This window comes from Ruegeria sp. BG11 (assembly GCF_056538565.1).
The window spans coordinates 1-57671 of record NZ_JBQFTH010000009.1 but is presented as its reverse complement, the minus strand read 5'-3'; the positions used below and the strand labels follow the sequence as shown (position 1 = coordinate 57671).

The window sequence follows — 57671 nt, the reverse complement described above, 5'->3', positions numbered from 1 at the left end:
CTGATCTGGGCCCATGCGGCGAACGGGTTCAGCAACAGCCTGCGCGTCAACTCGACCGAGCGCTTCGCCGCACGTGGCCGCCGGGATGCGCTGCGCGCGATCGCCAATCAACTGCGCGAGGAACTGCGCAGTGGTCAAAGCGTGACCTTTACGCCGACGGGGTTGCAAGTCTCAGGGAACTAACCCCTTGCCCCTTTGGCGCGCCGGGCCTAATACGCAAGCCTAGACTTCTGCGGAAATTAGAGGCGCGCCATGCTCGACCTGACATACGAAATGCCGAAAATCAAAACCATTGCCGGGGCCAAGCACGATTGGGAGCTGGTGATCGGGATGGAGGTGCACGCTCAGGTCTCGTCCAATGCCAAGCTGTTTTCCGGCGCGTCGACCCAATTCGGAGCCGAGCCGAACTCGAACGTGGCTTTCGTTGACGCGGCGATGCCGGGCATGCTGCCGGTGATCAACGAATATTGCGTGGAACAGGCCGTGCGCACGGGTCTGGGCCTGAAGGCGGATATCAACCTGAAATCGGCTTTTGACCGCAAGAACTATTTCTACCCTGACCTGCCGCAGGGCTACCAGATTTCGCAGCTGTACCACCCCATCGTGGGCGAAGGTGAAGTGCTGGTTGAGATGGGCGACGGCACCGCGCGCATGGTTCGCATTGAACGCATCCACATGGAGCAGGACGCGGGCAAATCGATCCACGACATGGACCCGCATATGTCCTTCGTCGATCTGAACCGGACGGGCGTTTGCTTGATGGAGATCGTCTCGCGCCCCGACATCCGCGGCCCCGAAGAAGCCGCCGCCTATATCGCCAAGCTGCGTCAGATCATGCGCTATCTGGGCACCTGTGATGGCAACATGCAAAACGGCAACCTGCGCGCGGACGTGAACGTCTCGATCTGTTTGCCGGGTGCTTATGAGAAGTACCAGGAAACGCAGGACTTCTCGCATCTGGGCACCCGCTGCGAGATCAAGAACATGAACTCGATGCGCTTTATCCAGCAGGCGATTGAAGTCGAAGCCCGCCGTCAGATCGCCATCGTTGAAAGTGGTGGTGAGGTCGAGCAGGAAACCCGACTGTACGATCCGGACAAGGGCGAGACGCGGTCCATGCGGTCCAAGGAAGAAGCACATGATTACCGTTACTTCCCCGATCCCGATCTGCTGCCGCTGGAGATTGAACAGGCATGGGTCGATGACATTGCATCCAAACTGCCCGAACTGCCCGACGCTAAAAAGGCCCGGTTCATCGAAGCGTTCAGCCTGACCGACTATGACGCCTCGGTCCTGACCGCCGAGGTGGAATCGGCTGCGTATTTCGAAGAGGTCGCGCAAGGCCGCAACGGCAAACTGGCCGCGAACTGGGTAATCAACGAGCTGTTTGGCCGCCTCAAGAAAGAAGACCACGACATCACCGACTCGCCCGTATCTCCGGCGCAGTTGGGAGGGATCATCGACCTGATTTCCTCGGATGCCATCTCGGGCAAAATCGCCAAGGATCTGTTCGAGATCGTCTATACCGAAGGTGGTGACCCTGCGCAGATCGTCGAAGAGCGCGGCATGAAGCAGGTCACAGACACGGGCGCGATCGAGGCCGCTTTGGACGAGATCATTGCCACCAACCCGGCGCAAGTTGAAAAGGCCAAGGTAAACCCGAAGCTGGCAGGCTGGTTTGTCGGTCAGGTAATGAAAGCCACCGGCGGCAAAGCCAACCCCAAGGCCGTTAACGAGCTGGTTGCCCAAAAGCTGGGTTCGTAAGCCCGTTTTCACTGTTATGCGACGGAGTCAGGCCACCCGCTTGACTCCGTTTTCTTTTACGCCCTTTCTTCCGCGCAGGAGAGGTGCCATGACCAGAAAATTCGATCAGGAACTTGAAGACCGTCTGATGCGCTACGCGGCCATCGACAGCCAAAGCGATGAGACATCGCCTTCGACCCCGAGTACGCCCATTCAGTTCGACATGCTGAACCTGTTGCAGCAAGAGCTGACGGAAATAGGCGCGCAGGATGTCGAGGTGACCGGCGACAGCGTCGTTGTGGCAACCATTCCTGGCACCGCCGAAGGGCCGACCGTGGGGTTCCTGGCCCATGTCGACACCGCCCCGCAATTCAACGCAACCGGTGTCAAACCACGCGTCATCAAAGGCTATAACGGCGGTGAGATCACCTTTCCTGACGATCCCGATCTGGTTCTGTCGCCAGGCGAGCACCGTTATCTGGCCGAAAAGATTGGGCATGATCTGATCACCGCTTCTGGCACCACTCTGTTGGGCGCTGATGACAAGGCCGGCGTGTCCATCCTGATGACCATGGCGCGGCACCTGATCGAAAATCCAGACATTCCACACGGGCCCATCCGCATTGCTTTCACCCCGGACGAAGAAATCGGGCGCGGTGTGACCGAGCAACTACCCAAAGACCTCAAGGCCGATTTCGCTTATACACTAGACGGGCAAGAGGTGGGCGAGATCGAATTTGAAAGCTTCTCGGCCGACCGTGCGGTGATTAAGATCACCGGCGTGTCGATCCACCCGGGGCTGGCCAAGGAAAAGATGGTCAATGCCACCCATCTGGCCGCAAAGATCGTGCAAACCCTGCCGCAGGCGACGTTGACCCCCGAGGTGACCGACGGGCGCGAAGGGTTCATCCATGTTACCGACATGAATGGCGGCTCGTCCGAGATGGAAATCAAGCTGATCCTTCGGGATTTCGAGATGGAAGGTCTTGAGGCCCAGCGCGACCTGGTGCGCAAGGTCTGCGACGCCGTTCAGGCCTCCGAGCCTCGCGCGACCATCACCTGCGATATCAGCCATCAATACCGCAACATGCGCTATTGGCTCGAGAATGACATGACCCCCGTCGATCTGGCGCGCGAAGCCTGTCAGGAACTGGGGATCGAACCTCTTTCGGTTCCGATCCGCGGCGGCACCGATGGCTCCCGCCTCACCGAATTCGGCACACCCTGCCCCAACCTGTTCACTGGAATGCAGTGCATTCATGGACCGTTGGAGTGGATTTCGGTCCAGGACATGGCGCTGGCGACCGAACTCTGCCTCTCGGTTGTGGTCAAGGCGGCGCAGAAGACCGGCTGATTTGCGCCACTTGCGCAACGTCTCTTTCACCCGGCGACCTGCGTGATAAGTTGTCGGCCAAAGGTACAAGGGAACAGTCGATGCCGCGCTACGAATACAAAGTCATTCCGGCCCCGCAAAAGGGCGCGAAGGCCAAAGGCGTCAAAACGCCAGAGGGCCGCTTTGCCACCTCGGTCGAGCAGGTGCTGAACGAAATGGGCCAACAGGGATGGGAATACCAGCGTGCCGAGTTGCTACCCAGCGAGGAACGCTCGGGCCTGACCGGATCAACCACAAATTGGCGCAACGTGCTGGTTTTTCGGCGAGTGATTGAGGCCGAGTCCACCGAGGTAGTGGCCCCTGTGGCCACACCATCGCCAACCGAAACGCCCGAAGGTGTGCCCTTGGCTCAGCCCGTTCCCGGGCCAGATGCGGTTCAAGCCCCGGAACCAATTTCAGCCGAAGTAGATGAGCCGCCGTTGACGTTGAAACCGAGCGAAGAGGCCAAGTAAAACGCATCCAGACCGCACGGACTAGAGGGTGTGGTTTAGATAACACGGATTGAGCCAACGAGACTCAGGCGGTCATCCGTTCCTGAGTTTTGCTCGTATCGTTCCAAAACATCCTTCGTCACAGAACAGGACCACGGTCGCGATGAAACCTTGCACCGCTCTTCTTTGTTTCCTCTCCGCATTCGCCTGCCAGATCGCGCTGCCTGCCGCCGCACAACAACGTCTGGGTTGGGTCAGCCAGATCGACGGACTCGCCGCTTATCAAGGAAGCGCCGATCTGGATCAGGGTGGAGACTTCAGCGCGACGCGATCGTTCCTGCGGGCCACCGGGCTTTACCGATTTGATGGCGAAACGTCACTTGGCATTTCAGTCAGCTACGGGCAGCTGGACTACGACTTCAGCGCGGCGGACAACCAGCCCTGGAACGACATTCGTGACATCCGAATATCGGCTCCTCTGCGGTTTCAGGCTGGCCAGCGGGCCAGTGTGTTCGTGTCGCCTCAGGTCAGATGGGACTATCAGAAAGGCGCGGCATCTTCGGATGGTCGTACCCATGGTGTATTTGCGGGCGTCGCGTGGCAGATCAGCGAAAGCCTGACCATAGGACCGGCCTTTGGCGCCTTCACGCAATTGGAAGATAGTGGTGTCGATCTCTTTCCGGCGCTTTTGGTGGATTGGGACATCAATGATCGCTGGAACCTGAACACCGGTTCCGGAATCGGTGCGACTCGCGGGCCGGGTCTCACCCTCAGCTACGCGTTGAATGACGATTTCAGCCTCTCGCTGTCGGCCCGATCCGAAAAAATTCGCTTCCGGCTAGACGACGCGGGGTTGGCTCCGAGCGGGATCGGCGAAGACAAGAGCCTCCCCGTGGTTGCGTCGCTCAGCTATGCTCCGAATCCGGGCGTGTCTTTAACCGTCTTTGCTGGGGCCGAATTCGATGGCCGACTGACACTGGAGGACGAAAACGGCAACGAAATCAGCCGCCAGAGCTATGACACAGCGCCTTTGGTCGGCCTCGCTTTTCGACTCCGGTTTTAGACGAAATTAAACGCCAATATCCAACGCCAAAGCATGGATACGCGGTACAATGTCGCCCAGCGCTTTGTGAACGGCGCGATGCCGGGCCACGCGAGATTGGCCTTCGAATGCGGCGGCACGGATGCGAACGTTGAAATGGCTCTCGCCACCTTCCTGAAACCCTGCATGACCCCGGTGGCTTTCGCTGTCATCCACCACCTCAAGCTCACGCGGATCAAAGGCGGCCTGCAGTCGGGTTCGGATTTCGTCAGTCACAGTCATTTTTACGCTCAACGGCAAAAAACTTGCCGCCCCCCTCTTCTACTTTCGGCTGCTTAGACTAAACTGCTGCCTCCGAGTCGAGAAGATGCGTTCTTAAGGATCACAGCATGACGAAATCAGACCCTTTCGGATTCGATATGTCCGTCTCCAGCGCCAAGAAAAAGAACCCGCGCGGGCGTCGGGGCATGTCAGGTGCTTCTGAAACCTCGGTGCGAATCTGTGATCACCCGGGCTGTGAAGAGGCGGGCAAGTACCGCGCGCCCAAGGCCCCGGACGTTCTGGATGACTTCTACTGGTTCTGCCAGCAGCACGTGCGCGAGTACAATCAGAAGTGGAACTTCTTCGACGGCACGACCGAGGCTGAACTGAACGCACAACGCACGAAGGACAAAGTCTGGGAGCGTGAAACCAAGCCCATGGGCGACCCCGAGGCCCGTGCGTGGGCGCGTCTGGGTATCGAAGACCCACACCAGGTTCTGGGGGCAAACAGCACCCAGAACAAAGGCCGCACCTCGGGTGGCGGTGGCCGTCGCCTTCCGCCCACCGAACGGCGCGCTATCGAGATTCTGGAGGCCAATGACAGCTGGTCCAAAGCCGAAGTTCGCAAGGCCTACAAGAAGCTGATCAAGGTGCTGCACCCGGATATGAACGGCGGTGACCGGTCTCAGGAAGAGCAACTGCAAGAGGTCGTCTGGGCCTGGGATCAGATCAAGGACAGCCGGAACTTTAAGTAAAACGCTCTTGCCCTGGCAACAAATCCCGCAATACTTCTGCTTCGGGTCGCTTCAGACAACGCAAGTGTGTCCGCTGTCGTTGCGCCGAAGCCGGATTACTAAGCTCGGGAAACAAGGCACGCAATTCCTCGACGTCTTCGCGTTGGAATGATTTCAACGCAAGATCACCGAGAAACAAGCTTTCGCTTTGCAAACCATGTGACGATAGGACCACATGTCGACTACAGGCAAAGTGGAAATAAGTTACAGGTGCCACAGGCGGCATTTGACGGATCAAACCATCGTTCACCAAGTGTATTGCGGCACAAAAAACCCGTGGCTCGCCAAAAAGAAGCTCGGCCCGCCAACCTTCCAGCACAATTCGATGCTGGGGGGAAACAAATAAGTCTTGGCTGGGCAGGTCATCACCCAAAGCGCCGCGCTGAATCCGGACGGGCCTGAACTTTGGATTTTTGCGCAACGCGTTCGCGCTGAGAGTTCTTTTGCCTATCCAGATGATCGGCAGTGTTTGCCCGCCTGCCACACAGACCCGATCCCCAGCCATCAAAGAGTCTACAGGGCGTGGCCCTCCATCTGTGTCAATCAGCGTTCCAGCTACAAAACAAGGCGGGTTGACCGGGTCGAGGTCACTCACGGTGATCTCCCAATTCCCGGTGCTGAGAGACCCGGTCGGATCGACACTATTGAAAGCGTAAATCTGCCCGCCTACTTGGATAAAATCCGCGGTTTCACTGGTCCCGCGGTAATTTCCCTGACCAAGATAGGTGTAGGGCACGAAGGTCGTGCCGCCATCGAAAGAAACCGTTTGCCCTGAGATAATCGCAGGTGTCGTTGATCCCTGAACTATGAGGTTACCAGTGCCGCCGGTCTCAGTCACCGTGTAGAGGAGCGCGTCAAAAGGCATTCACTGCACCTTGCCGGTCGCCAACAGGTAACAGTTGAAGCCACCCCGACTTAACAAAGGATGTCGCGAACACCTTAACCCCCTACATATAGCCCATTACACATGCGGGCTTTGCTCATTTTACCCTTCAAATAGGCCCATTCAAAGAAATATTTAATTTCGTGAATTTAAATCCCGATTAGTCTCAGAGTGAGGCGTCCCCTGAACGGTAATTGAATGAACGGACTCTCAAACTTGTCGTTGAGCAGGAGCTCAAGCCCGAGCCCAGACCGCGACTTGCCGTAGTTGCCGCGCGAATAGAGACATAAGGTTTTCATAAGGTTGACGATTTATTGAAGAACCCAACCCAAGCCGCTTGCTCAAGGCTACTCTAACACGACCCCGCCCTTCCCGCAGATAAGGCCAGTTGATAAGAAACATCCTGTCAGCGTTTTTAGCGCGCGGCTTTCCCTTGCCCTTGGTCGGAATATGTTGCACCACACACGGGTTCAAACCCGGCAAGACGGGCCTAAGGATAAGGACAAGACGAATGGCTGACGGATCGATTGATATCAACGCAAAACCCACCGAAGAGATCTCGGTCCGTGACGTGTTCGGCATTGATACCGACATGGCGGTCAAAGGTTTTGCGGAACGTAGCGACCGGGTGCCTGCGATTGACCCGACCTACAAGTTTGACCCGGAGACAACTCTGGCGATCCTGGCAGGTTTTGCGCATAACCGTCGTGTGATGATCCAGGGCTATCACGGCACAGGTAAGTCGACCCATATCGAACAGGTTGCCGCCCGTCTGAACTGGCCCGCCGTGCGTGTGAACCTGGATAGTCACATCAGCCGGATCGACCTGATCGGTAAGGATGCGATCAAGCTGCGAGACGGCAAGCAGGTCACCGAATTCCACGAAGGCATTCTGCCTTGGGCCCTGCGCAACCCGGTTGCCATTGTGTTCGACGAATACGATGCAGGCCGTGCGGACGTGATGTTCGTGATCCAGCGCGTGCTGGAGCATGACGGCAAGCTGACCCTGCTGGACCAGAACGAGATCATCACGCCGAACCCGAATTTCCGCCTGTTCGCCACCGCAAACACCGTTGGTCTTGGCGACACCACCGGCCTCTATCACGGCACGCAGCAGATCAACCAAGCCCAGATGGACCGCTGGTCTCTGGTCTCGACGCTGAACTACCTCAGCCACGATGCCGAGACGATGATCGTGCTGTCCAAAGCGCCACTGTATAACACGGCTGAAGGCCGCAAGACCGTCAGCCAGATGGTCACCGTTGCCGACCTCACCCGGACCGCCTTCATGAATGGCGACCTGTCGACCGTGATGAGCCCCCGGACCGTGATCAACTGGGCACAAAACGCAGAGATTTTCCGCAATGTGGGCTATGCGTTCCGCCTGTCCTTCCTGAACAAATGTGATGAGCTTGAGCGCCAGACCGTGGCCGAGTTCTATCAGCGCTGCTTTGACGAAGAACTGCCGGAAAGCGCGGCGAGCGTGAGCTTGGGCTAACGCCGAATTGCGCCCGCCGCGGGCGCAATGCCTCCGGCGGAGGTATTTTTAGCCAGATGAAGGCGGATCCGGATTTCTGTTTAGTGGAAATCGGGACGGCAATGTGAAAGGCTTGGGGACATGGCACAAAAGAACGACAACCCTGCTGATCCGTTCAAGAAAGCTCTGGCCGAGGCCACCAAGGTCATGGCCGATGATCCGGAGCTTTCCGTAAGTTATACCGTCGATCCCTCGGGCCTTTCGGGTGAGGCAATGCGGTTGCCTCAGGTATCCCGCCGCATGACGCGCGAAGAGGTTTTGCTGGCGCGCGGAACTGCCGATGCCTTGGCCTTGCAGCGCCGCTATCACGATGACGCGACCCATATGCGCTATGCCCCGCCCGGAGATATGGCGCGGGACCTCTATGAAGCGATGGAAACCGCCCGGTGCGAGGCGATGGGTGCGCGGGATATGCCCGGTACGGCCTCAAACATTGATGTCAAGATCAGCCATGAAGCCCTACGGCGCGGCTACGACCAATGCAAGCAGCCGGCAGACGCGCCTTTGTCGGTTGCTGCGGGCTATTTGATCCGGCATCTGGCCACCGGGCGTGATCTGCCGCCGGCCGCCAACAATGTCATGAACCTCTGGCGTGGATACATCGAGGAACAGGCAGGCGGCACGCTTGAGAAGCTCGACGAAATCCTCTCGGACCAGGCAGAGTTCGCCAAGTTCACCCGTCAGGTGATCAAAGATCTGGGTTATGGCGACCAGCTGGGTGATGATCCTGATGAGCTGGACGAAGAACAGGAAGATCAGGCCGAGGAAAACGCAGAAGAGCAGCCCGACCCCGACAGCACCGGGCAGGATGATCAGGAGGAACAGGATCCTGACGCCACGCCCGAGCAGTCGCAAGAAGAACAGCAGGATCAATCTCAGGCCCAAGTCTCAATGGACGAGATGGCCGAGGATGAGATGGGTGATGAGGCCGAGATGCCCGAAGGCGAGGCTCCGCTGGAGCCGCCTGCCCCTCCGCCTGCGTCCGAGGCTGACCCGGAATACAAGGTCTATCTGAACACCCATGACGAGGAGATCGCTGCCGAGGATTTGGCGGAACCTGCAGAACTGGAGCGGTTGCGCGCATATCTGGATCAGCAGCTTGAGCCGTTGAAGGGTGCGGTCAGTCGCTTGGCCAACAAGTTGCAGCGTCGCTTGCAGGCGCAACAGAACCGGTCGTGGGAGTTTGACCGCGAGGAAGGAATTCTGGACGCCGGTCGTTTGGCACGCGTGGTTGCCAACCCGACCACGCCGCTGAGCTTCAAGGTCGAAAAGGACACCGAGTTCCGAGATACCGTGGTGACTCTGCTTCTTGATAATTCGGGCTCGATGCGGGGGCGTCCGATTTCGATTGCGGCCATCTGCGCGGATGTTCTGGCCCGGACGCTGGAACGTTGCAATGTGAAGGTTGAAATTCTGGGCTTTACGACCCGCGCCTGGAAAGGCGGTCAGGCCCGTGAAGCTTGGTTGAATGCAGGCCGCCCGCAACAGCCGGGACGTCTGAACGATCTGCGCCATATCATCTACAAGGGTGCCGATGCCCCATGGCGGCGGGCGCGGCCCAATCTGGGCCTGATGATGAAAGAAGGGCTGCTGAAGGAAAACATTGACGGTGAGGCGCTGGAATGGGCCCATCGTCGGATGCTGGCGCGGCGCGAGGCGCGTAAGATCCTGATGGTGATTTCCGATGGTGCCCCGGTCGATGATTCCACGCTGAGTGTAAACCCGGCGAACTATCTGGAGAAACACCTGCGCGATGTGATCGCCATGGTCGAAAAACGCAAGATGGTGGAATTGTTGGCCATTGGGATCGGGCATGACGTGACGCGGTACTATGATCGTGCGGTGACCATCACAGATGTGGAACAGCTGGCCGGTGCTATGACCGAACAGTTGGCGGCATTGTTCGACAGCGATCCGCGCGCGCGGGCCCGGGTGATGGGGATGAAAAGGGCCAGCTGAGGCTGGCCTTGCCTCCGCCGGGTATATTTTAAAAAAAGATGAAGAGGTGGCTTGAAACCACACTTTGGCTTGAGGGAGGCAGGTATGTTTCAGTCTTTTGAGGTGACAGCACGGCCCGAACAGGGACCTCCGCGATTGGCTGCTTTGCGGCAGGAACTAGAGCGCGAAGGTTTGGACGGTTTTCTGGTGCCGCGTGCGGATGCGCATCAGGGTGAGTATGTGGCCCCTCGGGACGAACGGCTGGCGTGGCTGACCGGATTCACCGGCTCGGCCGGGTTTTGCGCCGCCCTGCGGGACGTGGCCGGGGTTTTCATTGACGGGCGCTATCGGACGCAGGTCAAGGCGCAGGTGGCCGATGACTACACTCCGGTGCCCTGGCCCGATGTGAGCCTGAGTAGCTGGTTGAAACAGCAGTTGCCGAACGGGGGATCGGTTGGATTTGACCCTTGGCTACATGCCGCTGGTCAGATCAAATCCGCGCAAAAGGACCTTGAGGGAAGCGGGATTGAGTTGGTGCCGTGTGCCAATCTGGTGGACCGGGTATGGCAGGATCAGCCTGCTCCTCCGATGAACCCGGTCAAGGTACATCCGATTGAGTTTGCAGGGGAAACCGCTGAGAGCAAAATCACGCGACTGGCTGATGGCCTGCGTGTCGGCGGGCGAAGCGCGGCGGTGATCACCTTGCCCGACTCGATCATGTGGGTGTTGAACATTCGCGGCTCGGACATTGCCTACAACCCGGTAGCCCATGGCTTTGCCATTCTGCATGCGGACGGGCGTGTTGATCTGTTCATGGCCGCCGCAAAACTAGGCGAACTGGGGGAGCATCTGGGCCCTCAGGTTTCGGTTCATGAGCCTGATGGATTTTTGGACGCCGTTGCTACCCTAGAAGGTAAGGTTCAGGTCGATCCGGGCACTGTGCCTCAGATCGTTGCAGATGCGCTTGGGGACCGGATGGTTGATGGTGGCGACCCTTGCGCCCTGCCCAAAGCGCGCAAGAACCCGGCCGAAATCGCAGGCAGCGCCGAGGCCCACCTGCGCGACGCTGTTGCCGTTGTCGAAACGCTGGTCTGGCTGGATCGGCAAACGCCGGGTCAGATCAGCGAAACGCAGGTCGTGACCCGGTTAGAAGAGGCCCGTCGGTGGGACAACGCGCTACAGGATATCTCATTCGACACGATCGCAGGAACCGGCCCCAACGGGGCGATCATGCATTACCGCGTGACCGAAGAGACCGACAGCACCTTGCAGGACGGTCATTTGTTGGTGCTGGACAGCGGCGGGCAGTATCTGGACGGCACCACCGACATCACGCGCACCATCGCGATTGGTGAAGTTGGTGAGACCGAGAAGGCCTGCTTTACCCGCGTGTTGAAAGGCATGATCGCCATGTCGATGCTACGCTGGCCAATTGGGCTGGCCGGACGCGATATCGAATGCGTCGCGCGCGCGCCGCTGTGGCAGGCGGGGCAGGATTTCAACCACGGGGTCGGTCACGGGGTCGGCGCGTATCTGAGCGTGCATGAAGGCCCGCAACGCCTGTCGCGTGTCAGCCATGTACCCTTTGAGCCCGGTATGATCCTGTCGAACGAACCCGGCTATTACCGCGAGGGCGCGTTTGGCATTCGGATCGAGAACCTGATCGTCGTGGAGGAAGCGCCATCGCTGCCCGACGGCGATGCGGAACGGGCCATGTTGCAGTGGCGCACGCTAACCTATGTGCCCATCGACCGCCGCCTGATCCTGGTCAACATGCTGACGGGGCAAGAACGGGATTGGCTGAACAGCTATCACCGCGACGTTGCGGAAAAAATCAGGCCAAGGCTGGGCGAGGACGCTCAACTGTGGTTGGATGCCGCAACTGCGCCAGTCTGACATCAGACTGTCACATAAAATGGGCAAAGGAGAAGCCCTGACAAGAACGAGGGAAAAGACATGGTTGAAATCACGATCACCGAAGCACCCGGCAAGTGGAGCGTCCGCTCTGGTGGGGCCATTCTGGGCGAAAGCTCAAACGCGCTTGAGTTGCGCGAAGGTGATCTGGAACCCGTGATCTACTTTCCCCGTTCTGACATCGCGATGGCCTTCCTAGATCGTACGGACAAGGTGATTCACTGCCCACACAAGGGCGATGCCACGCATTTCTCGATCGTGAACAAGTCCTCGGTCACCGAAAACGCGGCCTGGAGCTTTGAGGCCCCCGGCAAGGAGACAGCTGGCCTCAAAGACTATCTGGCTTTCTACCCGGTGGACTCGATCAAGATCGAACAGATTTGAGGCCGCAAGTACCTAGTTACGTCTGTCAGAAACTGTAGCTGTACCCAAGAATGAGCGAGTGCGACGAGTAGCGGCCATCCGTGAGATCTGTCGGGATGAACACTTGGGTCGTGGTGAAATCAAGATCGCCGGTCGTCTTGTAACGGTACCCGATGTCGATGTTTCCGCGTTCCCCTACTTGGAAGCGGCCGCCAAACCCCAATTGCCCTGCAATAGCGGTGTCACTGTCATCGACCAATGTGACGCCAGCACCGGACTGACCGTCGTGGGAAACCCGCGCAAACCCAAGCCCGCCGCCAACATAGGGTTTGAACCTGCCCTTCACCGGGATGTCATACCAGAGGTTTACCACCCCGAATGTCGCATCAAAGCTTCCGTCGTACTGAGTAAACGGGCGACCAATTTCCTTTGTATCATTCGAGGCGTGTGAAAGTTCGAATTCGGCCCGCAGATTTGGCGCGACCTTCATTCCGACGGCAAGACCGTAGGAGATTCCAGTGTCGGTTGTGATGGTGCCTTGACCGACCACGATTGAAGGAACCGTTTGAAAGAAATCAAAATCATAGTCGCCCATATCGGTAATACCGAGAAAGCCCGTGACATACGGAGCCTCCTGCGCTCGAGCTGGGACAGCACCAATCATCGAGATCGCAACCGCCGCTGTCAGCCAAGAAAATCGTTCGTAGGACATGTCCAAACCTCAATCAGAGTGACTTTCATGTGAAGTTCGTCAATTAGGCTAGGAGACACCGCACTTTCAGACAATATGTTCAATTCAAAGAGAAACCCATAGTGGCCCGCCCGCCACCAAAACCTCATGAGTGTTCCTCAGCCGCTGTCCCCGCCAGCAAAGAGGTCGCGATCAAAATCGAGCGCATAAAAGGGAAGTCCGACCTATTGCACATAGAAAATGGGCAAAGCGGTGAAGGGAAGGCAATGCGCGAAGGTAGGCAAAACACAAAACCCGCCGCCGGCCAGAGCGCGCGGGATGCGGCTGACCACCCAGCATCGCATTGGTCATGGGAAATCTGCTCTGAAAATACCCTCTCTGTTTTTCAGACCTAGCCCCTCAAATCAACGATCGCGGGTGATCACGCGCCAATCACGCAGCTGTTTCATGCAAGGCGGTGCATTTGCCCTCATACTAAGCGCGAAAAAGGATCGGAGGGTGCCATGTCTGTTTCTCGTCGCCAATTTGTAGGAATGGTCGGAGCCAGCGCGCTGGCACCTGCCGCAAGTTGGGCGCAGGAAGACCCTGTGTTGGATGCGTTGCACAGCACGTTGCGCGGCGGCCGCACGGATTTCGAAGCCAAGATGGCCTTTCTGGTACAGCGCGGGAGCCCGGATGTGGTCCCTGCCCTGTTGACCGCCATGCGCTTCACCGACCGGCGGCGCGATGATATCGTTGAGGTGATGGAGACTCTGACCGGCGAGCAACTCGGCACCGACTGGTTCGACTGGATGCTCTGGCAAGAGCAGAATCCTCAGATCGTCCCACACCCTTCATTGATCCCGTTCAAGCGCGAGGTCCTGCTGCGGATCGACGACAATTTCGACCTGTTCCTGCGTCCCGAATACCTGCAGCGCGAGCGGATGAAGATCCGGCTGGAGGAGGTCACTTGGGGCGGCGTGCGCAAGGATGGCATCCCTTCGCTGGACAATCCGAAGCTGATTTCGGCCTCCGACGCCGACTATCTGAAAGATGACGACCTGGTCTTTGGGGTTTCGATCAACGGCGACGTGCGCGCTTACCCGCTGCGGATCATGGGCTGGCACGAGATGTTCAACGAGGTGATCGGTGGCGTGCCGGTAGCGCTGGCCTATTGCACCCTCTGCGGGTCCGGCATCTTGTTTGAGACGCAGGTGCCGGGGCGGCGCAAACCGTTTGTCTTCGGTTCCTCGGGGTTCCTGTATCGCTCGAACAAGCTGATGTTCGACCGCGAGACGCATTCGCTGTGGAACCAGTATACCGGCAAACCAGTAGTGGGCCCCCTGGTTGACAGCGGGATCGAGCTGAAGCAGCGCTCCGTGGTGATCACGACTTGGGACAGCTGGAAAACCTCTCACCCGGACACGCGCGTCTTGTCGCTCAGCACCGGGCATCGTCGCAACTATGGCTCGGGCGTGGTGTATCGCGAGTATTTCGCCTCGCCCGAGTTGATGTTCCCAGCTTTGGTGGATCAGTCCGAGCATCGCCAGAAAGACTACATCTTCACCATCCGCCAGTTCGGCGCCGCGCGGGCCTGGCCGCTGGACGCTTTCGACAGAACTCGTGTGATTAACGATGCAATCGCGGATCGACCTTTGGTTCTGATCGGCAACTCAGACCGCCGGACAGTGCGCGCCTACGAGCGTGCGGGCCACCGGTTCAAAGCATCAGGCGGAGGTCTGGTCGATGAGAGCGGTCGCAAATGGACCTTGTCTGAAGAGATGCTGATCGGACCGGATGGCACACAATTGCCGCGCGTGGCCGGGCATATCTCTTATTGGTTCGCGTGGGACAACTACCTGGGCGACGCGGCGAGCGTGTATAACGGCTAGGAATGTTCCTCGGCCGCTGTCGCAGCCAGCGCCCGGTTATAGGCCTTTAGAACGTCGATGTGATAGAGCGCGCCAACCGGCGTCTCTGTCCCGTTTTCGTCCATGACGATCACGGGGATACAAGGAATATCATCGCGGTCAAAATAGGGCATCGCCGCCTCGAGTGTCGCGCTTGCCTTGACACAGAGGCCTTTTTCGATCAGCGCCTGCGCTTCCTCCTTGGTGATCGAGCGCGCATCGCCAATCGGTCGCATTACCGCTCCAGCACGCAGCATCGCCAACAGATAGGCCTGTGGTCCCGCCGCCAGATGCACATTGCGACGTTCCAGCTGGGTAAGGAAGAACGACCGGTCCACAAGGCGCGAGGCCAAGGCGGTGGACATCGAGACAGATACCATCACCGCCAGACCGATCTGCCAGTCTCCGGTCAGCTCGAACACGATCAAAGTGGTTGAAATCGGCGCGCCCAGAACCGCAGCAGCCACGGCCCCCATTCCGGCAAAAGCGTAAAGGGTATGGGTTCCCGATACATCCGGAAGCAATCCGGTGGCGATCAGCCCAAAGGCCAGCCCGGTCAGCGCTCCGATCATCAGAGAAGGCGAAAACACGCCTCCGCCCATGCGCCCGCCCATGGTAATTGCAACCGCCACTGTCTTGAGGACCGCAAACAGGATCGCCGTGGTCAGCACCAGATCACCGGTCAGGGCGCGGATCGTCGTTTCATACCCAACGCCAATAATGTGCGGGAACCAGATCGCCAAAAGGCCTAGCATCGCACCCGAAACTGCTGGGCGCAGCCATCCGGGCAAAGACAATCTGTCTTGAACATGATTGCCGATATCCTCGGCGAAAAAGATCGATCGCATCAGTAGCAAGGATACCAACCCGCAGATCAGCCCAAGGATTAGGAAGGCAGGCAGTTCGACGTAGAATTGCAATGAACCGGGCGTATCCAACGTGAACTCGGTGACGTCGCCATATTCCAGCCGGTTGATCACCGTCCCCGCGACCGAGGCAATGACGATGGGTGCAAAGGCGTGGACTGCGAAATGGCGCAAAACGACCTCAAGCGCGAACAGCGCACCTGCGATGGGGGCATTAAAGCTGGCCGAGACCGCAGCGGCCACAGCGCATCCAAGCAGATCGCGCCCGGTGATTCCGTCCGCATGGATGCGGTCGCTGACCCAAGTCGAGATGACCCCGGCCATATGCACCACTGGCCCTTCCCGCCCTGTGGAGCCGCCCGTGCTTAGCGTGATCAGCGAGGCAAACAACGAAGCGACGCCAGCCTTGGTCTCGACCCGCCCATCGCTGACCGCCGCCCCTTCGATCACATCCGCGACCGAACGCACACGGCCATCATCAGTAAAGCGCGTGAGGATCAGCCCCACGATCACCCCGCCGATGATCGGAATGATCAGCACGATGAACCAAGGCAGCTTCTCAGCGTGGCTGTGCAGCAGCAGTATATCCTCGGTATCATAGATATACGCCTGCAGACCGCGGATCGCCTTGCGGAACCCTAGCGCCATAAACCCTGCCGCAATCCCGATCGCCAGAGCGATAAACCAGAATTGAATTTGACTTGGCCCCCGGCGGCGCATCACCCGCCACGCATCCTTGATCGCGGCCAGAGCCTGATTGAGCTGGTTACGCAGAACAGTGCGGGTTGATTGGGTCATTGGCTCTCGGGGATCATAGCTTAACCCTTAGTAAGCCACGGCGGTGTCTGAGAAAAGTAAGATAGCGACAGTCAGGCCAGCAGATTGCGCCAAAGACGCATTAAGCCTCCAATAAAGCACGAGCAGCCGCGCGTGCTTCTTCTGTGATCGTATCGCCAGAGACCATGCGGGCAATTTCGTCGACGCGATCTATTTCGGCCAGCGGCACTACGGTCGAAAGGGTCTGGCCATCGGTGACCTGCTTCTGCACGCGCCAGTGATGGGCGGCGCGCGCTGCGACCTGAGGGGAGTGCGTGACGACCAGAACCTGCCCGCCCTGTGCAAGAGACGCCAGCCTGCGCCCCACCGCATCGGCCGTCGCACCGCCCACACCCCGGTCGATCTCATCAAAGATCATGGTCCGGGCGCTGTCATCTCCAGACAGGCAGACTTTCAACGCCAGCAGGAAGCGGCTGAGCTCCCCGCCCGAGGCAATCTTGTTCAACGGCCCCGACGGTGCACCCGGGTTTGTGGCGACCGTGAAGGCCACCGCGTCGGCGCCCTCAGGTCCGGGATCGGACGCGGTAAGTTCGGTCCGAAACACCGCGCGTTCCATTTTCAGCTGTGCTAGCTCGGCCATGACGGCCTTATCCAATTGTCCAGCCGCCGCTTGACGCGCAGCGCTAAGATCTGCCGCAGCCGCATCATAGGTCGCCTGGGCCGCCTCAACCGCAGCACGTTGGTCGGCCAGATCGGCGTCGCCCGCATCCAGCTTACCCAAGCGATCACGCAGAGTATCGGCAAAGGTGCCCAAATCATCCGGGGCCACATCATGTTTACGGGCCAGTGCTCGGATGGCGAACAAACGCTCCTCGGCGGCTTCTAGGTCGGCGGGGTTGAAGTCCAGCGCCTGAAGGCAGGTGTTCACACCATCTTGCGCCTCGCTCAATTCGATCATGGCCCGGCCAAGCGCTGCAATCGGCTCCTCCAACTGCCTGCCAGCCGACTCTGAAACACCCTCAAGCCAGCGTGTCGCGTCCGACATCGCGCCTTCGGCCCCGTCACTACCCAGTAGGTCAAATGCACGAGCGACGTCGTCGCGGATACGCTCCGCCCCCTGCATCATGCGGCGGCGGGCGTCGAGATCTGCGTCCTCGCCGGGTTGCGGATAGAGCCTGTCCAACTCCGCCACGGAATGGCGCAGGAATTCCTCCTCGGCCCGCGTGGCGGCCAAAGCGGCTTCAGTCTCAGCCAGCGCTTTGCGGCTGCGCGACATCTCGGACCATGCCTGACGGACCTTGGCCAATAGTTCCGAGACCTGAGCGTAGTCATCCAGTAGCACACGATGTCCACGAGGGTTCAGCAATCCCCGGTCGTCATGCTGACCATGCAATTCGATCAGCGTTTCCGACAAAGCGCGGAGGACTTCACCTGAACAGCGGCGATCGTTGACCCAAGCGGTTTTGCGGCCCTCTGCCGTGTTAACCCGGCGCAGGATCAGTTCTTCACCACCCGGCAGACCAGCTTCCGCCAAAACAGCATGGGCAGGGTGGCCTTCGGACAATTCGAACTCGGCTACGACCTCGCCCTGCACAGCGCCTTGGCGGACCAGCTCGGCCCGTCCACGCCATCCAAGGACGAAGCCCAGTGAGTCCAGAAGAATCGACTTGCCCGCGCCGGTTTCACCGGTCAACGCGTTCAAGCCCGGCTGAAAACTCAGTTCCAGCCGGTCAATGATCAGCATGTCGCGAATATCGAGGGCGCGCAGCATCGGGTCTTTAACGTCCCAAGCCTGATGACATGGCGATTACAACCACTCACCTTTGATCGTCTGGCGATAGATCGTGCTGAGCCAGTTGTTACCACGGCTCTTCAAATCCAGCCCTCGCGAGGTCAGCAGCTTGTACCCATCATCATACCATTCCGAGGACTGGTAGTTGTACCCCAATATCGCGCCCGCCGTCTGCGCCTCATCAAATAGGCCGAGCGACAGATAAGCTTCGATCAGACGATAGAGTGCTTCGGCGGTGTGAGAAGTAGTCTGAAAATCCTCAACCACGACGCGGAACCGGTTGATGGCCGCGACATAGTGATCCTGACGGAGGTAATAGCGTCCGATCTCCATTTCTTTGCCAGCCAGATGGTCAAAGGCCAGATCGAATTTCAACACGGCCGAAGTGGTGTATTCGCTGTCCGGATAAACCTCGATCACGGTGCGCAACGCTTGCAGGGCCTGAAAGGTCAGACCCTGATCGCGGCCAACTTCGTCAATCTGGTCATAATAGCTGAGCGCCAGAAGATACTGCGCATAGGCCGCATCTTCGTCGGTTGGGTAGAAGTCGATATAGCGCTGTGCCGCAGCACGGCTTTCTTCGTAATTCTTGTCGGCGTGGAATGAAAACGCCTGCATGATCAGCGCACGTTTGGCCCAATCGGAATAGGGATACAGACGCTCAACTTCCGAGAAATACCACGCCGCGTCGTCCGAGCGATTCTGCGACAACTCGTATTCACCGCGCGTATAGATCTGTTCCGGCGTGAACCCTTCAAGGTTCTGATCCCGATCCGCGCCTTTATTACCGAACAGGCCCCCTGCGTTGCCGCAGGCGCTCAAAACTGCCGCCAGAAGAATCGCACTTGCGAATCTGACTGCCGCTTTGCTGCCAACCATACCGCTTATCCTTGTCGTCTTACTTACAGGATCCCAACCGGATCGAGCCTTGGTCTAGCACAGAAAATTGCGGTGCAAAACGCCTTATCCACCCGCTGGCGGAAATGTAGTCAGATTGATCAGATCAAGCGACAGCAGGGATTTCAGCGGCAATAAGGCCCTGACCGGGCAGACGGGCGGCCTGCTCGGGGGTACAAAGGATCGGACGAACCGCGCCAGGTGTTTCGAACAATGTGCGCAGCAGCGTGTTGGTCATGGAATGACCCGACTTGTCGCCGGTGAAGTGACCCAGAATCGGGCCACCAGCCAGATACAGATCACCAAGCGCATCCAGCATCTTGTGGCGCACAGCTTCATCCGCGTGGCGGAAACCACCCGGTGTAAGAATCTCGGTGCCTTGAACGACCACTGCGTTTTCCAGCGTTCCGCCCAAAGCCAAGCCGTTCTGACGCATGGTTTCGACGTCGATCCGGCGGCAGAACGTGCGACTATCGCTGAGTTCGCGCACGAAGGACCCGTTGCGCATGTCCAGCGTTTTCGTTTGGCTTCCGATGGCCGCGTCTTCGAAATCAATATGGAAGTCGATAATCAGCCCGTCCGCAGGTTTGATCGAGGCACTAGCCCCTTCACGAGACGCCGTCACAGGCTTCAACACTTCGTAGGCCAGAACCGGGCTGGCCTGGCGGCGAACGCCTTTCGCCATGATGCCGCGTACAAAGTCGATCGAGGATCCATCCATGATCGGAACCTCGGGCCCATCAATTTCGATCAGGGCATTATGAACGCCGCACCCGGCAAGCGCTGCCATGATGTGTTCAACGGTCGAGACGGAAACACCGGCGTCATTCACCAGACGGGTGCAAAGCGGTGTGCGCTCGACCATGTCGTAGACTGCAGGGATCAACGCATTGCCCAGCTCAATATCCGTCCGTTTGAACCAGATCCCGTGACCGGCGGCTGCCGGTTTCAGAACCATGATTGCAGGCTGACCGCCATGCAGTCCTACGCCTTTAAACGTAACCGGAGATTTGAGCGTATGTTGCAAAATGGGCCTCAGAGCGTGGTGTCCAGCCTATACGGGCTGTGTTGGACACTGAGTTAAGGAAGAGGCCCCTCAGGCTCAACTCACTCTTTGCAACTGAATGAAACATGAATGTGACAGATCGGCAAAACCCTGCTCAGGGCTATTTAAGATCTTGTAAATCATGAAAAAAGGGCCGCCTTTTGGCGACCCTTTACGATGATTTTGTTACCGCGATCAGTTAGCTTGACGCCGCAGGAAGGCCGGAATTTCGATGCGATCCTGATCCGGATCAGCCTCGTCCTGGACAGGTGCCGTGGCGTCAGCTTGGCGCATTTGCGGCTGATGACGCGGCGGTTGCGCGGGCGTATCTGCCGCGTGGCCGGTCATCCGGTCGATCAGACGATTGAACCCGAAGCGGGGGCGTTCTTCGTGTTCTGCCTGCGGCTGAGGGGCTGGTTCCTGAGGCCGAGTAGCCGTCAGGCGTTGCGCCGCTGAGGGGACATTCTGAACTGCGGCCTGAAGGCGCTGCAGCGCCTCGGGCGAGGGGGTGCCGGCAGAATGCTGATGTGGCGCGGTATAGGTTTCGGGGGTCTCTTCGACCGGTTCCGGCTGCGGCTCGAACTCGGCCACACGCGGCTGGTAGGCCGGGGGCGGAAGACCATCATCATCCTGTTCAACTTGCGGCTGGAACTGGCTCGGGGCCGGCTCTTCTGCCGCTTCGAACAGTGATGGTTCACGGTTTTCGGTCTGAACCGGCGTGGCCTCCGCTGCGACGGGTGCCTCTTCCTGCACCGGCTCTTCAGCAGAAACGGTGCGCGTCAAAGGCTCGGACATCGAACGGCGCGCGACCGGAACTTCCGAGGTCTTCTCGCTGGCGTCGATGCCGGTTGCGACGACCGAAACGCGCATGCCACCTTCCATTGCGGTATCCAGCGTCGAGCCGACGATGATGTTTGCCTCGGGGTCCACTTCCTCACGGATGCGGTTGGCGGCTTCGTCCAGTTCGAACAGGGTCAAGTCGTGCGAACCGGTGATGTTGATCAACACACCCTTCGCGCCCTTGAGGCTGATTTCGTCCAACAGCGGGTTGGCAATCGCCTTCTCGGCCGCCTGGATCGCGCGATCTTCGCCAGTGGCCTCACCCGTGCCCATCATCGCTTTGCCCATCTCATCCATCACGGCGCGCACGTCCGCGAAGTCGAGGTTGATCAGGCCCGGACGGACCATCAGATCGGTCACACCTTTGACGCCCTGATACAGGACGTCATCGGCCATCGAGAACGCCTCGGTGAAGGTGGTCTTTTCATTGGCCAGACGGAACAGGTTTTGGTTGGGGATGATGATCAGCGTGTCTACGACCTTTTGCAGCGATTCAACGCCGTCTTCCGCCTGACGCATGCGCTTGGCGCCTTCGAACTGGAAGGGCTTGGTAACAACACCAACCGTGAGCACGCCCAGCTCACGCGCGGCTTGCGCGATTATCGGAGCAGCACCCGTCCCGGTGCCACCGCCCATGCCGGCAGTGATGAAGCACATGTGCGCGCCCGCGAGATGGTCGACAATCTGTTCAATGCTTTCTTCTGCGGCAGCGGCGCCAACGGTCGGACGGGCCCCTGCCCCCAAACCTTCGGTGACCTTTACACCCAGCTGCACCCGCGCCGAGGACTGGCTTTGCTGCAGCGCCTGCGCGTCGGTGTTCGCGACGACGAAATCCACGCCGTCCAGCTGCTTTTCAATCATGTTGTTGACCGCGTTACCGCCCGCGCCGCCAACGCCAAATACTGTAATCCGAGGCTTCAGTTCGTCGTGCCCGGGCATCGAAAGATTCAATGTCATGCTCTGTCCGCCTGTATTTTTGTTCCGCCAAAGCGGTGTTTTTCTTTACCTATCCATCTTCGATTCTAGCGATGTGATGCGTAAAGGTCACGTCAAAAATCACGCGATTCTACAAAATATGGACGAAATAAGGCAGCAACCGGCGGCATTTCGCAGGCTTTGCCAAATATAGCGGAAACAACGCGGATCACTACAAGACACAGAGCATCCGAACAGTGAACGACATACGCGTCACGCCCCGGATTCAAATCAAAACTAGTGCGGAAAACTGCTCAATGTCCTGCCGCAAGACCTCTGACGGGTCCTGTGGATATCTTGAGGGATAAATCAGGCCTTCGCAAGGTGTTTTTCAACTGATTGGGGCACTTGGACAATTCAGGCTGTGATTGGTCATGCTGCGCACTTCCTGGATTTCACCATTGCTGAGTTCTGCCAACCGAACCATCAAACGGCCCTGGTACTCGAACGGCCACCAGCAGACGGGAATGCCGTCTGTATCATCATCATAGAGAAAACAGATCTGCCCATTCGGCGTCGTGATCTGACCATAGACGCATCCCCCACCTTCGACCCGCCAGACCGAGGTTTTGCGGTTCAGGAACTGCTCAGTTCCCACCAGATCTCCGCTGCGGATTTCGTGGAACTGCACCGTTTTGCCAAGCACAGCATCCAGAAACGTCTCAGGTGAGATGACGGACTGCGCCGAAGCGAGGCCGGGCGCAAGCGCCACGCACAAGGCGCGGCGCAAGGCTCTACCAATTGTCACGGAACCACCGAACGGCGCGCTTAAACGGGCGCGCGGCATAGGTGTCGACGGGGATCTCGAAATCCCACCACTCGTCCTGCGGATGCGCCGCGAACAGGCTGAGACCCACCGCAGATGAGAATCCCGGACCCGTCGCCGATTGCGGCAGGCCGTGAACGCGCAGCGGGCGGCCCAGTCGGACGCGCTGGCCAAGGATACGGGTCGCGAGGCCGTCGAGCCCCATGATCTGACTGCCTCCACCGGTCAGCACGATCTGCTGGCTGGGCATGTGTTCGAACCCAGCCGCATCCAAGCGGACGCGCACCTCCTCCAGAATCTCTTCGACCCGAGGGCGCATGATCCCGATCAGCTCGGCCCGGCTGACGGTGCGGCGATCATGCTCCCAATCGCCGGTATCGCCGCCAATATCGATCAGGTCGCGATCGTCGGCTCCGGTCGCGTGGACACCACCATTGAAGGTCTTTATCCGCTCGGCCACGGCGGTCGGCACGCCAAGACCCATCGAGATATCCTGCGTGACGTGATCACCGCCCATGCGCACGCAATCGGCGTAGATCATGTGCTTCTTCATGAAGATCGATACGCTGGTGGTACCGCCGCCCATATCGATACACGCCGCGCCCAGCTCCTGCTCATCCTCGACCAGCGCCGAGATACCTGACACATAGGCCGAATTCGCAATACCTGCGAGCTCCAGATCGCACCGCTTGATGCAGCGCACGATATTCTGAATCGCGATCGCGTCGACGGTCAGCATATGCATGTCGACGGCCAGCGACTGCCCCATCTGCCCCCGCGGGTCGATCAGGCCCGAGCGGTTGTCCAATGCGAAATTCACCGGTTGGGCGTGCAGAACCTCACGCCCTGCCCCGTAATCCGGGACGTCGCAGGCGTTCAGAACACGGCCGACCTCGGCCTCGGTCACAAGCTGGCCTTCCAGATCGACCTGCGCATCCAAACCGTAGGAACGTGGGTTCGCACCCGAGAAACAAGCGATCACATGATCGACTCGGATATCGGCCATCTTCTGCGCGGCTTGCAGGGCGGTGCGGATCGCACGCTCGGTTTCCTGCATGGCCGTGACTTCGCCGAACTGCACCCCGCGCGAGCGGGTGGTCGCCGCGCCAATGACCCGGAACCCGGTCTGCCCGGCCATCGAGCCGATGGTGTTATCCTCACTCAGCCGCCCGGTGCCATCAAACCGCAGCACGAGGCACGAGATTTTCGAGCTACCCACATCCAGAATGGCGATAACGCCCCGCTGCATCGCTTGTCTGCGCATTTGCCGCATGGCGCGTTGGGACTGATAAAGATCGGTCATCATGGTCGTTACTGCCCGTTACCCACTGTCACTTTTGTATTCCACCAGTCTTCGCTGGCGGCTTTGGTCATTCTGATTGTTGGCCGCTGTCCGAGGCGCATATCCACCACGGCCACGTCACGCTCCAACAGGTCCTGCACTTCGTTCACGGCCAGCACCCGTTCGAGCGCGCGCACTGGCCGGTCCGTCGGCAGCATGATGCGCTGGCCGCGATCCAGCACCAGATCCCAGCGCCGTTCGCCAATACGCAAAAGGCCCCGCACACGGGTGCCAAGGCTGCGCGAGGTGTGGAAAATCTCAAGCGCTTCGGCGACATGCTCATCCGCGCCCTTGCCCGCGATCAAGGGCAGGTCGCTGTGATCCTTGCGTGAGGCGATCAGGTCCACATGAACGCCGGTCTCATCCAAAAGCTCGATAGACTCTCGGGTGCGCCACACGATGACAGGCTGACGCTCGACAACGTCCACCTGCAGGATGCCACCGGGCCGAATGCGCACAGTGGCCGATTTCACCGGATCAAGCCCGGTGATCGTGTCGCGCATCTGCTCGACATCCAGATCCCAAGAACTGATCGGGAAATCCAAAGGCACCACTTCGCGAATGTCGTCCGACAGGCCGGGACCTGCACCATCAATGGCCATCAGATTGACCATGAACTCAGGACGATCCTGAATCGAGGTGCGTATGTCGGCGATATAGGTATTGAGCGCCTCGCGTCGCTCCTCGGACGCAAAGTAAAGCCCAACGGTCGCCGCAACAGCGCAGACCGGCAAACCCAGCTTGACACCCATGCGGATGCCCGGCGTCAGCATCCAGCGCTGGAACCGGTAGCTGAGGCGCGAGGGTGCCGGATCAGACCGACGCGCGGTGCGGTTGAACAGCTTCACCCCGCCCAAGCGCAGAACAGGCTGCGTTTCATGGGATTCGGTATCAGCGGATTCGAAATCGGCATCTGGCCCGGCCAGAGGTTTGGCCCGATGGATTACCGGCGCGCGGGAGGCCCTTAGCGGTCGCATGAGGCGTCCTCCACCATCCAGGCGCAAAGCTGGCCGAATGTCATACCGCAATGTTCCGCCTGTTCCGGCACAAGAGAGGTTGGCGTCATACCGGGCTGCGTGTTGGTTTCCAGCAGGAACAAACCATCCGCGCCTATGGTGTCGTCCCACCGGTAATCGGTACGGGTCACGCCGCGACAGCCCAAAGCGTTATGCGCTTTCAAAGCGTAGTCCATGCAACGGTCAAAAATATCCTGCGGGATGTCTGCGGGCAGCACATGCCACGAACCGCCGGGCTTGTATTTGGCATCGTAGTCGTACCAACCGCCATCCGTCATGATCTCGGTCACGGTTAGGGCGCGATCACCCATCACGGTCACAGTCAACTCGCGACCCGCCACGTATTTCTCGACCATGATGTGATCAGGCATATCCTCCGACAATTGCGGAGGGCCATTCGACCCTTCGTGGACGATATAGATTCCGACGCTGGAACCTTCGTTGTTCGGCTTGGCGACGTAAGGCGGCTCCATCACGTGAACCTCAACCACTTCGACCTTGGGCACGATCACGCTGGGGACAATGGGCAGTCCTTCGGCCTGATAGACCTCTTTGCTGCGCTGCTTGTCCATTGCAAGCGCCGAGGCCAGCACACCCGAATGGGTATAGGGAATACGCATCCACTCCAACAGACCCTGCACGCAGCCATCCTCGCCCCAGCGGCCATGCAGAGCGTTGAAAACCACATCTGGCTTGATATCCAAAAGGCGCGTGTAGAGGTCGGGACCTGCGTCCAGTTCAACTACTTCAAAGCCTTCTCCCACAAGGGCGGCTGCGCATTCGCGCCCAGAGCTGAGAGACACCTCGCGTTCCGCCGAGGGGCCACCCATCAATACCGCCACTTTGGGGTTTGTCTTGCTCGACATACCCAACGTGCGCCTCAATGTCCCCGGACCTTATGTGGTGGTCCGTGCTGCGTTTATGCCTTTGATCCGTCGCCGTTAATTGCCTGTTATGGTCTGACGGTTGGGGCTTTATTCTTCCAGCGGATCACCGACCCGCATGATTTCCCACTCTAGCGTGATGCCGCTTGTTTCGTAAACCTTTTTTCGCACCGCTTCACCCAGACCTTCGAGGTCCGCGGCGGTCGCCTCGCCCGTATTGATCAGGAAATTCGAGTGCTTGGGGCTCATCTGCGCGCCGCCTTTCGTGGCCCCACGCATGCCCGCGTCGTCGATCACTTTCCATGCCTTCAGGTGATGCACATCATCCGCCTTCCCCGTCGAGGAGAACCCGGCCGGATTGCGGAAGGTCGAACCGGCGCTGCGGTCTTTGGTGGGCTGGGTCTCGTCGCGTTTTTGCAACTGCGCCGTCATTCGTGCATGAAGCGCGTCGGAGTCACCTTTGGGACCTTCGAAGGTTGCCGAGATCAGCACAGCGCCGTCAGGCAGGTCGGATTGACGGTAGCGAAAGTTCAGATCCTCGGGGCCAAGATCCATCACCTCACCCTGCCGTGTGACGACAGTGGCCCTTTTCAGAACATCCGCCGTGTAACTGCCATAACACCCTGCGTTCATGCGCACGGCGCCACCGATTGACCCCGGAATCGTGCGCAAAAAGGTCAGATCCACACCGGCATCCGCCGCTTTACGCGCCACATGCGCATCCAAAGCCGCCGCACCTGCGGTGACTGAAGTGCCCTCGATCTCGATCCCATTGAAGCCCCGCCCCAGCCGGATCACCACTGCACGCAATCCGCCGTCGCGCACGATGAGGTTCGACCCGACCCCCATCGGGAACGTCACGACATCATCGGGAAGTTCGCGCAAAAAGCCCTGCAGATCTTCAACATCCGCAGGTTGGAACAAATAGTCTGCCGGACCGCCGACACGCAGCCATGTCAGGTCGCTGAGACTTCGGTTTTCGGACAGTTTGCCACGAGGCACAGGAAGAACAGTCATAGCTGCTAACTCGCGGATTCAGAGGGAGTTGGCAACCTGTATCCGCAGCGAAACGGTCAAATCCGCCGACGAAGCCACCGCCCCAGATAGATCACCGGCCAGCGCAGGATCGACATACCCATCACCAGAACGATCAGCCCGACCCAAGGGCCGTTCTCATAGGTGACATATCCAAGCAGAGGGATACCGACCGCGATCAGAATATAGGCGCGGGTCCAGTGGTTGTCCTTGCTGGGGATCATCGCCAGAAGGTTCGCGACAAGGCCCCACAAGGCTGCGAGAGCAAGAGAGAGGGTCATTCCATCACCTCCCCGCGTACCCACTTGCGCCAGTAATAGCGGATCGGGTTGCGGAACATTGAGACGAAACCTCCAAAGGCGAGAGCCGACCAGACCCATCCATGATCATAGCCCAGCCAGATGATCATCACCGGCGCGCAGAACAACAGGATAATCCCCGGAGGGAATTGTAGGCGCATCGGCAGCAAGGCCACGATGGTGGCGCTGATCACCCACAGGGCGGCAAAGATGGTTGAATAGTCCATTGTCCCCTCCTGGGACGTGGTCTTGGCAATAGATCACACATCTTCAGGTTGTGCAGCAAATAAGATCCGCCGTCAAATAGCCTGTTTTCGTTGCAACCGTTGCGGCAAGCCGTTCGCCCATGCGCTGATTGTCCCTGCCCCAAGGCATACGACCATGTCGCCCGGGCGGGCTTGTTCGCGGACCAGACGCTCCAGATCGTTTTCGTCCAGCAAGGCCCGCGCATGGCGGTGGCCGTGACGGATGAGGCCCTGCACCAGATCATCGCGCGAGGCGCCCTCGATCGGGTCTTCTCCGGCGGCGAAGATATCGGCGATGGCGACCACGTCAGCGTCGTTGAAGCAGGTGCAGAAGTCATCGAACAGGTTGGACAGGCGCGAATAGCGGTGCGGCTGGTGAACGGCGATCACGCGGCCCTCGGTCGCTTGGCGGGCGGCTTTCAGGACGGCGGCGATTTCGACCGGGTGGTGGCCGTAATCGTCGATGATGGTGACGCCGTCGATCTCTCCGACCTTGGTGAAGCGGCGGTTGACGCCGCCGAAATTGGCCAGAGCCTCGCGGATTTCCGCAGCTTTCATGCCCAGATGGCGGGCGACGGCGACAGCGCTCAGCGCATTCGAGACATTGTGGTCGCCGGGCATCGGCAGGGTGCAGCCCTCGATCACCTTGTCTTCATATTGCAGGTGAATGTCGAAATGCGCGACGCCGCCCTTGTAGGTCAGGTTCTCGGCCCGCACATCGGCCTGCGCGTTGAACCCGTAGGTGCGCACGCGGCGGTCGGTGATGCGCCCGACCAAAGCCTGCACCTCGGCATGATCGGTGCAGCAGACGGCCAGACCGTAGAAGGGCAGGTTCGAGACGAACTCATAGAACCCATCGCGCAGCGTGTCGAAATCGCCCCAATGCTCCATATGCTCGGGGTCGATATTGGTGACGATGGCAATGGTTGCAGGCAGACGGTTGAACGAGCCGTCGGACTCGTCGGCCTCGACCACCATCCATTCGCCCTGCCCCATCCGCGCGTTCGAGCCATAGGCGTGGATGATGCCGCCATTGATGACGGTGGGGTCGAAATCTCCGGCCACCATCAGCTCTGCCATCATCGTGGTCGTGGTGGTTTTGCCGTGGGTTCCGGCAATGGCGATGTTTGAGCGCAGGCGCATCAGTTCGGCCAGCATATCCGCCCGGCGGACAACGGGCAGGCCTTGCGCGCGCGCCTCATCCAGTTCCGGGTTGCCCGGCTTGATCGCGGTCGAGGTGACGACGACCGCCGCGCTTTGGAGGTTCTCGGCCTTTTGCCCCACAAAGATCTCAGCCCCCAACGAGGCCAGACGGTCGGTAATCTTCGACGCTTTCAAATCCGATCCCTGCACCCGGTAGCCCAGGTTCAGTAACACCTCGGCGATCCCCGACATCCCGATCCCTCCGATCCCAACGAAATGGATCGGTCCTACGTCCTGCGGCAGTTTGGTTGCGGGGTTCATGTGGTCTCCTTCTGCGCCAGTTGCTCGACAAGGGCTGTCAGACGCTCGGTGGCGTCAGGGGCTCCGGTCGAGAGGGCGGCATGGGCCATTTTCTGTGCGGCTTCAGGGTTGGTCAAAACCGTGGTCATTTGCTCGGTCAGTGAGGGAACGTCAAGCGCCTTTTCGGGGATCATGATTGCCCCGCCTGCCTGCACCAGCCCTCGAGCATTGGCGGTTTGGTGGTCCCCTGCGGCGGCGGCGAAAGGGATCAGGATCGACGGGCGACCGATGACCGAGATGTCGGCCACGCTTGATGCGCCCGAACGGCTGATGACAAGCTGCGCATCAGACATGCGGCGCGGAACGTCGTCAAAGAACGGTTGCACATCGGCTCGAATACCGTGATCGGCGTAGAAGGCCGTGACACGCTCACCATCCTCATCGCGAGCCTGATGCGAGACGCGGATAAAACCGCGTAGAAATTCCGGGAGAGCGGCAATTGCCTCGGGCACCACTTCGCTGAGAATCCGCGCACCCTGACTGCCGCCCATCACCAGAACCGACATCGGATACTCGCCCGGCGGGATATAGGGCGCACCGGCCCGCTCCAGCACTGAGGTGCGGACCGGGTTACCGGTGTGAATGCCGCTGGACCCTTCGGGCAGATCGGTCGGCCAAACACCGCAGGCCACTTGGGCCACGCGTGTGGCGAAGAGCTGGTTCACACGCCCCAAGACGCCGTTTTGCTCATGGATCATACGCGGCAGCTTCAGCAGCGTTGCCGCGCCCAGCGCCGGGATCGACGGATAGCCGCCAAAGCCCACAACCACGTCCGGACGGTCGCGCAACATCTGCATCGCCATACTAGTCACGCCGCCCAAAATCTTTGGCCCCACCAGCGCCTTTGCGGCCAGACCGCCGCGTGCGAAAGTGGCCGAGGACGCCTCGACAATCTCGGTTGTGTGCGGGAAGCCCCCGGTATAGCGGGCGCCCCGGGGATCGGTCGACAGACGCACGCGCCAGCCTTTTTGCAACATCGCTTCGGCCAAGGCCTGCGCCGGGAACATGTGGCCTCCGGTGCCACCAGCCGCAATCAACAGGTAAGGTTTGCCCATCAGCCTCGTCCGCGCAGAATATCGCCAAGCTCACCCTGTGGGCGCGAGCGTGTGAAGGCCAGCAACATGCCGACCGCAATACCGCCCGCGATCAGGGATGAGCCGCCATAGCTGACAAAGGGCAGCGTCATGCCCTTTGCGGGCAACAGGCGCACAGCAACACCCATATTAATCATCGCCTGAACGCCAAACATACACGCCAAGCCAGTGCCAGCCAGACGGATGAACATATCCCGCTCACGCATCAGTCGCATCAGTGAGCGCACAACGATGATCGAATAAAGCGCGATGATGATCAGCACCAGGATCAGCCCATATTCCTCGGCCGCCACGGCGATGATGAAATCCGTATGCGCATCGGGTAGAGACCATTTGACCTGCCCCTCACCCACGCCAACACCGAACAAACCACCCTCACGGATGGCATTGGTGGCATAGCCGAGCTGAGTGGTCGGATCGACCTCCTGGTTCAGAAAGCCGTCGATGCGGCGGGCAAAGTGGTCCGAGTTGGAATAGGCAAACATCCCGCCCAGAACGACCACTCCGGCCATACCAACCAGCAAAAGCATCGGCGCTCCGGCCACGAAATACATAACGCCCCAGCCAAATAGGATCAGGCAGGCTTGCCCGAAATCAGGCTGCATCACCAACATGCCAACGATCGCCATGCACAGCGCAAAGGACCACAACCGCCCCGGAGGGCCGTTGATCTCTTGCGAAGCCGCCAGCAGCCACGCCGCAACGACCACAAATCCAGGCTTTAGAAACTCGGACGGTTGCAATGAGGCGAACCCCAGCGAGTACCAGCGTACGGCCCCTTTTCCGAAATCCGTCCCGAAGACCGGCAGGAACGCCAGCGCCACGAAGGCCCCCAGAAAGCCCAGCACCGCCAGACGCCGCACCAGTGTCGGAGACATCATCGAAGTCAGCAACATCGCGATCAGCGCCAATCCGCCGAAGAGCGCCTGTCGTTCGACATAGTGGAACGGATCAAACCCGTTACGCCCGGCCAGAGGCGGCGATGAGGCCAGCCCCAGCAACAATCCGATGACAAACAGAATCAGAACGCAGGACATCGTCCAGCGATCAATCGTCCGCCACCACTTTGGTAGAATCGGTTCCCCGCGCTGGTCCTGGACCGCGCCATACACCATCTCAGTCATGAGATACCGCCACTTACTGCCTCACTCGACGTCCCGTTTTCGGGATCTGTTTGAGAGTCTACAGTGAATTTGGCGTTTGGGCTAGGGGAATGAGCCGTGCAAACGAAAACGGCGCCTCAAAGAGATGTCATCCGCCCCTGTTGGCATGAGCCTTTCTTTGAACCACTGGCTTGCCGTTTTTCACGTGCCGCTGAACGAGATTGCGCATTTGCCTCCCCCTCCTCGGGACCAGTCGCGCGTGTTCAGGCTCGTGGGTGTCTAAAAACAACTGCGGGAAAATTTGCCGCAATTCTTCGACCCCATCCTTCCCGATCGCCCTAAGCGCTTCGGGACCCGTGAACAAGCTTTCCGTCGGCGCGCCCTCGGCAAAGATGACCTCGTGGCGGTCAAGGAGAAGGTGGATATACGTAACCGTCGCGCCTCCCGTCTGCACTGAAACGCCAGGCAGATCGAGCAGTTTGCAGGCCGGGACAAAGACCTCATCTTTGGCGAACATGCGCTCAGCAATGGCTGACTTGACCAGCATGCGGTGTTGTGGCGAAACGCAAAGATCACGTGCAGGCACCCCCTGCCCCAAAGCACCATGCGCGATTTGGATTGGCCTTAACTTGGGTTTCAGCGTCAGGGCGATTTTGTCGAGTTCTTGCTTGCCAATCCAACGGATCGGTTGAGCGCCGTTATCCTGAGTAAGAACCAAATCACCTGGGTTCAGATCGTCAATCAATCGTGGGCCATCAGGTGTTTCGATCAAGGTGCCGGACGTGAAACAGGGCACGACGGTGTCTATATCGATGTTCGGGCCGTTGTCGATGATCGCAGTGATCGTCAAAGTGGTGTCTAACGGCGGGACTGTACCGCCGATAAACGCCATAAAGTACCCGTCTTCACTGTCGACTCCGATTGAGTTTCCGTCGCCGTTGATATCATAGTCAAACAGGCCGATCTGATAGGTGTTAGTGCCATCCGTCACCGAAACTGTAAAATCCCAGAATATCGTATTGCCATTAAATGTTTGTGTCAGATCGTTTGCCGTTTCGTTCGACTGATCGTCTCCATCAAAGATCGTATCGTCCGCCCCATCTTCGATGGTGATCTGGCTGTAGGTCGAGATTGTGAAAGTGGAGTTCACAACGGCGCTAGACGCGCCCGCATCGCTCAAGGTGGTATCGGAGCGAAAAGCACCAAAAATCGTTGAGGGCATAAATCCAAAACTCCGCATACAATGGCAAACGCACAGTTGTTCGCCGAAACTTCGGAAAATTGGTATGAGCTCGCGTTCAAGGGGTCAAGTTCAGCCGCATTGTTTTCCTGTCACTGTGTTTACGCCACATCTTTGCCGACTGCCGATTGTGCGGCTCTTGCCATCCGGGCTAATCCGCGCCATTCGCAGCGCATGACTTACAATACGATCATCCTCGGGGCCGGTGCTGCCGGCATGATGTGCGCGGCGCATTGCGGCGGGCGGGTTCTGGTGATCGATCACGCCAAAGCACCAGGCGAGAAGATCCGTATCTCGGGCGGTGGGCGTTGCAACTTTACCAACATGAATGCGGGGCCTGCTAATTTCCTGTCGCAAAACCCGCATTTCTGCAAATCCGCCTTGGCGCGCTATACACAATGGGATTTCATCGATCTGGTCGGACGTCACGGCATCGCATGGCATGAGAAAACGCTGGGGCAGTTGTTCTGTGACGACTCATCGAAGCAGATCGTTCAGATGCTGCTGGATGAGATGAACCGCGCAGGGGCTGACTTATGGCTAAGGACCGAGGTCAAAGCGCTGCGCAAGACCGAAGCAGGGTTCGCGCTGGAGGTCGATCGCGAAGGTGCCCGGCACAGCCTGACCTGCCGCAATCTTGTGCTGGCAACAGGCGGCAAGTCGATCCCCAAAATGGGTGCGACAGGTCTCGCTTATGACATCGCGCAGCAATTCAATCTGCGCGTCACCGATACCCGTGCCGCGCTTGTCCCATTCACCTTCTCGGACGGGATGTTCAAGGAACTGTCTGGCGTCTCTCTTCCTGCGCGCCTGTCCAACGACCGCACCAGTTTTGACGAAGCACTCCTGTTCACCCATCGCGGCCTCAGTGGGCCGTCGGTGTTGCAACTCTCGTCATATTGGCATGAGGGAGAAGCGATCCGCGTCAATCTGATCCCGGACCTGCCCTTGTTCGATCTTCTGCGTGATCAGCGACAAGCCGGAGGGCGCAAGGCGCTGACCACCGAACTCGCCCGGCACCTGCCATCGCGGCTGGTGGATCACCTCTCCCAGCATATCCCGATGAAAGGCAACCTTGCCGATCAGTCGGACGCGGCGCTGAACGACCTTGTCTCGGCGCTGTCCGAATGGCAGCTGACCCCCGCAGGAACCGAAGGCTACCGCACCGCTGAGGTCACTCTGGGTGGGATTGACACAGATGACCTGTCGTCAAAAACGATGGAGGCCAGGGATGTCCCCGGCCTCTATGCGATTGGTGAAGCGGTGGATGTCACCGGTTGGCTTGGCGGCTATAACTTCCAGTGGGCGTGGTCCTCGGGCCACGCCGCCGGAAAGGCCATTTCCGCGCCTTAGCCGAAACGATTGATTGCGCGGCCTTAGCCCACGACGTTATAACCACGTCCGCGCATGCAGTTGCGCACGATGACTTCCTTGTTCTGGTTCTTTGCGATCACATCAGCCCCGGCTCCGATCAGAGCACCCGCCGCAGCAGCGCGACCCAGATTGTCGCTGCTGTCCTGAATGATAGCAGTGGTCGCCGCAGCACCGGCCGCACCAATCGCCGCGTTACCCGCGGTCGATCCATCGACCGCCGCCTGAGACGCCGCCAGTTGCTGACATTGCAGCAGGTCCGACTGGTAGTTGGGGCCAACCGGGCCATCAATAACGGGCACGTAGTTTGCGCCTGTATTCGTGCAAGCCCCAGCCAGCAGCAGAGCCGGGACGATCAGAAGGGATTTCGGGTTAGGCATATTCATGACCTCTTTTTGAATTTCCGAGCAGAAAAGCAAATTCTTAAACGGCTTCAAGCCGATACCCGCAAACTGTCGCCCAATCGGCAAGGAATTGCAAACGGGCTAGGCGTTAAGGTGTTTTTGAACCTGCGACGCGAAGTCATCCCCGCGCTGCTCGAAATTGTCATATTGGTCGAAACTGGCGGCTGCAGGGGCCAGCAAGACGGTCTCGCCTGCCTCGCTGTCGGCTATGGCCTGCTCAACGGCAGCGGCCATTGTGGTGCAGACCTGCGCCTCGACCTTTAGCTGCATTGCAAAACCCGCCGCCTCGCGCCCAATCACATAGGCCTTGATCACCTGTTCCGAGGCACCATTAAGGGCGTCGATACCGCCTTCTTTCTCCAACCCACCGCAAATCCAGCGGATCTTCTTGAACGCACTCAGAGCTTTCACCGCACTGTCCACATTCGTTGCCTTGGAGTCGTTGACGAAAGTCACCCCACCCGCTTCGGCGATAATCTGACTGCGATGCGGCAGGCCCGGATAGCTGTGCAAGGCATCCTCGATCACGCGCGGCGCAAGACCCAGAGACCGGCAAGCGGCATAGGCAGCACACGCGTTCTGGTGATTATGCGCGCCCGGCAGCCCCCTTATGTCGCGCAGATCAATCGAGCCGGCCTGCCGCCCTTTGCGATACTCCGAAAGGAAGCCTTTGCGGGCAAAGACCTGCCATCCCGGACCGGTCAGTTTGCGCTCAACCGATATGCGGATCACCCGGTCATCCGCCGGACCCTCGGCAAGTTGCCCCGCCAGGAATACGCCTTCGGCCTCATCAATGCCAATCACGGCACGGTCTGGCCCGCCCTCAGCAAAGAGTCGTCTCTTGGCAGCGAAATACCCACCCATTCCGCCGTGGCGATCCAGATGGTCCGGCGATAGGTTCGTGAAAACAGCTACATCAGGCGTCAATGCGCGGGCCAGCTCGGTCTGATAGCTCGATAGCTCCAGCACAACGACCGATCCATCGCCACCGGGGTCGATATCCAACACGCCACGCCCGATATTGCCCGCCAGTTGCGCCTCACGCCCCGCCTCGGACAGGATGTGATGGATCAGGGCCGCCGTGGTCGATTTACCGTTTGATCCGGTCACTGCGATCACGCGTGGCGGCATGTCGTAGTTGTTCCATTCCGGTCCCGCAAACGATCGAAAGAACAGACCGATATCGTTGTCCACGGGCACGCCGGCCTCCAAAGCGGCTGCGACAACCGGGTTCGGTTGAGGGTAAAGATGCGGAATACCGGGTGAGACGATCAGCGTGGCGATATCATCAAACGCCCCGTGGCGCCGCAGATCGAGGCATTGAAACCCCTCCCCTTCAGCGGTCTCGCGCGCGGCCGGATTGTCATCCCAGCAGATCGCTTCCGCCCCACCGGCACGCAACGCACGCGCGGTCGCCAAACCCGACCGACCAAGGCCCAAAACGGCGACCTTCTGCCCTGAGAAACCTTTGACCGGGATCATGCCGCCCTCTTCTTTTCAACTAGAATGCGCGCCACACTGCACCGAAGAAAAACCCGATGGCAAGGGCGCTTTCAGGCTCGCGCGCCAGCGCGAGCCGGGCCCAACAGGTGGTAAGAGGACCGCAGGCCCTCTGAACCTGGCGGGAGGGCTACCGGACTTTCAGTGTTGCCAAACCGATCATCGCGAGGATCAGCGAAATGATCCAGAACCGGATCACGATGGTAGGTTCCGCCCAGCCTTTCTTCTCATAGTGATGATGGATCGGAGCCATCAGGAACACGCGCTTACCGGTGCGTTTGAAATAGAGAACCTGAATGATCACACTCAGCGCCTCGACTACAAACAGGCCGCCAACCACCGCCAGCACCAACTCGTGCTTGGTCGCCACGGCGATCGCGCCTAACGCGCCACCCAGAGCCAACGATCCGGTATCGCCCATGAACACAGCCGCAGGCGGTGCGTTGTACCACAGGAAGCCAAGACCGCCACCAAACAGGGCCGAGGTAAAGATCAGAATCTCGCCCGTTCCGGGCACGTAGTGCACATCCAGATACTCGGTAAAGTCGACGCGACCCACCGCATAAGCGATAATCCCAAGCGTGGTGGCAGCAATCATCGCGGGCATGATCGCCAAACCGTCAAGGCCATCGGTCAGGTTCACGGCATTGGCAGAACCCACAATCACGATAACGGCAAACGGAATATAGAGGATCCCCAGATTGACCAGAGTATCCTTGAAGATCGGCACCGCCAGTTGGTTCTGCAAAGCCTCTGGATGATGCAAAGACGCCCAGAAGGCCGCCAAAACGGCAATGATGATCCCTAGCGCCAAACGCATTTTACCCGATACGCCTTTGGTGTTCTGCTTGGATACCTTCGCATAATCATCGGCGAACCCGATAGCCGCATAAGCCAACGTCACGAACAGCACCATCCAGACGTAGGGATTGTCCCAGCGCGCCCAGAGCAGCGTTGACGTGACAAGCGCCCCTACGATCAGCAAGCCCCCCATGGTCGGCGTTCCGGCCTTGGAGAAATGCCCCTCAGGCCCGTCGTCACGGATCGGTTGGCCTTTGCCCTGCCTGCGGCGCAGTACGTTGATCAGAGGTTTGCCAAACAGAAACCCAAAGATCAGCGCGGTCAAAAAGGCCCCACCCGCGCGGAACGTAATATACCGGAAGAGGTTCCAGAAATCCCCTCCGTCCGACAGGGCGGTCAACCAATACAGCATTACAGTACCTTTCTCACACGAGGCGCACGGGCGCGTTACCCGTCAAGCGCGCCCCCTTGCCCCATTTTCCGCAGACCGTCAACAATCCGGGCCAACGCCATGCTGAGCGAGCCTTTCGCCAGCACGGTATCGCCACTTTCGATCAATTCCGGCAGGTGTTCCGCCATCTCGGCGCTGGTTTCGAACCACAGGCCCCTCTTTGTACCTGGCAAAGCCTCATGCAGCGCTTTCATCAACGGGCCAATACAGTGAACCTGATCAACCTGCGCCATCGCGCTCACTTCGGCCATGCCAGCATGCATTGCCACCTCTTGTGCACCCAACTCCTTCATATCGCCCAAAAAGGCGATACGGCGCGTTCCGTTCGAGGCGGCCAACACGTCCAGCGCAGCCTCCATCGAGGTCGGGTTGGCATTGTAACTGTCGTCCAATAATTCGATCTGACCGCCAATCGCCAGCGGCAGAGTCTCCCGAACCCCGCGCCCCTTGACTGGCGACCATTGACGCAGACCGTCTATTGCCTGATCCAGGTCAACACCCATCTCAACACAAGCAGCCAACGCGCCCAGCGCATTCATCGCAAAATGAGTGCCTGCCGATTGGACGTCGAAGGTAAACAGGGTGTCACCAACTTCAGCCCGTGCTTGAACGGAGTCTGGTCCAGCCGTCACTTCGGTCAGCTTGTAGTTTGCAGCCTGCCGACCGAACTCAACGATTCCAGCGCCAAGGCCTTGTGCTGTCTGGCGCAATATCCCCGCATGTTCGATATCGGCATTCACGATGGCTGCACCACCAGGCTCCAACCCTTCAAAAATAGCCGCTTTCTCATGAGCGATCCCTGCAACGGACTCGAACGCTTCAAGGTGCACAGCGGCCACCGTCGTCACCAAACCCACATGCGGGCGCGCCTGACGGGCCAACGGAGCAATCTCGCCCTGATGGTTCATCCCGATCTCAATCACCGCAAATTCAGTGTCTTGCGGCATCCGTGCCAATGTCAGAGGCACACCCCAATGGTTGTTGTAGCTGGCGACACTGGCATGGGTTTTGCCCTGCGTTTCCAGAATGGTGGCCAGCATTTCCTTGGTTGAGGTCTTGCCAACACTCCCTGTCACGCCCAGCACACGCGCCTCGGTCCGGGCACGAGCGGCCTGTCCGAGTGCTTCCAGTCCGGATTGCACATCGTCGACAATCAGCAAAGGCGCATCTTCGGACAACCCTTCAGGGACGCAAGACACCAAAGCTGCTCCAGCGCCATTCTCCAGCGCCTGAGCTACAAAATCATGGCCGTCGCGCGCGGCCTTCAACGCGACAAACAGGTCGCCCGGTTGCAAAGTCCGCGTATCAATCGACACGCCATCCACAGTCCAATCACTAGTAGCGCGCCCGCCGGTCGCGGCGGCGGCCTCTGCCGCAGTCCAGAGCGTCATGCGACCCTCCCGTCCAGAGCGGCCACAGAAATGCTCGCCTGTTCCACATCATCAAACGGCAGGACCTGATCGCCAACGATCTGGCCGGTTTCATGGCCTTTGCCTGCAATCAGCAGCGCATCGCCGGGTTGCAAAGCGTCAATACCCCGCAAAATAGCCTCGGCCCGATCCCCTACTTCGGTCGCCTCTGGCGCACCGTCCATCACGGCGGCGCGGATAGAGGCCGGGTCTTCGCTGCGCGGATTGTCGTCGGTGACAAAGACAATATCCGCGTGGTTGGCGGCGGCCTTTCCCATCAGCGGGCGCTTGGTTGCGTCGCGATCTCCGCCCGCGCCAACAATAGCGATCAGACGGCCCATCACATGTGGGCGCAACGCTTTCAAAGCCGTGGCGACTGCATCCGGCGTATGCGCATAGTCCACAAAGACCGCCGCGCCATTGTCGCGGGTTGCGGCCAGTTGCATGCGACCCCGGACTGTTGTCAGATGCGGTAGGGTTTCAAAAACCCGCTCAGGATCGTCGCCTGCTGCGATGACCAGCCCACAGGCCAGTAGGATGTTTTCGGCCTGGAACCCTCCGATCAGGTTCAAGCGCGTCTGGAAGGTCTTGCCCTGCCACGAGAAACGCAAATCCTGCCCGGTCGAGTCAAACCGTTGGTTAATCAGACACAGATCAGCCTCACCCAGCCCAACGGTCAGCACAGACTGCCCCCGCGCCTCAGTGATCTTGCGCACCTGCGCACCCTTCGGGTCGCTCAGGTTGATGACTGCGGTGCCGTCCTGCGGCAGAACCCGGTCGAACAAGCCCATTTTGGCCGCGAAATAGGCCTCAAACGTCTCGTGATAGTCTAGGTGATCCTGCGTGAAGTTCGAGAACCCAGCAGCGGCCAGATGCACTCCGTCAAGACGGCGCTGTTCCAGCCCATGTGAGGACGCCTCCATCGCTGCATGAGTCACGCCATTCTCGGCGGCCTCGGACAGGCAGCGATGCAAAGTGATCGGTTCGGGCGTTGTATTGGCCAGCGGGGCCGTCCATGCGCCTTCGACCCCGGTGGTGCCAAGGTTGACGGCAGCGTGGCCAAGCTCGGACCAAATCTGGCGGACGAATGTTGCGACCGAGGTTTTGCCATTGGTCCCGGTGACCGCAACAATTGTCTGCGGTTGCGCACCGAACCAAAGCGCAGCTGAGCCGGCCAGTGCCTGACGCGGGTCTTCAACCACAACTAAAGCAGCGTCGAATGCGGCAAGTTCGGCCTCGGCGATCTGCGCGCCTTCAGCGTCGGTCAGAATTGCAGCAGCGCCCATGCGCAGAGCGAATTGGATAAACTCACCGCCGTGGACACGAGTACCGGGAAGCGCTGCAAACAGGAAACCGTCTTTGACCTCGCGGCTATCGACGGCCAATCCGGTGATGTCGGGATTCGCGCCTCCGCGTGCTGTCAGGGCCAGTTGGCTGAGTTTCTTTGTTCTTGCGCCCATGACCCACCTGTTCTCTGGCACCCTAATTCGAGGTCAGGGTTATAGCAGCGCTCACCTCAGGCTCAAGCCGGGGTCGCAGGCCCAAAAGCGGCGCGACACGACCGATCAACTCCGCCGCCACGGGCACTGCCGTCCAACCCGCAGTCCGACGCTTTTCGCCATAGGCCAGGATAGAGGGTTCATCCAAAGTGACGATCAGCACATACTTCGGGTCATAAGCCGGGAAGATGGTGGCAAAAGTGGCGATCACCTTGTCATCATAATACCCACCACGCGGTTTCGGCTTATCGGCCGTACCGGTCTTGCCCGCCACGTCATAGCCTTTGACCTCAGCAAAACTGGCCGTGCCGTCGGTCACCACTTTGCGCAACATCTTCTGCGCCTGACGCGCGGTATTTTCCGACATCACACGTGGGCCGTATTGAGGGCCATTGCGACGTAGAATCGTGGGGCTGACATAGTGCCCGCCATTGGCAATCGCCGCATACCCCGCCGCCAGATGCATCGGGCTGGTCGACAAACCGTGGCCGTAAGAGATGGTGACAGTGCTCAACTCTCCCCATTTCTTGGGCTTGAGGGGCGCACCACCTGCGGCTTCGACAATTTCGAACGGGGTGGGTTCGAACATACCCAGCGTTTCAAGGAAGCTCTGCTGGCGTTTCGCGCCGATCTGCAAGGCCAGCCGTCCGGTCCCCCGGTTCGAACTGTGAACGATCACATCCGCCACGCTGATCTTGCCGTAGTTCTTGCCGTTGAACTCACCAATTGGGAAACGGCCAATCTTCATCGGGCCGGAGGTGTCGATGATGGTATCGGAGTTCACCAATCCAAGCTGAACCGCCTGAGCGGCGGTGAAGATTTTGAAAACCGATCCAAGCTCATAGACACCCTGCACATAGCGATTGAACAGAGGGCTGTCGGACGGATCAAAGCCCGAGGTCGGCGGGCGTGGACGGTCATTGGGGTCAAAGGACGGCAGAGACGCGGCCGAGATCACCTCGCCCGTATGCGCATTCATCAGAACTGCCGAGGCCCCCTTGGCGTTCATGATCTTCATCCCGCCATACAACACCTGCTCGACCGCTGCCTGAATGGTCAGGTCCAGCGACAGTTGCAACGGCTTGCTGCCGTTGGCCGGGTCTCGCAGGTAGTCGTCGAACTTCTTCTCGACCCCGGCAACCCCGATCACTTCGGCAGCACTCACGCCTTCGCGGCCAAAACCCGAACCACCAAGGATATGCGCCGCCAGCTTGCCATTCGGGTAGAGGCGCATTTCTCGCGGGCCAAACAGAATGCCCGGATCGCCGATATCATGCACCGCCTGTTTCTGCTCGGGCGAGATACGTTTCTTGATCCACAGGAACTTGCGTTTACCGGTGAAGTCCTTGACCAGACGCTCTTTATCGAGATCGGGGAAGATCGCGACTAGCTGATCAGCTGCCGCAATCGGATCAATCATCAAAGGCGGCTGCGCGTAGACCGAATAGGTATCCAGATTGGTCGCCAGAATGCGCCCTTCGCGATCAACAATGTTGGCGCGTTGCATGGCGATTGAGGCACCGGGCGCGCTGGCCAGCGGCTCTTGCGCCTCGGATGTGGCCAGCATGCCCATGCGGACACCCACAACCGAGAAAGCGCAGAAGAAAAACAGACCCAAAACCAAAAGGCGCCCCTCGGCACGAGCACGGGCGCGGTCTTTCATCTTTTCATGACGTTGGCGGATGTTCTCGCGCTCAATGGCCTTTGGGTTTTCGCCCTTCGCGCGGGCATCCAGAACGCGTGCCAGAGGGCGGAGGGGAGTACGGGTCATGGAATCTGCACCTCGCCCAAAGCCTGAATGTCGGTGATCGCCTGCAGCTCTATCGGGTCAACAACCGGCAGGTCGGGGTCCTCGGCATAGGCGATCTGGTCAGCACGCCCGAATTGCTCGGCCCGCAAGGGCAGCAGGCCCATGCGTTCGAAATTCAAATCAGCCAGTTCACGCAAACGATCGGGGCGGTTCAGATAGGCCCATTCGGCATTGAGAACCGCCAGCTTAACCTGCGCCGAGCCGATCTCACCCTGCAGCGCCTGCATTTCCTTTACAACTTGCTGGGTCCGGTAGTTCTCTTGATAGGCCCACAGAGCCAATCCGAACACGGACAGAGCGGTCAACACATACAGAATACTCTTCATCTTGCCCTTCCCCCAAGTTGCGGCATCCCGATGGCGCGGGCGTCAATTTCCCCTGCCGGAGCCTCGGTACGGATCGCGACACGCAGCTTGGCCGATCGCGAACGCGGGTTTTCCTGCAATTCCTGCTCATCCGGCCCGACGGCCTTGCGGGTCTTGAGCGTGAATTGCGGCAGTTCCTGTTCCATCTCGGGCGCATAGCGGTTGGCACGACCCGTCTTACCGGCCCGAGACTGGAAGAACCGTTTAACCATGCGGTCTTCGATGGAATGAAAGGTCACAACGGCCAGTTGCCCGCCAGGCTTCAAGGCCCGCTCGGCGGCCATAAGACCCTGAAACAGCTCATCATATTCCGCGTTCACGGCAATCCGCAGACCCTGAAAACTGCGCGTCGCAGGGTGCGATTGTCCCGGCTTGGGGCGCGGCAGGCAGGATTCGATAATCTCGGCCAAACGCAAGGTCGTGGTGATCGGCTCCTCGGCGCGCGCTTTGACAATCGCCTTGGCGATACGCCGACTTGCACGCTCCTCACCGTAGTGGAACAGGATGTCGGCCAATTGCGCCTCGGTCGCCGTGTTGACCAGATCGGCGGCGCTTTCACCCTCCTGGCTCATGCGCATGTCGAGCGGGCCGTCTTTCATGAAAGAAAAGCCGCGCTCGGCCAGATCCAGCTGCATGGACGAAACCCCAAGGTCCAGCACTACACCGTCGAGATCCTGGGCATACTCATCCAAGCGCGAGAACACTCCGGGCTGCATTACTAGTCGGTCGCCATAGTCACCCGCCCAGTCTGCGGCCATCTCAAACGCAAGAGGATCGCGATCCACGCCGATCACTTTCTCAGCCCCGGCCTCAAGCAAACCCCTCGTATAACCGCCTGCGCCGAAGGTGCCGTCCAGCCAAGTGCCCTCCACCGGAGACACCGCCGCCAGCAAAGGGCGCAGCAGAACAGGAATATGTGGGTTCGAAGATGAGGAGACCGCGCCGGACATGCCGTTACGCGTCCCCAACGCCATCGAGATAGACCATCGGGTCGAAATCATCCGGCAGATCGTCCATCCAGTCCTCGGCTTTGGCAAGCTCCTCGACCTCATAGGTCTCAGGCTTCCAGATCTGGAAGGTGTCACCGGCGGCTATGAAGAAGGCCTCATTCTTAAGGTCGATCTTGTTGCGCAGCTTTGCCGGCAAAACCAGACGCCCGGTTTCATCCACATTGGTGGGAAAGGACTGACCATGGAACATACGCTGGAGCATCTTACGCTCCATCGAGCCACGCGGCAGCGCGTCGATCTTGTCGTCGACCTCATCAATCGCCTGCATGGTATAGCATTCAAGGTATTTGCGGCGGTGGTCACCATAGACAATCACAAGCTCAGGATTGTCACCGGGCTGCCAATTGGGGTCAGACGTTTCAAGCACACGGCGAAAAGAGGCCGGGATCGAGACCCTGCCCTTCGTGTCCACCTTATGGTGGCTTTCACCTCTAAACCTGCGCGCCAAGACGACTGTCCCTTTCGCTTGCGCCCCACTTGAATTTCACGTTCCCCCCGGATGAAAAACGGCGGGTTGATCTGCTGCCACTGATCAACCCGCCGCATTGGCCCGCTTTGCGGGATGTCCAGCTGCACGCGCCACCTGGGGGGATGTCTGCTCGCCCGCGCGCCGGATCTCTTGAGTGATGAAAGCGAGATGCCTGTATGAAACCTGATTATTTTTGGTTGGGGTCGTTTGCTGCCCCTGCTGCCTCGTCCTCATCGGATGCATTAGGGATGACATGGGAATTCATGGAAATCAACAGGAATTTTTGGGCAACGTCTAATATGGGCTATGAAAACAAGGCGAATTTTGAGCAAATTTTAGAACCAATACACCTTATATCGACATCAATATTCATTTGATAGCTATATATGGTGACCTCAAGAACCTCCCGCGATCACCCATGAATTCCCAAAAAAATTTCGAATTCTCGGAATTATTGCCGTCTGAGACCCACCAGCAACGCAAAAATCAAAGAATCACACAGAAGGAAACCGCGTGGAATGTGGCCGCTTTGATCTACTCCCACGAATTCCCAAGCCAAGATCCAAGATCGCTTTCTCGTGATCGAGTTGAAACAAAGCGTCCATCAAACGCACAAACTTTCGCAGCTGCGCTCAAACTCCGGGCAAGTCGAATGGTGAGAAGGACTCTTTGATCGACCAAGACTTAGCGCCCAAGGTCCCGCAAACCCCAAAAAATCATGGGTGATTTCAAACCGAGACTGACAAGGCTCTGATATCCATGCATTTGCTGCATAGCAGCATTGACGTTGCGGGCTATTGTGCAATCGCAGCATTCACTTATTTTCATCCTCAAGCAAACGCTGGCAACGGTCAGCAAGACAAGAATGAACGGAATAACAAGATGGCAATGGCAACAAACACACCGGCACTTAAAGGCACTCACTTTGGCGGTATCACCACCTTGATCGAGGCCGCAAAGACACGTTTTGCCCGCTACCGACTGTACCGCCAGACGGTAAGTGAGCTGTCCGCGCTGTCGAACCGCGAGCTGGCCGATCTCGGCCTGAGCCGCGCAATGATCCGCGGTCTGGCCCGTCAGGCCGCTGACGACTTCACAGCGCGCTAAGCGCACACGAATAATCGAGATCAGACCCTTCCTCCTCCCTTTAGGGTCTGTAATCAGCGGCGGCGTCTCTCCTCCTCCCTGACGTCGCCGCACCAAATACCGGCCTCGCAACGTCGGACCAAGGCACACCGGGCTCTCCTCCTCCCTGCTCGGTGTTGAAAGCGCGCGGTGACGTCTTCCTCCTCCCTGACGTCGCCGCGTCTTCCTCATACCGGGCTCAAACCCGGGTTCAGATACATCGGGGCTCTCCTCCTCCCTGCCCTGATGTAGAAAAGAACGGCGGTTTCCCTTCCTCCTCCCTGGGAAACCGCCGTTTTTGCTTTTTGGGCAAACGGAATAAGATCGGCGCAGTTACGTTTTTTCAGGAGTGCGCCATGGCCGCCTATTTTATCGCCCAGATTTCCATTCATGATCCAGACGGGTATCAGAAGTATCTTGAAGGTTTTATGCCTATCTTTGACCGGCACGGCGGGCGCCTGCTGACCATTTCGTCAAAACCCGTCGAGATCGTCGAAGGCAATTGGGCCGAAGAAGGCATCGTGCTGATGGAGTTCCCAGACATGGCCGCAGCCCTGGCTTGGAAAGACGACCCGGACTATATCGAGTTAGCCAAGATCAGACGCAAGACAGCAACGGCCAACCTGGTGCTAGTCGAAGGTCTCTAGCGGTCAGAACGGAACGTCTTCCTTCGCGGTCAGGAAACGGGAAACGACCTTTTTCACGCCTGCTTTGTCGAAATCGACCTCGACCTTATCACCTTCGATGCCGGTAACCGCGCCGTAGCCAAATTTCTGGTGAAACACCCGCTCACCCAAAGTGAAGCTGGCAATGGCCGTGGCATCAATCACCGTATTCCGGCTTTCTTTCGGCTGGGACATCCCATATTGGCCCTGCCGCGCCTGCATCCGCTTCCAGCCCGGAGAGTTATAGACATTCGCCTCAGCCGCGCGGGTTTCGATCGTCGCGGCTGGTTGGCCGCCGCCATAAAGCCCCGGAGGCGTCAGAACCTCCACATGATCCTCGGGCAATTCGTCGATGAAACGTGACGGCATCGCGTTCTGCCATTGCCCGAACACCCGCCGATTGGCCGCAAATGAAATCGTGCAGACCTCCTCAGCGCGGGTGATGCCCACATAGGCCAGCCGCCGTTCTTCCTCGAGGCCCTTGAGGCCCGACTCGTCCATAGACCGCTGCGAGGGGAACAAACCATCTTCCCAACCCGGCATGAACACGGCGGGAAACTCCAGCCCCTTGGCCGCGTGCAAGGTCATGATCGAAACCTTCGCCCCGTCGCCCTCTTGTTCATTGTCCATCACCAGACTGACATGCTCCAAAAACCCTTGCAGGTTCTCGAAATTGTCCAGCTGATTCACCAGTTCCTTGAGGTTCTCCAACCGGCCCGGCGCTTCGGGCGTCTTGTCGTTCTGCCAATGCCCAGTATAGCCGGATTCGTCCAAGATGATCTGCGCCAGCTCGATATGCGTGTGCTCCGGCGCACCATAGCGAATGGGCGACACCCCATCGTCGATGACCGAGTCGTCATCGACCTCGATCCGAGGCCCCCGCGTCAGCGCATTCCATCGCGCTAGCCCGTCGATCAATTCGCGCAGAGCCTTACCGCCCTTGCCCTTGATCAACTGGTTCTCTACGGCAATCCGCGCGCCTTCGACCAGAGACACACCGTTCTCACGCGCCACAACCTGAATCGTCTGCTGTGCCTTGTCGCCAAGGCCGCGTTTGGGCTTGTTCACGATCCGCTCGAACGCCAGATCGTCCTCGGGGCTGACCACCAGCCGGAAATAGGCCATGGCATCGCGAATCTCCATCCGCTCGTAGAACCGAGGGCCGCCGATCACCTTGTAAGGCAAACCAATCGTCAGAAACCGATCCTCAAACGCGCGCATCTGGTGTGAGGCGCGGACCAGAATGGCGATTTCGTCGAGGTTCATCGGACGCACACCGCGCGTGCCGCCCTGCATCGCGTCGATCTCTTCCCCGATCCAGCGCGCCTCTTCCTCACCATCCCAATGGCCGATCAGTCGAACTTTTTCACCGTCTTCGGCATCGGTCCAAAGCTCTTTGCCCAGACGGCCTTCATTGCCACGAATTACATTCGACGCAGCCGCCAGAATATGGGGGGTCGAGCGGTAATTCTGCTCCAATCGCACCACGAAGGCGCCGGGAAAGTCCTTTTCGAACCGCAGGATGTTGCCCACCTCAGCTCCGCGCCAGCCATAGATCGACTGGTCGTCATCGCCGACGCAGCAGATATTCTTGTGCCCCCCGGCCAGCAGACGCAACCAGAGGTACTGGGCGACGTTGGTATCCTGATACTCATCCACGAGGATGTAGCGGAACCAGCGCTGGTATTGCTCCAGCACGTCCTGATGGGTTTGGAAAATCGTGACCATGTGCAGCAGCAGGTCACCGAAATCCACCGCATTCAACTCGCGCAGGCGGGTCTGGTACTGGGCGTATAGCTCCACACCCTTGTTGTTATAGGCCCCGGCATCCGCGACCGGCACTTTGTCAGGCGTCAAAGCGCGGTTCTTCCAGTCGTCGATGATTCCGGCCAGCATCCGCGCAGGCCAGCGTTTGTCATCTATGTTGGCGACCCGCACTAGCTGCTTGAGCAAACGGAGCTGATCATCACTGTCCAAAATGGTGAAATTCGACTTCAGATCGACAAGTTCGGCGTGGCGACGCAGCAGCTTTACGCAGATCGCGTGGAAGGTTCCCAACCACGGCATCCCTTCGGCGGGCTGACCAAGAAGACGGCCCACCCGTTCTTTCATCTCGCGAGCAGCCTTGTTGGTGAAAGTCACAGCAAGAATCTCATTCGGACGCGCATTAGCAGTGGTCAGAAGATGCGCAATGCGCGTGGTCAGAGCCTTGGTCTTACCTGTTCCCGCGCCCGCAAGCATCAGCACCGGTCCATCCAGCTGCTCCACCGCTTCACGCTGCGCTGGATTGAGTCCGTCCAGATAGGGCATGGGCCGCGCGGCCATGGCCCGCGCTGATAGCGATGCTCCCTCAAAGGCGTCCATTTCGTCAAAACTGCTCATATCGACAAACTACGCTGGATGGACCAAAAGGAAAAGGGTTTGTTCACGCCTTGTTCGCTCGAATTTTCCTTCGGGGTCATACAAATCTTAATCATTTTCGCGCGCCCACATGCAACGAAGTTAACACTCTGTCAAAACCTCTTGCCGATGCTGCTCCGCACTTTGTGGGAGAATGTGGGTATGGAACAGACGGCAAAAGCACGCCTTATTGGCAAGCTAAAGGTCTTTGTCAGCACGGCAATTCTGATCGCTCTGACGGCTTTGGCCGGTTGGGGGATATACACACTGCCAGACCCTCTTGTAGACCGCATGCTGGAATCGGATCTGCGCCATCACGCCGTACGCTTGGAAAGGAAGGTGGAAAGCCAGCTTTTTGACGTCAAGACCAGCTTCGAACGGCATATTCTCAGCCAACATGATGAGGCTTTTCTAAGCTTGCTGCCTGAAACCTCAGATATCTACCGCTTCAAACTGTTCGATTCCTCGGGTGAGGTTTTCTGGTCCACGCGGGACGGCGATGTCGGCTCGGTCAGATATGGCGACAAATCCCTGCCGCGGATCACGATCTCGGTTGGAGTAGCGCATTACCCTGCACATGGGACGATGCCGCAAGACTTGATGCGAGCGGCCGATGATGCCCGCTATTCAGCCAAGGACAACGGCCGAAACCAGGTGCGCGTTGCAAGTGGAAATGCAGACACAGCGGCTGGGCGTCCGGGACCAACATCGCTCAATCGGAAGCCTGATGCGGCGTGATCCTCTTGCCGAATCGCAGCGCAGGTTGAATCTAGCGCCATGGACTTGCACAGCACCTATCCCGGCATTGCCGACCTGAAACGCCGCGCCCGACGACGGCTTCCGCATTTTGTTTGGGAGTATACCGAAAGCGGAACAGGGACCGAAACGGCCATGCTTCGAAACCGAACGGCACTGGACTCGGTGCGGCTACTCCCCGCGATTCTAAAAGGTGAACTGGAATACGATACCAGCACGTGCTTTCTAGGGCAGGACTGCCCGCTTCCGTTCGGAATCGCGCCGATCGGCATGTCGGGTCTGATCTGGCCGGACGCAGAGGGCATTTTGGCGCGTGCGGCTGCGCAGGCCTCTCTGCCCTACACATTGTCAACGGTAGCCAGCCAATCCCCGGAGGATCTGGCCCCTCATCTGGGTAAAAACGCCTGGTTCCAGCTTTACCCGCCTAGGGACCCCGAGATTCGAGCAGATTTTCTGGCCCGCGCCCGACAGGCAGGATTTAAAACGTTGGTCCTGACAGCAGATGTTCCTGTCGCGTCCCGCAGAGAGCGTCAGACACGCTCAGGGCTGACCCATCCGCCAAGGCTGACACCGAGATTGCTGGCACAAGTCGCGCGGCGCCCCGCTTGGGCGTTTGGGATGCTACGACAGGGCATGCCCAAAATGCGCACGTTGGACAAGTACATCGACAACACAAAATCAATGCCGCTAACAGCCCATGTCGGATACTTGCTGCGCACGTCACCGGACATGGAGTACGTCAAACGGTTGCGCGATCATTGGGATGGGCCCTTCGTGATAAAGGGAATCATGCGCCCCGACGATGCCGAAATGCTTGAACAAGCCGGGGTGGATGCGCTTTGGGTCTCGAACCACGGAGGGCGTCAATTTGACGGTGCCCCCGCCAGCATCGAAGTTTTGCCGGAGATTCGCAGCGCGACCCGCCTGCCTCTGATCTTCGACAGCGGCATCGAAGGCGGGTTGGACATCCTTCGCGCTTTGTCCAAGGGGGCCGATTTCGTCATGCTTGGACGGGCCTTTTTGTATGGCCTGGCGGCACTTGGCCCCAAAGGACCAACTCATGTGATTGATCAGTTGCGGCAGGATATGCTCGCAAATATGGGGCAGATGGGCCTTGCCGACCTGACGCAAATCAAGACGATTCATCACGAAGATTGATGCTGCGGCGCAGCAACGCTACAAGAAACGCGCGAACAATGGCCGTTTGCGAGCGTTAACATGCCGGTTATACCCAGAACCACTGATACACCTGCGCGTATTCTCCGCCTATGAACACGGCCGAAACACCAAGACCGGGACCCAAAATGACCGATTTCAAGAAGATCCTGATCGCCAATCGCGGCGAGATTGCCATTCGCGTGATGCGCGCAGCCAACGAGATGGGTAAACGCACCGTTGCGGTCTTTGCCGAAGAAGACAAGTTAGGCCTGCACCGCTTCAAGGCGGATGAAGCCTATCGCATTGGCGAAGGTCTCGGCCCCGTCGCGGCATATCTGTCGATCGACGAAATCATCCGCGTTGCCAAGGAATCGGGTGCCGACGCGATCCACCCCGGCTACGGCCTGCTGTCCGAGAACCCGGACTTTGTGGATGCCTGTGTTCAAAACGGCATCACCTTCATCGGCCCCAAGGCCGAAACCATGCGCGCCCTAGGCGACAAGGCCAGTGCCCGCAAGGTTGCCATTGCCGCCGACGTGCCGGTTATTCCCGCCACCGAAGTTCTGGGCGATGACATGGCCGCGATCAAGAAAGAGGCGGCCGAGATCGGCTACCCTTTGATGTTAAAGGCCAGCTGGGGCGGCGGTGGACGCGGCATGCGCCCGATCCTGTCCGAGGATGAGCTGGAAGAGAAAGTTCTGGAAGGCCGCCGCGAGGCCGAGGCCGCATTTGGCAACGGCGAAGGCTATCTGGAAAAGATGATCACCCGCGCCCGTCACGTCGAGGTTCAGATCCTTGGTGACAAGCATGGTGAGATCTACCACCTGTATGAACGTGACTGCTCGGTCCAACGCCGGAACCAGAAGGTCGTTGAACGCGCCCCTGCCCCGTATCTGACCGAAGAACAACGCGCCGAGATTTGTGAACTGGGCCGCCGCATCTGCGCCCATGTGAACTATGAATGCGCGGGCACCGTCGAATTCCTGATGGATATGAACACCGGCAAGTTCTACTTCATCGAGGTGAACCCGCGCGTTCAGGTAGAGCACACGGTCACCGAAGAGGTCACCGGCATCGACATCGTTCAGGCTCAGATCCTGATCGCCGAGGGCAAGACGCTGGCCGAGGCCACTGGCAAAGCCAACCAGGATGAGATCCGCCTGAACGGCCACGCGCTGCAGACCCGTGTGACCACCGAAGACCCGCTGAACAACTTCATCCCGGACTATGGCCGCATCACCGCCTACCGCTCGGCAACTGGCATGGGCATCCGTCTGGACGGCGGCACCGCCTATGCGGGCGGCGTAATCACGCGCTACTATGACTCGCTGCTGACGAAGGTCACCGCTTGGGCACCGACGCCCGAAAAGGCGATTGCTCGGATGGACCGCGCCCTGCGTGAATTCCGCGTGCGCGGTGTATCGACCAACATTGCTTTCGTGGAAAACCTGCTGAAGCACCCGACCTTCCTGTCGAATGAATATACAACCAAGTTCATCGATGAGACGCCAGACCTGTTCGCCTTTAAAAAGCGCCGTGACCGGGGCACCAAGGTTTTGACCTATATCGCGGACATCACAGTCAACGGCCATCCAGAGACCAAGGATCGCCCCGAGCCGCGCGCCGATCTGAAAGAAGCCAAGGCTCCTGCCCAGAAAGCCGAACCCCAGATGGGGTCCCGCAACCTGCTGGAGCAAAAGGGCCCGCAGGCCGTGGCCGATTGGATGAAAGCCCAGCGTCAGCTGCTGATCACCGACACCACCATGCGCGATGGTCACCAGTCGTTGCTGGCGACACGGATGCGCTCGATCGACATGATCAAGGTCGCGCCCAGCTATGCCGCAAACCTGCCGCAGCTGTTCTCGGTGGAATGCTGGGGCGGCGCGACGTTCGACGTCGCTTACCGCTTCCTGCAGGAATGCCCGTGGCAGCGCCTGCGTGACCTGCGCGAGGGGATGCCGAACCTGATGACGCAGATGCTGCTTCGCGGCGCTAACGGTGTTGGCTATACCAACTACCCAGACAATGTGGTGCAAGAGTTCGTGCGTCAGGCCTCGCAAGGGATTGATGTGTTCCGCGTGTTCGACTCTCTCAACTGGGTTGAAAACATGCGCGTGGCCATGGATGCAGTCGTTGAAAGCGGCAAGATCTGTGAAGGCACCGTTTGCTATACTGGCGACATTCTGGACCCGGATCGCTCGAAATACGACCTGAAATACTATGTCGGCATGGCGAAAGAGCTGCGCGATGCAGGCGCGCATATTCTTGGTCTGAAAGACATGGCAGGTCTGTTGAAACCGGCCTCGGCCAAGATTCTGATCCGCGCGTTGAAGGAAGAGGTCGGCCTGCCGATCCACTTCCACACGCATGACACCGCAGGCATCGCCAGCGCCACCATTCTGGCAGCGTCTGAGGCCGGCGTCGACGCGGTAGATTGCGCGATGGACAGCTTCTCAGGCAACACGTCTCAGGCGACGCTGGGCACCGTCGTCGAAGCGCTGCGCCATACCGAGCGGGATACCGGCCTCGACATCAAGGCGATCCGTGAGATCAGCGACTACTTCGAAGCAGTACGTGGCCAGTACGCCGCCTTTGAATCCAGCCTGCAGGCTCCGGCCTCTGAGGTGTATCTGCACGAGATGCCCGGAGGCCAGTTTACTAACCTCAAGGCGCAAGCGCGCTCTCTGGGGCTAGAAGAGCGCTGGCACGAGGTCGCCCAGACCTACGCTGACGTGAACCAGATGTTCGGTGACATCGTAAAGGTAACGCCATCGTCCAAGGTTGTCGGTGACATGGCGCTGATGATGGTCAGCCAGGGCCTGACGCGAGAGGAAGTGGAAAGCCCAACAACCGATGTGGCCTTTCCCGACTCGGTCGTGGACATGATGCGCGGCAATCTGGGCCAGCCTCCCGGTGGTTTCCCGCCTGCGATCCTTCATAAGGTCCTCAAGGATGAGGCCCCCAATACCGAGCGTCCGGGCAAGAACGTACCCGCCGTCGATCTGGAGGCCACCCGCGCAGACCTGTCCAAGCAACTGGACGGTAAAGAGGTCGATGACGAGGATCTGAACGGCTACCTTATGTATCCGAAGGTGTTCCTCGACTATATGGGCCGTCACCGTACCTATGGTCCGGTGCGCACCCTGCCGACCCGCACCTTTTTCTACGGAATGGAGCCGGGCGAAGAGATCACGGCCGAGATTGACCCAGGCAAGACGCTGGAAATCCGCTGTCAGGCCATTGGTGAGACCGACGAGAAAGGCGAGGTCAAAGTGTTCTTCGAACTCAACGGCCAGCCCCGTGTCATTCGAGTGCCCAACCGCCTTGTGACGGCCACCACACAGGCTCGACCAAAGGCCGAAGTCGGCAATGCCAACCACATCGGCGCACCGATGCCGGGTGTTGTGGCGACCGTTGCGGTCGCCGCAGGCCAGGAAGTCAAGGAGGGCGATCTCCTGCTGACCATCGAGGCGATGAAGATGGAAACCGGCATCCACGCCGAACGCGACGCCGTGGTCTCTGCCGTCCATGTCCAGCCCGGCGGCCAAATTGACGCAAAGGACCTGCTGGTCGAACTGGAATAACCAGTTTAGTTTTCAAAAGCACAAGGGCCGCTCGGGGAACCGGGCGGCCTTTTTCATACTCAGGAGGAACATGATGCTGACCATCACCCCAGTCTACGCCTCGTTGCTGGCGATCCTTTACATTGTGCTGAGCTTCATGGTCATAAGCCAGCGCCGCAGTGACAAGGTCTCCTATGGCGATGGTGGCAAGCCGGACATGCTCAAGGTAATTCGGACGCATTCCAACTTCATCGAATACACGCCCTTTGCACTGCTGCTGATCACCATGGTCGAGCTTCAGGGCGCCGGGGCGCTGATGCTGAACCTGTTGGGGCTCTGTCTGCTAAGCGGCCGCCTATTGCACGCATACGGCTTTGGCCGCAGCCCGCAGATCGTGATTCTGCGTCAGATCGGGATGGTCCTGACCTTCACGGCTATCCTCATTGCGGCAATTGCGAACCTCGTGCTGGCGCTTTGAGCCAAGCATCCGTTTTTTGTCGAACGCCTATTTTTTCGGCCCGTTGCGATCAAGCTACGACGGAAGATGCCAACGGTTCTATTGGCTGCTTCCAGTTAAAATCGTAGCGTATGAACAACGTTGCAAACTGTGTAAATTAGCGGGTTGCGGGCCAAAAAATTTTGCCATATACGCCTGCTCATCCAGTTGGCCGTTGCCTAACGAACATAGACCAAAATGTTCAAGGTAGCGCCCTAACTTTTGAAACTTAGCCTTTCGTGGCTTGATCTGAACAAAAAGATCTGGCTTTGCACTGAAGGACCAAGTTGAAAGAGTGCCCCTATAGCTCAGCTGGTAGAGCAACTGATTTGTAATCAGTAGGTCCGCGGTTCGAGTCCGTGTGGGGGCACCACTTACAATCATTATTTTTTTATTATTCAAGTATTTAACACCAAACTTTCCTGCTTAGACCACCTTTTCTTAACCGCTAGAGGTCGGCTGTGGAGAGCCAACAGTAGAACACGGTTTTGCAATGACTCGAACGCGAAGTAAATGGAGTTTGCAAAGCTGTTCGGTCGCTTCCGAAGCAGAACCCACATCGATTACACCAAGACACCCCAGCGGCTAAATCACAGCTCAAGCGGGCTGGGTATTGTAGGTAGATTTTCTCCAACCAAGTGTCCCCGAGTGGTCAAGCGCAGTTTTCGTTCTAGCTGCATATAAATGTCATTTGACGGGTTTATCAAAAGGATTGATTGGGCCACTTTTTGTAGGTGAGTTTTTGGTATGGAAAGATACTGGATTGTTGATTTCAAAGCATATGCGTTTGATAGTGAAGACCAAGCGCTCGAGTTTCAAGAGAAGTTGATGGACGCGTTTACTGCGATTTTGGAGGCTGAAGGCTTCGCAGCTTCAAGCATCGTGAAGGAAGAAATCGGCACGCGGCCAAACGTGTAATCGCCGAATAGCAGCGTACGGTGGATACGAGTTCCTCACGTCACTCCAAATGCCATCGAATGCTATCATGTGTTGCTGCTGCTTAGCACAGTCCAATTCCTGGATCATCCGGTTAGGCGACGTTCTGAATCTGCTTCGCACTGGTCTACCGCTTGCTTTTGTCTGATTGCTTCAAACGCTTCTTCCATTGCCATGATGGCATTCTCAACCACAATGGCAACTTCGGGATTGTCCTGTATCCAAGGATTGTCTCCTACATTGGACCTGTAGCCTTCCGTCAGGATGCCGGCGGAATACAGCGCATCGTTTGATATTTTTTTTTGATCCATGCAAATTCTCCTAAACCAGATATGTTAGAGCAATTTGGAGAATTTAAGGTAGGTAAATGGATTGTGAGTTAAGCGTGTATTAGTTTCCGTTTAGAGATTGTGGCATGTTCTATTCAAAATTTTTCATTTCAGTGTTCAAATTGGTGTCGTTTTTGACTGTCTTTGCAGTTGACGCAGATGAAATGCAGTTATCAGGCTTTGTTTCGCACTCGGATGATTTGCAGTCAGAGAAATGGTACGTCTCCAGATACGAGAACCAGGCAGCGTGGATTGATACGGCATGGAGCCGTGACGCTGTGCGCTACGATATCGAAGACAATGCGTTGGTGTTGAATCTTTACCCCTCAATAGACGAAACGGTAAAGCGGTTCGAAGGCGGTGAAGTGCAGCGTACTGGGCAATCATCCTTTGGTCGCTATGAGGTTGTGATGACCGCAGCACGCGGTGAGGGAGTAATTTCATCATTCTTCACTTATACCGGTCCGCACTTTGATGCGCCCCATGATGAAATCGACATTGAGTTCTTAGGCGGCGATACAACCCAAGTTTTGCTTGGAATTTTCGTAAATGGAGAAAGGTTGTCCGTCCGAACCGTTAGTCTTGGATTTGATGCGGCAGACGAACCACATTTGTATGCTTTTGAATGGCTGCCGGACAGTTTGACTTGGTACGCGGAAGGGCGAGAGCTTTTGCGCGTGACTTCTCAATATACGCCAATTCCATCCAATCCCCAAAAGATATTTGCCAATATCTGGGTCAGTGGCAAAGAGCATAACGATTGGTCAGGTCGTGCGCCAAAAAACTTACGTACGGAGGCCCGATACTACTGTGTTTCCTATCGCCCACTGGAGGACGATACCATTCAATGTTCTAATGCATGGCACCGCAAGAGGTAGAGTTTTTTGGTGCCTTTAATGCAGGTCGCCGAATTTGAGTTCGGCATGCCGCATTAAACTCCGAAAGTTGTTGCAGTGCCAAAGCTTCGATAGAGCAGTCAACTTGAAATGTGACGCATTGTTTGGTGTCGCACGTCAAGCTCCCCAATAGTTTCTTTGGATTGCTTCTTCCTGATTGCCCCAAGAGCCACTTCCATTGCCAGAACGGCCTTCTCTACCGCAATGGCGATTTCAGTATCGGCCCGTATCCATGGCTTGTTTCCAACGTTAGCTATGTAGCATTCCGTTAGGATACTCTTCCGTCGTCAGGGATTTTGGGACAGATTGCGCTCTGATTTAAGAGAGAGTATGGCTCATCTGGTTTGATTGACTGTGCGGCGGATTTGCGGTGAAGCAAGCGCCGGGTTTCAATGGTCCTCGGTTTGATCCTTTCGCGTTGTTTCAGAATGGTCTACCCGTCCAACGTAATACTCGACGTTTCAATCCAATTGGGGCCACTTTTGGCAGCGTAACCGATAGTATAGATTTCAACCGAGCCGTTCGCACACATCACGTAGAGCTGATGCACCCCGGAGCTGGAAAACCCAACGCTGCTACAGAACTGTCAGTGTCGTAGCTGAAATCGACCGTCGACCAATGCGCGTTGGTTAAGCTGGGAGAAGAAAAGAATGCCAACAATACAAGACCTTTGGTAACCATATTTTTCAAACCGAGACTTCCTTATTTACATAAGACCAACTTAATAAATGACTTCGGCTCACAGGTGAGCAGAAAGAGCCCACACTACCACTCAGAATTTGGGCTCGGTTGTTCGAAAACAACGTTAATCACCGTCAATATATCGTATGGTATCTCTCGTTTGTATGACGCGTTTTTGGGACCGGAAGTTGTTTCGTGCGACGCTTGGTGTAAATACTAATCAATCGTTCCTGTTTTTCGCGCTGCAGGAGTATGAAGCCAATGAATGCGAGTCGGCGATTGAGCAGCCTCATTGACTGGTCCAAATTGGTTGTTAGTGCATCATCGGTCTGTGATCCATCGGGATGATCGTTGCAGGCGCTGGCGGGCGATAGCCTAGAGCACTGCGGGGGCGTTTGGTGTTGTAGTGTCTCCTCCATTGTCCGATCAGCATTTGGGCTTCGCGTGGGCTGTAGAAGACTTCACCATTGAACAGCCCATCCCTAAACCGGCCATTGAAGCTTTCACATTGTCCGTTCTTCCAATGGCTCCCAGCTTCAATTTGAGCTTTGTTGGTACCAACTGCAGCAATCCAGTCTCGGACGGCCTGGGAAACAGTTTCCGGCCCACTATCCGAACGTGTGAAACCGCGCGCACCACGAAGGATTGACAGATCCGTCAGGGCGTCAATCACGTCAGTCGAGCTCAGCCTCCGCTCGACCTTGATTGCCAAGCATTCCCGGCTGTACTCATCAACGACGTTCAGTATCCGGAAGGCTTTGCCTTCGTCGGTTCGGCAATGGACAAAGGCATAGCTCCATACATGATTGCGATACTCCGGCCAAAGCCAGACATTCATCCGCCGTTCAGCCAGAGCCGTCCTTTCTTCGGTTGTTTTTCCGGCGCCAAAGCAGTTCTATCCGTCCGTCGCTGACAGACCACCCAGCTTCTCTCAGCAGCGCAGCGATCCTGCGATAGCCATATCGGCCATACTGACGTG

At 58.3% G+C, this 57671-nt stretch carries 49 protein-coding genes, 1 tRNA gene and 2 pseudogenes (1 of these 52 running past the window's edge); 21 read left to right on the top strand and 31 right to left on the bottom strand.

Features of this window, described 5'->3' with window-relative positions; all coding sequences use genetic code 11:
* The 5 genes from ACR0JF_RS15205 to ACR0JF_RS15185 form a co-directional block, all read left to right on the top strand.
* Positions 1-183: the final stretch of a hypothetical protein gene (locus ACR0JF_RS15205; protein ID WP_170660669.1), read on the top strand. 1071 nt of this gene lie to the left of the window's left edge; only the last 183 of its 1254 coding nucleotides appear in the window; its start codon lies off the left edge, out of view; it ends in the stop codon at positions 181-183.
* A 69-nt stretch (positions 184-252) separates the two neighbouring features.
* On the top strand, positions 253-1764 hold the full coding sequence (gene gatB, locus ACR0JF_RS15200) for an Asp-tRNA(Asn)/Glu-tRNA(Gln) amidotransferase subunit GatB (RefSeq protein WP_170660668.1): 1512 nt from the start codon (positions 253-255) through the stop codon (positions 1762-1764).
* Positions 1765-1852: 88 nt separating this feature from the next.
* Positions 1853-3097: a peptidase T gene (pepT, locus tag ACR0JF_RS15195; protein ID WP_170660667.1), complete on the top strand. Its 1245-nt coding sequence runs from the start codon at positions 1853-1855 to the stop codon at positions 3095-3097.
* 80 nt (positions 3098-3177) lie between these two features.
* Positions 3178-3588: a DUF4177 domain-containing protein gene (locus ACR0JF_RS15190; RefSeq protein ID WP_170660666.1), complete on the top strand. Its 411-nt coding sequence runs from the start codon at positions 3178-3180 to the stop codon at positions 3586-3588.
* A gap of 142 nt (positions 3589-3730) precedes the next feature.
* On the top strand, positions 3731-4630 hold the full coding sequence (locus ACR0JF_RS15185) for a hypothetical protein (protein WP_480669535.1): 900 nt from the start codon (positions 3731-3733) through the stop codon (positions 4628-4630).
* Positions 4631-4636: 6 nt separating this feature from the next.
* Here ACR0JF_RS15185 and ACR0JF_RS15180 read toward each other — a convergent pair whose 3' ends face one another.
* Positions 4637-4891, bottom strand: a complete 255-nt coding sequence (locus tag ACR0JF_RS15180) for a BolA family protein (protein WP_170660665.1) — start codon at positions 4889-4891, stop codon at positions 4637-4639.
* A gap of 107 nt (positions 4892-4998) precedes the next feature.
* On the opposite strand from ACR0JF_RS15180, the gene ACR0JF_RS15175 reads away from it, so the two are divergent.
* Entirely contained in the window at positions 4999-5625 is a 627-nt protein-coding gene (locus ACR0JF_RS15175; protein WP_170375034.1) for a J domain-containing protein, read from the top strand.
* Here ACR0JF_RS15175 and ACR0JF_RS15170 read toward each other — a convergent pair.
* Complete coding sequence (locus ACR0JF_RS15170) at positions 5618-6529, bottom strand: Hint domain-containing protein (protein WP_170643027.1); 912 nt, start codon at positions 6527-6529, stop codon at positions 5618-5620. The two genes, ACR0JF_RS15175 and ACR0JF_RS15170, sit on opposite strands and share 8 nt — an antisense overlap.
* Positions 6530-7058: 529 nt before the next feature.
* Between ACR0JF_RS15170 and cobS the strand changes: the two genes are divergently transcribed.
* The 4 genes from cobS to ACR0JF_RS15150 all read left to right on the top strand — a co-directional run bounded on the left by cobS (position 7059) and on the right by ACR0JF_RS15150 (position 12320).
* On the top strand, positions 7059-8045 hold the full coding sequence (gene cobS / locus ACR0JF_RS15165; RefSeq protein WP_170375030.1) for a cobaltochelatase subunit CobS: 987 nt from the start codon (positions 7059-7061) through the stop codon (positions 8043-8045).
* Between the two features lie 120 nt (positions 8046-8165).
* Positions 8166-10043 carry a cobaltochelatase subunit CobT gene (gene cobT, locus ACR0JF_RS15160; protein ID WP_170643028.1) on the top strand — a complete coding sequence of 626 codons (1878 nt, stop codon included), beginning with the start codon at positions 8166-8168 and terminating at the stop codon, positions 10041-10043.
* An 84-nt stretch (positions 10044-10127) separates the two neighbouring features.
* Positions 10128-11918, top strand: coding sequence for an aminopeptidase P family protein (locus ACR0JF_RS15155; protein ID WP_170660664.1), 1791 nt, complete (start codon positions 10128-10130; stop codon positions 11916-11918).
* 60 nt (positions 11919-11978) lie between these two features.
* On the top strand, positions 11979-12320 hold the full coding sequence (locus ACR0JF_RS15150; RefSeq protein ID WP_170660663.1) for a DUF427 domain-containing protein: 342 nt from the start codon (positions 11979-11981) through the stop codon (positions 12318-12320).
* 25 nt (positions 12321-12345) lie between these two features.
* On the opposite strand, the gene ACR0JF_RS15145 is transcribed toward ACR0JF_RS15150, so the two are convergent.
* Entirely contained in the window at positions 12346-13011 is a 666-nt protein-coding gene (locus tag ACR0JF_RS15145; RefSeq protein ID WP_170660662.1) for an outer membrane beta-barrel protein, read from the bottom strand.
* Between the two features lie 482 nt (positions 13012-13493).
* On the opposite strand from ACR0JF_RS15145, the gene ACR0JF_RS15140 reads away from it, so the two are divergent.
* On the top strand, positions 13494-14861 hold the full coding sequence (locus ACR0JF_RS15140; RefSeq protein WP_170660661.1) for a DUF3179 domain-containing protein: 1368 nt from the start codon (positions 13494-13496) through the stop codon (positions 14859-14861).
* Here ACR0JF_RS15140 and ACR0JF_RS15135 read toward each other — a convergent pair.
* The 16 genes from ACR0JF_RS15135 to ACR0JF_RS15060 all read right to left on the bottom strand — a co-directional run bounded on the left by ACR0JF_RS15135 (position 14858) and on the right by ACR0JF_RS15060 (position 32580).
* The gene (locus tag ACR0JF_RS15135) at positions 14858-16543 is read right to left on the bottom strand and encodes a chloride channel protein (RefSeq protein WP_170660660.1); all 1686 of its coding nucleotides are present in this window, start codon (positions 16541-16543) and stop codon (positions 14858-14860) included. The genes ACR0JF_RS15140 and ACR0JF_RS15135 overlap by 4 nt on opposite strands.
* Positions 16544-16643: 100 nt before the next feature.
* Positions 16644-18293, bottom strand: a complete 1650-nt coding sequence (gene recN / locus ACR0JF_RS15130; RefSeq protein WP_170660659.1) for a DNA repair protein RecN — start codon at positions 18291-18293, stop codon at positions 16644-16646.
* Positions 18294-18329: 36 nt separating this feature from the next.
* A complete protein-coding gene (locus ACR0JF_RS15125; protein ID WP_170660658.1) occupies positions 18330-19193 on the bottom strand; it encodes an outer membrane protein assembly factor BamD in 864 nt (287 codons plus the stop codon).
* A 124-nt stretch (positions 19194-19317) separates the two neighbouring features.
* A complete protein-coding gene (gene lpxC, locus ACR0JF_RS15120; protein ID WP_170660657.1) occupies positions 19318-20238 on the bottom strand; it encodes a UDP-3-O-acyl-N-acetylglucosamine deacetylase in 921 nt (306 codons plus the stop codon).
* Positions 20239-20451: 213 nt separating this feature from the next.
* Entirely contained in the window at positions 20452-22053 is a 1602-nt protein-coding gene (ftsZ, locus tag ACR0JF_RS15115; RefSeq protein WP_170660656.1) for a cell division protein FtsZ, read from the bottom strand.
* A gap of 349 nt (positions 22054-22402) precedes the next feature.
* The gene (locus ACR0JF_RS15110; RefSeq protein WP_170660655.1) at positions 22403-22819 is read right to left on the bottom strand and encodes a hypothetical protein; all 417 of its coding nucleotides are present in this window, start codon (positions 22817-22819) and stop codon (positions 22403-22405) included.
* Positions 22806-24140 (bottom strand): cell division protein FtsA, encoded by a 1335-nt coding sequence (gene ftsA, locus ACR0JF_RS15105; protein ID WP_170375007.1) that lies wholly within the window; start codon positions 24138-24140, stop codon positions 22806-22808. Before ftsA ends, ACR0JF_RS15110 begins: the two co-directional genes overlap by 14 nt.
* Before the next feature lie 8 nt (positions 24141-24148).
* Entirely contained in the window at positions 24149-25156 is a 1008-nt protein-coding gene (locus tag ACR0JF_RS15100; RefSeq protein ID WP_170660654.1) for a cell division protein FtsQ/DivIB, read from the bottom strand.
* Positions 25144-26061: a D-alanine--D-alanine ligase gene (locus ACR0JF_RS15095; RefSeq protein ID WP_170660653.1), complete on the bottom strand. Its 918-nt coding sequence runs from the start codon at positions 26059-26061 to the stop codon at positions 25144-25146. Before ACR0JF_RS15095 ends, ACR0JF_RS15100 begins: the two co-directional genes overlap by 13 nt.
* 108 nt (positions 26062-26169) lie before the next feature.
* Positions 26170-27096 carry a UDP-N-acetylmuramate dehydrogenase gene (gene murB, locus ACR0JF_RS15090; protein WP_170660652.1) on the bottom strand — a complete coding sequence of 309 codons (927 nt, stop codon included), beginning with the start codon at positions 27094-27096 and terminating at the stop codon, positions 26170-26172.
* A gap of 56 nt (positions 27097-27152) precedes the next feature.
* Positions 27153-27395 (bottom strand): DUF2484 family protein, encoded by a 243-nt coding sequence (locus ACR0JF_RS15085; RefSeq protein ID WP_170554216.1) that lies wholly within the window; start codon positions 27393-27395, stop codon positions 27153-27155.
* A complete protein-coding gene (locus tag ACR0JF_RS15080; RefSeq protein ID WP_170660651.1) occupies positions 27392-27640 on the bottom strand; it encodes a DUF2484 family protein in 249 nt (82 codons plus the stop codon). The genes ACR0JF_RS15085 and ACR0JF_RS15080 overlap by 4 nt, the downstream gene beginning before the upstream one ends.
* Before the next feature lie 72 nt (positions 27641-27712).
* A complete protein-coding gene (gene murC, locus ACR0JF_RS15075) occupies positions 27713-29122 on the bottom strand; it encodes a UDP-N-acetylmuramate--L-alanine ligase (RefSeq protein WP_170660650.1) in 1410 nt (469 codons plus the stop codon).
* Positions 29119-30216, bottom strand: coding sequence for a UDP-N-acetylglucosamine--N-acetylmuramyl-(pentapeptide) pyrophosphoryl-undecaprenol N-acetylglucosamine transferase (locus ACR0JF_RS15070; protein WP_170660649.1), 1098 nt, complete (start codon positions 30214-30216; stop codon positions 29119-29121). The genes murC and ACR0JF_RS15070 overlap by 4 nt, the downstream gene beginning before the upstream one ends.
* Positions 30216-31379: a putative lipid II flippase FtsW gene (ftsW, locus tag ACR0JF_RS15065; RefSeq protein WP_170374992.1), complete on the bottom strand. Its 1164-nt coding sequence runs from the start codon at positions 31377-31379 to the stop codon at positions 30216-30218. Before ftsW ends, ACR0JF_RS15070 begins: the two co-directional genes overlap by 1 nt.
* Before the next feature lie 127 nt (positions 31380-31506).
* Positions 31507-32580: a Hint domain-containing protein gene (locus ACR0JF_RS15060; RefSeq protein ID WP_170660648.1), complete on the bottom strand. Its 1074-nt coding sequence runs from the start codon at positions 32578-32580 to the stop codon at positions 31507-31509.
* 192 nt (positions 32581-32772) lie between these two features.
* Here ACR0JF_RS15060 and ACR0JF_RS15055 point away from each other — a divergent pair, with 192 nt between their 5' ends.
* Entirely contained in the window at positions 32773-33951 is a 1179-nt protein-coding gene (locus tag ACR0JF_RS15055) for a BaiN/RdsA family NAD(P)/FAD-dependent oxidoreductase (protein WP_170660647.1), read from the top strand.
* Between the two features lie 23 nt (positions 33952-33974).
* Here the strand turns inward: ACR0JF_RS15055 and ACR0JF_RS15050 are convergent, their stop codons facing one another.
* The 9 genes from ACR0JF_RS15050 to mraZ form a co-directional block, all read right to left on the bottom strand.
* Complete coding sequence (locus tag ACR0JF_RS15050) at positions 33975-34355, bottom strand: glycine zipper family protein (RefSeq protein WP_170374988.1); 381 nt, start codon at positions 34353-34355, stop codon at positions 33975-33977.
* Between the two features lie 99 nt (positions 34356-34454).
* Positions 34455-35855 (bottom strand): UDP-N-acetylmuramoyl-L-alanine--D-glutamate ligase, encoded by a 1401-nt coding sequence (murD, locus tag ACR0JF_RS15045; protein ID WP_170660646.1) that lies wholly within the window; start codon positions 35853-35855, stop codon positions 34455-34457.
* A 148-nt stretch (positions 35856-36003) separates the two neighbouring features.
* Entirely contained in the window at positions 36004-37086 is a 1083-nt protein-coding gene (mraY, locus tag ACR0JF_RS15040) for a phospho-N-acetylmuramoyl-pentapeptide-transferase (protein WP_170468019.1), read from the bottom strand.
* 35 nt (positions 37087-37121) lie between these two features.
* Positions 37122-38516, bottom strand: a complete 1395-nt coding sequence (locus tag ACR0JF_RS15035) for a UDP-N-acetylmuramoyl-tripeptide--D-alanyl-D-alanine ligase (protein WP_170660645.1) — start codon at positions 38514-38516, stop codon at positions 37122-37124.
* Positions 38513-39994: a UDP-N-acetylmuramoyl-L-alanyl-D-glutamate--2,6-diaminopimelate ligase gene (locus tag ACR0JF_RS15030; protein WP_170660644.1), complete on the bottom strand. Its 1482-nt coding sequence runs from the start codon at positions 39992-39994 to the stop codon at positions 38513-38515. The genes ACR0JF_RS15035 and ACR0JF_RS15030 overlap by 4 nt, the downstream gene beginning before the upstream one ends.
* Before the next feature lie 22 nt (positions 39995-40016).
* Entirely contained in the window at positions 40017-41804 is a 1788-nt protein-coding gene (locus tag ACR0JF_RS15025; protein ID WP_170660643.1) for a peptidoglycan D,D-transpeptidase FtsI family protein, read from the bottom strand.
* Positions 41801-42169: a cell division protein FtsL gene (gene ftsL, locus ACR0JF_RS15020; protein ID WP_170660642.1), complete on the bottom strand. Its 369-nt coding sequence runs from the start codon at positions 42167-42169 to the stop codon at positions 41801-41803. The genes ACR0JF_RS15025 and ftsL overlap by 4 nt, the downstream gene beginning before the upstream one ends.
* Positions 42166-43158: a 16S rRNA (cytosine(1402)-N(4))-methyltransferase RsmH gene (rsmH, locus tag ACR0JF_RS15015; protein WP_170660784.1), complete on the bottom strand. Its 993-nt coding sequence runs from the start codon at positions 43156-43158 to the stop codon at positions 42166-42168. The genes ftsL and rsmH overlap by 4 nt, the downstream gene beginning before the upstream one ends.
* Positions 43159-43162: 4 nt before the next feature.
* Positions 43163-43630 carry a division/cell wall cluster transcriptional repressor MraZ gene (gene mraZ / locus ACR0JF_RS15010; RefSeq protein ID WP_480669534.1) on the bottom strand — a complete coding sequence of 156 codons (468 nt, stop codon included), beginning with the start codon at positions 43628-43630 and terminating at the stop codon, positions 43163-43165.
* Positions 43631-44569: 939 nt separating this feature from the next.
* Here mraZ and ACR0JF_RS15005 point away from each other — a divergent pair.
* Together ACR0JF_RS15005 and ACR0JF_RS15000 are read left to right on the top strand one after the other, a co-directional pair.
* On the top strand, positions 44570-44794 hold the full coding sequence (locus tag ACR0JF_RS15005) for a DUF1127 domain-containing protein (RefSeq protein WP_170660640.1): 225 nt from the start codon (positions 44570-44572) through the stop codon (positions 44792-44794).
* A 374-nt stretch (positions 44795-45168) separates the two neighbouring features.
* Positions 45169-45459 carry a DUF1330 domain-containing protein gene (locus tag ACR0JF_RS15000; protein WP_170660639.1) on the top strand — a complete coding sequence of 97 codons (291 nt, stop codon included), beginning with the start codon at positions 45169-45171 and terminating at the stop codon, positions 45457-45459.
* A gap of 3 nt (positions 45460-45462) precedes the next feature.
* Here ACR0JF_RS15000 and ACR0JF_RS14995 read toward each other — a convergent pair whose 3' ends face one another.
* Positions 45463-47859, bottom strand: coding sequence for a UvrD-helicase domain-containing protein (locus ACR0JF_RS14995; protein WP_170660638.1), 2397 nt, complete (start codon positions 47857-47859; stop codon positions 45463-45465).
* 525 nt (positions 47860-48384) lie between these two features.
* Between ACR0JF_RS14995 and ACR0JF_RS14990 the strand changes: the two are divergent.
* The 6 genes and pseudogenes from ACR0JF_RS14990 to ACR0JF_RS14965 all read left to right on the top strand — a co-directional run.
* Positions 48385-48615 (top strand): annotated as a pseudogene (locus tag ACR0JF_RS14990) (GGDEF domain-containing protein); the annotation flags it as partial.
* A 39-nt stretch (positions 48616-48654) separates the two neighbouring features.
* Positions 48655-49791: an alpha-hydroxy acid oxidase gene (locus ACR0JF_RS14985; protein WP_170660637.1), complete on the top strand. Its 1137-nt coding sequence runs from the start codon at positions 48655-48657 to the stop codon at positions 49789-49791.
* A gap of 146 nt (positions 49792-49937) precedes the next feature.
* Positions 49938-53375, top strand: a complete 3438-nt coding sequence (locus ACR0JF_RS14980) for a pyruvate carboxylase (protein ID WP_170660636.1) — start codon at positions 49938-49940, stop codon at positions 53373-53375.
* A gap of 73 nt (positions 53376-53448) precedes the next feature.
* Entirely contained in the window at positions 53449-53832 is a 384-nt protein-coding gene (locus tag ACR0JF_RS14975; protein ID WP_170660635.1) for an MAPEG family protein, read from the top strand.
* 315 nt (positions 53833-54147) lie between these two features.
* A tRNA-Thr gene (locus ACR0JF_RS14970) sits at positions 54148-54223 on the top strand.
* Positions 54224-54597: 374 nt separating this feature from the next.
* Positions 54598-54768 (top strand): hypothetical protein, encoded by a 171-nt coding sequence (locus tag ACR0JF_RS14965; protein ID WP_170660621.1) that lies wholly within the window; start codon positions 54598-54600, stop codon positions 54766-54768.
* A gap of 104 nt (positions 54769-54872) precedes the next feature.
* Here ACR0JF_RS14965 and ACR0JF_RS14960 read toward each other — a convergent pair whose 3' ends face one another.
* Complete coding sequence (locus ACR0JF_RS14960; RefSeq protein WP_170660620.1) at positions 54873-55097, bottom strand: hypothetical protein; 225 nt, start codon at positions 55095-55097, stop codon at positions 54873-54875.
* Positions 55098-55201: 104 nt separating this feature from the next.
* On the opposite strand from ACR0JF_RS14960, the gene ACR0JF_RS14955 reads away from it, so the two are divergent.
* Positions 55202-55993 carry a family 16 glycosylhydrolase gene (locus ACR0JF_RS14955; RefSeq protein ID WP_480669533.1) on the top strand — a complete coding sequence of 264 codons (792 nt, stop codon included), beginning with the start codon at positions 55202-55204 and terminating at the stop codon, positions 55991-55993.
* Between the two features lie 1012 nt (positions 55994-57005).
* On the opposite strand, the pseudogene ACR0JF_RS14950 reads toward ACR0JF_RS14955, so the two are convergent.
* Positions 57006-57671 (bottom strand): annotated as a pseudogene (locus ACR0JF_RS14950) (integrase core domain-containing protein); the annotation flags it as partial.

Coding starts and splice junctions, on each gene's coding strand:
- gatB (WP_170660668.1), top strand. CDS start 253: ATGCTCGACCTGACATACGAAATGCCGAAAATCAAAACCATTGCCGGG.
- pepT (WP_170660667.1), top strand. CDS start 1,853: ATGACCAGAAAATTCGATCAGGAACTTGAAGACCGTCTGATGCGCTAC.
- ACR0JF_RS15190 (WP_170660666.1), top strand. CDS start 3,178: ATGCCGCGCTACGAATACAAAGTCATTCCGGCCCCGCAAAAGGGCGCG.
- ACR0JF_RS15185 (WP_480669535.1), top strand. CDS start 3,731: ATGAAACCTTGCACCGCTCTTCTTTGTTTCCTCTCCGCATTCGCCTGC.
- ACR0JF_RS15180 (WP_170660665.1), bottom strand. CDS start 4,891: ATGACTGTGACTGACGAAATCCGAACCCGACTGCAGGCCGCCTTTGAT.
- ACR0JF_RS15175 (WP_170375034.1), top strand. CDS start 4,999: ATGACGAAATCAGACCCTTTCGGATTCGATATGTCCGTCTCCAGCGCC.
- ACR0JF_RS15170 (WP_170643027.1), bottom strand. CDS start 6,529: ATGCCTTTTGACGCGCTCCTCTACACGGTGACTGAGACCGGCGGCACT.
- cobS (WP_170375030.1), top strand. CDS start 7,059: ATGGCTGACGGATCGATTGATATCAACGCAAAACCCACCGAAGAGATC.
- cobT (WP_170643028.1), top strand. CDS start 8,166: ATGGCACAAAAGAACGACAACCCTGCTGATCCGTTCAAGAAAGCTCTG.
- ACR0JF_RS15155 (WP_170660664.1), top strand. CDS start 10,128: ATGTTTCAGTCTTTTGAGGTGACAGCACGGCCCGAACAGGGACCTCCG.
- ACR0JF_RS15150 (WP_170660663.1), top strand. CDS start 11,979: ATGGTTGAAATCACGATCACCGAAGCACCCGGCAAGTGGAGCGTCCGC.
- ACR0JF_RS15145 (WP_170660662.1), bottom strand. CDS start 13,011: ATGTCCTACGAACGATTTTCTTGGCTGACAGCGGCGGTTGCGATCTCG.
- ACR0JF_RS15140 (WP_170660661.1), top strand. CDS start 13,494: ATGTCTGTTTCTCGTCGCCAATTTGTAGGAATGGTCGGAGCCAGCGCG.
- ACR0JF_RS15135 (WP_170660660.1), bottom strand. CDS start 16,543: ATGACCCAATCAACCCGCACTGTTCTGCGTAACCAGCTCAATCAGGCT.
- recN (WP_170660659.1), bottom strand. CDS start 18,293: ATGCTGCGCGCCCTCGATATTCGCGACATGCTGATCATTGACCGGCTG.
- ACR0JF_RS15125 (WP_170660658.1), bottom strand. CDS start 19,193: ATGGTTGGCAGCAAAGCGGCAGTCAGATTCGCAAGTGCGATTCTTCTG.
- ftsZ (WP_170660656.1), bottom strand. CDS start 22,053: ATGACATTGAATCTTTCGATGCCCGGGCACGACGAACTGAAGCCTCGG.
- ftsA (WP_170375007.1), bottom strand. CDS start 24,140: ATGACCGATCTTTATCAGTCCCAACGCGCCATGCGGCAAATGCGCAGA.
- ACR0JF_RS15100 (WP_170660654.1), bottom strand. CDS start 25,156: ATGCGACCGCTAAGGGCCTCCCGCGCGCCGGTAATCCATCGGGCCAAA.
- ACR0JF_RS15095 (WP_170660653.1), bottom strand. CDS start 26,061: ATGTCGAGCAAGACAAACCCCAAAGTGGCGGTATTGATGGGTGGCCCC.
- murB (WP_170660652.1), bottom strand. CDS start 27,096: ATGACTGTTCTTCCTGTGCCTCGTGGCAAACTGTCCGAAAACCGAAGT.
- ACR0JF_RS15085 (WP_170554216.1), bottom strand. CDS start 27,395: ATGACCCTCTCTCTTGCTCTCGCAGCCTTGTGGGGCCTTGTCGCGAAC.
- ACR0JF_RS15080 (WP_170660651.1), bottom strand. CDS start 27,640: ATGGACTATTCAACCATCTTTGCCGCCCTGTGGGTGATCAGCGCCACC.
- murC (WP_170660650.1), bottom strand. CDS start 29,122: ATGAACCCCGCAACCAAACTGCCGCAGGACGTAGGACCGATCCATTTC.
- ACR0JF_RS15070 (WP_170660649.1), bottom strand. CDS start 30,216: ATGGGCAAACCTTACCTGTTGATTGCGGCTGGTGGCACCGGAGGCCAC.
- ftsW (WP_170374992.1), bottom strand. CDS start 31,379: ATGACTGAGATGGTGTATGGCGCGGTCCAGGACCAGCGCGGGGAACCG.
- ACR0JF_RS15060 (WP_170660648.1), bottom strand. CDS start 32,580: ATGCCCTCAACGATTTTTGGTGCTTTTCGCTCCGATACCACCTTGAGC.
- ACR0JF_RS15055 (WP_170660647.1), top strand. CDS start 32,773: ATGACTTACAATACGATCATCCTCGGGGCCGGTGCTGCCGGCATGATG.
- ACR0JF_RS15050 (WP_170374988.1), bottom strand. CDS start 34,355: ATGAATATGCCTAACCCGAAATCCCTTCTGATCGTCCCGGCTCTGCTG.
- murD (WP_170660646.1), bottom strand. CDS start 35,855: ATGATCCCGGTCAAAGGTTTCTCAGGGCAGAAGGTCGCCGTTTTGGGC.
- mraY (WP_170468019.1), bottom strand. CDS start 37,086: ATGCTGTATTGGTTGACCGCCCTGTCGGACGGAGGGGATTTCTGGAAC.
- ACR0JF_RS15035 (WP_170660645.1), bottom strand. CDS start 38,516: ATGACGCTCTGGACTGCGGCAGAGGCCGCCGCCGCGACCGGCGGGCGC.
- ACR0JF_RS15030 (WP_170660644.1), bottom strand. CDS start 39,994: ATGGGCGCAAGAACAAAGAAACTCAGCCAACTGGCCCTGACAGCACGC.
- ACR0JF_RS15025 (WP_170660643.1), bottom strand. CDS start 41,804: ATGACCCGTACTCCCCTCCGCCCTCTGGCACGCGTTCTGGATGCCCGC.
- ftsL (WP_170660642.1), bottom strand. CDS start 42,169: ATGAAGAGTATTCTGTATGTGTTGACCGCTCTGTCCGTGTTCGGATTG.
- rsmH (WP_170660784.1), bottom strand. CDS start 43,158: ATGTCCGGCGCGGTCTCCTCATCTTCGAACCCACATATTCCTGTTCTG.
- ACR0JF_RS15005 (WP_170660640.1), top strand. CDS start 44,570: ATGGCAATGGCAACAAACACACCGGCACTTAAAGGCACTCACTTTGGC.
- ACR0JF_RS15000 (WP_170660639.1), top strand. CDS start 45,169: ATGGCCGCCTATTTTATCGCCCAGATTTCCATTCATGATCCAGACGGG.
- ACR0JF_RS14995 (WP_170660638.1), bottom strand. CDS start 47,859: ATGAGCAGTTTTGACGAAATGGACGCCTTTGAGGGAGCATCGCTATCA.
- ACR0JF_RS14985 (WP_170660637.1), top strand. CDS start 48,655: ATGGACTTGCACAGCACCTATCCCGGCATTGCCGACCTGAAACGCCGC.
- ACR0JF_RS14980 (WP_170660636.1), top strand. CDS start 49,938: ATGACCGATTTCAAGAAGATCCTGATCGCCAATCGCGGCGAGATTGCC.
- ACR0JF_RS14975 (WP_170660635.1), top strand. CDS start 53,449: ATGCTGACCATCACCCCAGTCTACGCCTCGTTGCTGGCGATCCTTTAC.
- ACR0JF_RS14965 (WP_170660621.1), top strand. CDS start 54,598: ATGGAAAGATACTGGATTGTTGATTTCAAAGCATATGCGTTTGATAGT.
- ACR0JF_RS14960 (WP_170660620.1), bottom strand. CDS start 55,097: ATGGATCAAAAAAAAATATCAAACGATGCGCTGTATTCCGCCGGCATC.
- ACR0JF_RS14955 (WP_480669533.1), top strand. CDS start 55,202: ATGTTCTATTCAAAATTTTTCATTTCAGTGTTCAAATTGGTGTCGTTT.